This window comes from Streptomyces sp. NPDC045967 (assembly GCF_056430495.1).
Genome location: NZ_JBWKLE010000008.1, coordinates 1 through 57,671, shown reverse-complemented (window position 1 = coordinate 57,671; position 57,671 = coordinate 1). Strand labels below are relative to the sequence as shown.

General features: G+C 74.2%; 46 protein-coding genes (1 of these 46 running past the window's edge). 28 read left to right on the top strand and 18 right to left on the bottom strand.

Annotated elements, in window-relative coordinates:
- From AC07FY_RS17955 to AC07FY_RS17945, 3 genes are all read left to right on the top strand, one after another.
- On the top strand, positions 1-175 hold the 3' portion of the coding sequence (locus AC07FY_RS17955; protein ID WP_479007235.1) for a PH domain-containing protein. Its footprint begins 290 nt before the window's first position; 175 of the gene's 465 nt are visible here — the last part of the coding sequence; its start codon lies beyond the left edge, outside the window; its stop codon occupies positions 173-175.
- Positions 176-377: 202 nt separating this feature from the next.
- Positions 378-1,850 carry a hemolysin family protein gene (locus AC07FY_RS17950; RefSeq protein ID WP_479007232.1) on the top strand — a complete coding sequence of 491 codons (1,473 nt, stop codon included), beginning with the start codon at positions 378-380 and terminating at the stop codon, positions 1,848-1,850.
- Positions 1,847-2,893 carry a hemolysin family protein gene (locus AC07FY_RS17945; protein WP_479007229.1) on the top strand — a complete coding sequence of 349 codons (1,047 nt, stop codon included), beginning with the start codon at positions 1,847-1,849 and terminating at the stop codon, positions 2,891-2,893. The genes AC07FY_RS17950 and AC07FY_RS17945 overlap by 4 nt, the downstream gene beginning before the upstream one ends.
- A gap of 96 nt (positions 2,894-2,989) precedes the next feature.
- On the opposite strand, the gene AC07FY_RS17940 is transcribed toward AC07FY_RS17945, so the two are convergent.
- Together AC07FY_RS17940 and AC07FY_RS17935 are read right to left on the bottom strand one after the other, a co-directional pair.
- On the bottom strand, positions 2,990-4,900 hold the full coding sequence (locus AC07FY_RS17940; protein WP_479007226.1) for an AAA family ATPase: 1,911 nt from the start codon (positions 4,898-4,900) through the stop codon (positions 2,990-2,992).
- 363 nt (positions 4,901-5,263) lie between these two features.
- Complete coding sequence (locus tag AC07FY_RS17935; protein ID WP_479007224.1) at positions 5,264-5,893, bottom strand: uridine kinase family protein; 630 nt, start codon at positions 5,891-5,893, stop codon at positions 5,264-5,266.
- 118 nt (positions 5,894-6,011) lie between these two features.
- Between AC07FY_RS17935 and AC07FY_RS17930 the strand changes: the two genes are divergently transcribed.
- From AC07FY_RS17930 to AC07FY_RS17900, 7 genes are all read left to right on the top strand, one after another.
- Positions 6,012-7,505: a peptidase C39 family protein gene (locus tag AC07FY_RS17930; protein WP_479007221.1), complete on the top strand. Its 1,494-nt coding sequence runs from the start codon at positions 6,012-6,014 to the stop codon at positions 7,503-7,505.
- Between the two features lie 86 nt (positions 7,506-7,591).
- Positions 7,592-8,044, top strand: a complete 453-nt coding sequence (locus AC07FY_RS17925) for an SPW repeat protein (protein ID WP_479007218.1) — start codon at positions 7,592-7,594, stop codon at positions 8,042-8,044.
- A gap of 198 nt (positions 8,045-8,242) precedes the next feature.
- Positions 8,243-8,398: an SCO1431 family membrane protein gene (locus AC07FY_RS17920; protein ID WP_479007216.1), complete on the top strand. Its 156-nt coding sequence runs from the start codon at positions 8,243-8,245 to the stop codon at positions 8,396-8,398.
- Between the two features lie 1,115 nt (positions 8,399-9,513).
- On the top strand, positions 9,514-10,290 hold the full coding sequence (locus tag AC07FY_RS17915; RefSeq protein ID WP_479007213.1) for a class I SAM-dependent methyltransferase: 777 nt from the start codon (positions 9,514-9,516) through the stop codon (positions 10,288-10,290).
- Between the two features lie 406 nt (positions 10,291-10,696).
- Complete coding sequence (locus AC07FY_RS17910) at positions 10,697-11,875, top strand: acyl-CoA dehydrogenase family protein (RefSeq protein WP_479007210.1); 1,179 nt, start codon at positions 10,697-10,699, stop codon at positions 11,873-11,875.
- A 1,995-nt stretch (positions 11,876-13,870) separates the two neighbouring features.
- A complete protein-coding gene (locus AC07FY_RS17905) occupies positions 13,871-15,007 on the top strand; it encodes an Rv3169 family protein (RefSeq protein WP_479007207.1) in 1,137 nt (378 codons plus the stop codon).
- A 157-nt stretch (positions 15,008-15,164) separates the two neighbouring features.
- A complete protein-coding gene (locus tag AC07FY_RS17900) occupies positions 15,165-16,256 on the top strand; it encodes a phosphotransferase family protein (protein ID WP_479007205.1) in 1,092 nt (363 codons plus the stop codon).
- Between the two features lie 179 nt (positions 16,257-16,435).
- Here the strand turns inward: AC07FY_RS17900 and AC07FY_RS17895 are convergent, their stop codons facing one another.
- Positions 16,436-16,894 (bottom strand): hypothetical protein, encoded by a 459-nt coding sequence (locus tag AC07FY_RS17895; protein WP_479007202.1) that lies wholly within the window; start codon positions 16,892-16,894, stop codon positions 16,436-16,438.
- Positions 16,895-17,110: 216 nt separating this feature from the next.
- Here AC07FY_RS17895 and AC07FY_RS17890 point away from each other — a divergent pair, with 216 nt between their 5' ends.
- The 4 genes from AC07FY_RS17890 to fxsA all read left to right on the top strand — a co-directional run bounded on the left by AC07FY_RS17890 (position 17,111) and on the right by fxsA (position 21,432).
- A complete protein-coding gene (locus tag AC07FY_RS17890) occupies positions 17,111-17,551 on the top strand; it encodes an Lrp/AsnC family transcriptional regulator (RefSeq protein ID WP_030011705.1) in 441 nt (146 codons plus the stop codon).
- 332 nt (positions 17,552-17,883) lie between these two features.
- Positions 17,884-19,512 (top strand): amidohydrolase, encoded by a 1,629-nt coding sequence (locus tag AC07FY_RS17885; protein ID WP_479007200.1) that lies wholly within the window; start codon positions 17,884-17,886, stop codon positions 19,510-19,512.
- 329 nt (positions 19,513-19,841) lie between these two features.
- Complete coding sequence (locus tag AC07FY_RS17880; RefSeq protein WP_479007197.1) at positions 19,842-20,747, top strand: polyprenol monophosphomannose synthase; 906 nt, start codon at positions 19,842-19,844, stop codon at positions 20,745-20,747.
- A gap of 103 nt (positions 20,748-20,850) precedes the next feature.
- Positions 20,851-21,432, top strand: coding sequence for an FxsA family membrane protein (gene fxsA / locus AC07FY_RS17875; RefSeq protein WP_479007194.1), 582 nt, complete (start codon positions 20,851-20,853; stop codon positions 21,430-21,432).
- 163 nt (positions 21,433-21,595) lie between these two features.
- Here fxsA and AC07FY_RS17870 read toward each other — a convergent pair whose 3' ends face one another.
- From AC07FY_RS17870 to AC07FY_RS17860, 3 genes are all read right to left on the bottom strand, one after another.
- Positions 21,596-21,970 carry an RNA polymerase-binding protein RbpA gene (locus AC07FY_RS17870; RefSeq protein ID WP_007262928.1) on the bottom strand — a complete coding sequence of 125 codons (375 nt, stop codon included), beginning with the start codon at positions 21,968-21,970 and terminating at the stop codon, positions 21,596-21,598.
- 313 nt (positions 21,971-22,283) lie between these two features.
- Positions 22,284-23,666 (bottom strand): MFS transporter, encoded by a 1,383-nt coding sequence (locus tag AC07FY_RS17865; protein ID WP_479007191.1) that lies wholly within the window; start codon positions 23,664-23,666, stop codon positions 22,284-22,286.
- Positions 23,667-23,730: 64 nt separating this feature from the next.
- Complete coding sequence (locus AC07FY_RS17860) at positions 23,731-24,501, bottom strand: glycerophosphodiester phosphodiesterase family protein (RefSeq protein WP_479007188.1); 771 nt, start codon at positions 24,499-24,501, stop codon at positions 23,731-23,733.
- A 230-nt stretch (positions 24,502-24,731) separates the two neighbouring features.
- Here AC07FY_RS17860 and AC07FY_RS17855 point away from each other — a divergent pair, with 230 nt between their 5' ends.
- Positions 24,732-26,234: an SCO1417 family PLP biosynthesis transcription factor gene (locus AC07FY_RS17855; RefSeq protein ID WP_479007185.1), complete on the top strand. Its 1,503-nt coding sequence runs from the start codon at positions 24,732-24,734 to the stop codon at positions 26,232-26,234.
- 17 nt (positions 26,235-26,251) lie between these two features.
- Here the strand turns inward: AC07FY_RS17855 and AC07FY_RS17850 are convergent, their stop codons facing one another.
- On the bottom strand, positions 26,252-27,856 hold the full coding sequence (locus tag AC07FY_RS17850) for a hypothetical protein (RefSeq protein ID WP_479007182.1): 1,605 nt from the start codon (positions 27,854-27,856) through the stop codon (positions 26,252-26,254).
- Between the two features lie 70 nt (positions 27,857-27,926).
- Positions 27,927-28,121 (bottom strand): hypothetical protein, encoded by a 195-nt coding sequence (locus tag AC07FY_RS17845; RefSeq protein ID WP_136210723.1) that lies wholly within the window; start codon positions 28,119-28,121, stop codon positions 27,927-27,929.
- 311 nt (positions 28,122-28,432) lie between these two features.
- On the opposite strand from AC07FY_RS17845, the gene AC07FY_RS17840 reads away from it, so the two are divergent.
- Together AC07FY_RS17840 and AC07FY_RS17835 are read left to right on the top strand one after the other, a co-directional pair.
- Positions 28,433-28,855 (top strand): ankyrin repeat domain-containing protein, encoded by a 423-nt coding sequence (locus AC07FY_RS17840; RefSeq protein WP_479007179.1) that lies wholly within the window; start codon positions 28,433-28,435, stop codon positions 28,853-28,855.
- Positions 28,856-29,198: 343 nt separating this feature from the next.
- Entirely contained in the window at positions 29,199-30,593 is a 1,395-nt protein-coding gene (locus AC07FY_RS17835) for a HEAT repeat domain-containing protein (protein ID WP_479007176.1), read from the top strand.
- Between the two features lie 163 nt (positions 30,594-30,756).
- Here the strand turns inward: AC07FY_RS17835 and AC07FY_RS17830 are convergent, their stop codons facing one another.
- From AC07FY_RS17830 to AC07FY_RS17820, 3 genes are read right to left on the bottom strand one after another with little or no spacing between them, the layout of a single operon-like run.
- Positions 30,757-31,623, bottom strand: coding sequence for a 5-oxoprolinase subunit C family protein (locus tag AC07FY_RS17830; protein WP_479007174.1), 867 nt, complete (start codon positions 31,621-31,623; stop codon positions 30,757-30,759).
- Entirely contained in the window at positions 31,620-32,237 is a 618-nt protein-coding gene (locus AC07FY_RS17825) for a 5-oxoprolinase subunit B family protein (RefSeq protein WP_479007171.1), read from the bottom strand. The genes AC07FY_RS17830 and AC07FY_RS17825 overlap by 4 nt, the downstream gene beginning before the upstream one ends.
- Entirely contained in the window at positions 32,234-33,019 is a 786-nt protein-coding gene (locus AC07FY_RS17820) for a LamB/YcsF family protein (protein WP_479007609.1), read from the bottom strand. Before AC07FY_RS17820 ends, AC07FY_RS17825 begins: the two co-directional genes overlap by 4 nt.
- Positions 33,020-33,117: 98 nt before the next feature.
- Here AC07FY_RS17820 and AC07FY_RS17815 point away from each other — a divergent pair, with 98 nt between their 5' ends.
- The 4 genes from AC07FY_RS17815 to AC07FY_RS17800 are packed head-to-tail and all read left to right on the top strand — an operon-like array spanning position 33,118 to position 40,444.
- Complete coding sequence (locus AC07FY_RS17815; RefSeq protein ID WP_479007169.1) at positions 33,118-34,623, top strand: hypothetical protein; 1,506 nt, start codon at positions 33,118-33,120, stop codon at positions 34,621-34,623.
- A complete protein-coding gene (locus AC07FY_RS17810) occupies positions 34,620-34,805 on the top strand; it encodes a hypothetical protein (protein ID WP_479007166.1) in 186 nt (61 codons plus the stop codon). The genes AC07FY_RS17815 and AC07FY_RS17810 overlap by 4 nt, the downstream gene beginning before the upstream one ends.
- On the top strand, positions 34,802-35,704 hold the full coding sequence (locus AC07FY_RS17805) for a hypothetical protein (RefSeq protein WP_479007163.1): 903 nt from the start codon (positions 34,802-34,804) through the stop codon (positions 35,702-35,704). The genes AC07FY_RS17810 and AC07FY_RS17805 overlap by 4 nt, the downstream gene beginning before the upstream one ends.
- A 54-nt stretch (positions 35,705-35,758) precedes the next feature.
- The gene (locus tag AC07FY_RS17800; RefSeq protein ID WP_479007160.1) at positions 35,759-40,444 is read left to right on the top strand and encodes a hypothetical protein; all 4,686 of its coding nucleotides are present in this window, start codon (positions 35,759-35,761) and stop codon (positions 40,442-40,444) included.
- A gap of 70 nt (positions 40,445-40,514) precedes the next feature.
- Here the strand turns inward: AC07FY_RS17800 and AC07FY_RS17795 are convergent, their stop codons facing one another.
- Complete coding sequence (locus tag AC07FY_RS17795; RefSeq protein ID WP_479007157.1) at positions 40,515-40,964, bottom strand: hypothetical protein; 450 nt, start codon at positions 40,962-40,964, stop codon at positions 40,515-40,517.
- Between the two features lie 412 nt (positions 40,965-41,376).
- Here AC07FY_RS17795 and AC07FY_RS17790 point away from each other — a divergent pair, with 412 nt between their 5' ends.
- The 4 genes from AC07FY_RS17790 to AC07FY_RS17775 are packed head-to-tail and all read left to right on the top strand — an operon-like array spanning position 41,377 to position 45,676.
- Entirely contained in the window at positions 41,377-44,184 is a 2,808-nt protein-coding gene (locus tag AC07FY_RS17790; protein WP_479007154.1) for a sensor histidine kinase, read from the top strand.
- On the top strand, positions 44,181-44,618 hold the full coding sequence (locus AC07FY_RS17785; RefSeq protein WP_479007151.1) for a roadblock/LC7 domain-containing protein: 438 nt from the start codon (positions 44,181-44,183) through the stop codon (positions 44,616-44,618). The genes AC07FY_RS17790 and AC07FY_RS17785 overlap by 4 nt, the downstream gene beginning before the upstream one ends.
- Positions 44,619-44,628: 10 nt before the next feature.
- Positions 44,629-45,069, top strand: a complete 441-nt coding sequence (locus AC07FY_RS17780) for a DUF742 domain-containing protein (protein WP_479007148.1) — start codon at positions 44,629-44,631, stop codon at positions 45,067-45,069.
- Positions 45,050-45,676, top strand: a complete 627-nt coding sequence (locus tag AC07FY_RS17775; RefSeq protein ID WP_479007146.1) for a GTP-binding protein — start codon at positions 45,050-45,052, stop codon at positions 45,674-45,676. Before AC07FY_RS17780 ends, AC07FY_RS17775 begins: the two co-directional genes overlap by 20 nt.
- A 262-nt stretch (positions 45,677-45,938) precedes the next feature.
- Here the strand turns inward: AC07FY_RS17775 and AC07FY_RS17770 are convergent, their stop codons facing one another.
- From AC07FY_RS17770 to AC07FY_RS17760, 3 genes are all read right to left on the bottom strand, one after another.
- Positions 45,939-47,171, bottom strand: coding sequence for a lipid-transfer protein (locus tag AC07FY_RS17770; protein ID WP_479007144.1), 1,233 nt, complete (start codon positions 47,169-47,171; stop codon positions 45,939-45,941).
- On the bottom strand, positions 47,168-47,629 hold the full coding sequence (locus tag AC07FY_RS17765; RefSeq protein ID WP_479007141.1) for a Zn-ribbon domain-containing OB-fold protein: 462 nt from the start codon (positions 47,627-47,629) through the stop codon (positions 47,168-47,170). Before AC07FY_RS17765 ends, AC07FY_RS17770 begins: the two co-directional genes overlap by 4 nt.
- 61 nt (positions 47,630-47,690) lie before the next feature.
- Complete coding sequence (locus tag AC07FY_RS17760) at positions 47,691-48,029, bottom strand: Mpo1-like protein (RefSeq protein ID WP_479007139.1); 339 nt, start codon at positions 48,027-48,029, stop codon at positions 47,691-47,693.
- Positions 48,030-48,134: 105 nt separating this feature from the next.
- Here AC07FY_RS17760 and AC07FY_RS17755 point away from each other — a divergent pair, with 105 nt between their 5' ends.
- Positions 48,135-48,644, top strand: coding sequence for an NUDIX domain-containing protein (locus AC07FY_RS17755; RefSeq protein WP_479007137.1), 510 nt, complete (start codon positions 48,135-48,137; stop codon positions 48,642-48,644).
- 359 nt (positions 48,645-49,003) lie between these two features.
- Here AC07FY_RS17755 and AC07FY_RS17750 read toward each other — a convergent pair whose 3' ends face one another.
- Complete coding sequence (locus tag AC07FY_RS17750) at positions 49,004-51,511, bottom strand: glycoside hydrolase family 31 protein (protein ID WP_479007134.1); 2,508 nt, start codon at positions 51,509-51,511, stop codon at positions 49,004-49,006.
- Between the two features lie 357 nt (positions 51,512-51,868).
- Between AC07FY_RS17750 and AC07FY_RS17745 the strand changes: the two genes are divergently transcribed.
- Positions 51,869-53,845, top strand: coding sequence for an acetoacetate--CoA ligase (locus AC07FY_RS17745; protein ID WP_479007131.1), 1,977 nt, complete (start codon positions 51,869-51,871; stop codon positions 53,843-53,845).
- Between the two features lie 64 nt (positions 53,846-53,909).
- Positions 53,910-54,899 carry a hypothetical protein gene (locus AC07FY_RS17740; protein WP_479007128.1) on the top strand — a complete coding sequence of 330 codons (990 nt, stop codon included), beginning with the start codon at positions 53,910-53,912 and terminating at the stop codon, positions 54,897-54,899.
- 57 nt (positions 54,900-54,956) lie between these two features.
- Here AC07FY_RS17740 and ptsP read toward each other — a convergent pair whose 3' ends face one another.
- Together ptsP and AC07FY_RS17730 are read right to left on the bottom strand one after the other, a co-directional pair.
- Entirely contained in the window at positions 54,957-56,627 is a 1,671-nt protein-coding gene (gene ptsP, locus AC07FY_RS17735) for a phosphoenolpyruvate--protein phosphotransferase (protein ID WP_479007125.1), read from the bottom strand.
- A gap of 74 nt (positions 56,628-56,701) precedes the next feature.
- Positions 56,702-57,151 carry a PTS sugar transporter subunit IIA gene (locus AC07FY_RS17730; RefSeq protein ID WP_479007122.1) on the bottom strand — a complete coding sequence of 150 codons (450 nt, stop codon included), beginning with the start codon at positions 57,149-57,151 and terminating at the stop codon, positions 56,702-56,704.
- Positions 57,152-57,671: the final 520 nt, after the last annotated feature.

Genomic DNA, 57,671 nt, shown 5'->3' with positions numbered 1-57,671 from the left:
CCTGCGCGTCAACCTCCGCCCGGGCGACCCCTGGGTGTTCCTCGACCTCAGCGACGGCACCAGCCTGCCCGCCCTCGGCATCCAGCCGGGCGTGGCCAAGGCCCAGGCGATCGGCGACGCCCGCGCCCTGCGCGCCCTCGTCGAGACCAGGGGCACCGGAGCCACCGACCGCTGAGTCCGCTGATCCTCGTGGCCGCGTACCGTTGCGGCCGCGATCCCAATGACTACCCTGGTGGCGGGGCGCAGCCATGCGCCCTCCCACGCGTCCCGGGCCCCACCGGGCCCGCGGGCACCCTGCTACTCGAGGAGTGACTCCCTCCAGCAATGGACGGATCGTCCGGTAATATCCGCGCCGCCCTCCCCACGGAGGCGGCGGCATGACCACCCCGCTACTCCTGCTCGGCGCGGCCTTCGTCCTGATCCTCGCCAACGGCTTCTTCGTGGCAGCCGAATTCGGGCTCGTCACCGTCGAGAGGCCCGAGGCCGAACGCGCCGCCGCCGACGGCGACCGCCGTGCCCGCACGGTCGTGCGCGCCCTGCGCGAGCTGTCCTTCCAGCTCTCCGGCACCCAGCTCGGCATCACCATCACCTCCCTCGTCGTCGGCATGCTCGCCGAACCGGCCCTGGCCGCCCTGCTGGCCGGGCCGCTCACCGCGACCGGCCTCCCCGAGGGCGCCGCCGGCGGCGTCGCCGTGGTGATCGGCATGCTGCTCGCCTCCGCCGTCCAGATGGTCGTCGGCGAGCTCGTACCGAAGAACTGGGCGGTCTCGCGGCCCCTGCAGGTGGCCCGCTTCGTCGCCGGTCCCCAGAACGCCTTCTCGTGCGCCCTCCGGCCGGTCATCGCCGGCCTCAACGCCGTTGCCAACCGGCTGGTGCGGGCGCTCGGCGTGGAACCGACCGAGGAGATGGCCTCCGCCCGCACCCCCGGCGAACTGGTCTCCCTGGTCCGCCATTCGGCCCAGGCCGGAGCCCTGGAACAGGACACCGCCGACCTCTTCGTACGGACCCTCTCGCTGGGCGACCTCACGGCGCAGCACGTGATGACCCCCCGGGTGAAGGTCAGCGCCCTGATGCACACGGCCACCGCGGCCGACGTGCTCAACCTCACCCGCGCCACCGGCCTGTCCCGCTTCCCGGTCTACCGGGACCGCATCGACGAGATCACCGGCGTGGTCCACCTCAAGGACGCCCTCGCCGTGCCGGAGCCGGAGCGCGCCCGCACCACCGTGGGCCGCATCAGCGTCGCCCCGCTGCTGGTGCCCGGCTCCCTGCCGGTGCAGCCGCTGCTGGAGCGGCTGCGCAGCGAACAGCCGATGGCCGTGGTCGTCGACGAGTACGGCGGCACCGCCGGCGTCGTCACCTTGGAGGACATCGTGGAGGAACTCGTCGGAGAGGTCCGCGACGAGCACGACCTCGCGGACGACGACGGCCCCGAGCTGGCCGCCGTACCGACGGAGGACGGCCGCCCGTCCTGGGAGGCCGACGGAAGCTGCCGGGTGCAGACCCTGCGCCGGATAGGTCTGGACGTGCCCGAGGGGCCGTACGAGACCGTCGCCGGCCTCGTCGCGGACCTCCTCGGCCGGATCCCCGCCCCCGGGGACCGCGCGGAGCTCCCCGGCTGGCGGCTGTCCGTCCGCCAGGTCGGCCGCAACCGCGCCGAGCGGGTCCGGCTGGTCCGGCTCGCGGCGGTCCCCGCGGCGGGCTCCTACGGGGCAGCCCCCGGCGCTCCCGCGGCCGTCCCCGTCACCGGCGACCACGGCAGCCACGCCGGTCACGGCGACCATGCGGGCCACGCCGCCTCCGGTGGCCCGGTGCCGCAGCCGGCCGAGCTGGAAGGGGCTTCCCGGTGAACGCGCTCCAGCTCCTCTTCGCCGTGGCCCTCGTCCTCGCCAACGGCTTCTTCGTGGGCGCCGAGTTCGCGCTCGTCTCCGTACGGCGCAGCCAGATCGAACCGCTCGCGGCGAACTCGAAGCGGGCTCGCCAAGTGCTCCACGGCCTGGAGAACCTGCCCCGCATGATGGCCGCCGCGCAGTTCGGCATCACCGTCTGCTCCCTCACCCTCGGCGCGGTCGCCGAACCCACCGTGGCCCGGCTGCTGGAGCCCGTCTTCCACGCGGTCCACGTCCCGCAGGGCCTGATCCACCCCCTCGGCTACGCCCTCGCGCTCGCCGCCGTGGTCTTCCTGCACCTGGTCATCGGCGAGATGGTCCCCAAGAACCTCGCCATGGCCGCCCCCGAGAAGACGGCCCTGTGGTTCAGCCCCGGCCTGGTCGCCTTCGCACGGCTGTGCGGGCCGGTCACCACCGCGCTGGGCGCCTGCGCCACGCTGGTCCTGCGGCTCTTCAAGGTCGAGCCGAAGGACGAGGTCGAGGCCGTCTACACCCGTGCCCAACTGGGCCGCCTCGTCGAGGACTCCCGGCAGGCGGGCCTCCTGGAACCCGGTGAGCAGGAACGCCTGGAGGACGCCCTCGAACTCGGCAGCCGCCGGGTCACCGACGTCCTCCTCGCGTCCGGCCGCCTGGTCACCGTGGACCCGTCCGCCACCCCGCGGCAGATCGAGCAGCTGACGGTCCGCACCGGCTACTCACGCTTTCCCGTCCGGGCGGCGGGCGGCGCCTTCATGGGCTACTACCTGCACGTGAAGGACGTCCTGGATCTGGAGGAACGGCAACGGGCCGTGCCCCAGCGCGTGTGGCGCCGGATGCCGACGCTGTCGGCGACCCTGCCGCTGGACGACGCCCTCACCCTCATGCGGCGCGACGCCACCCACCTGGCGCAGGTCGCGGATCCGGCGGGCCGGGTGCTCGGCCTCGTCGCCCTGGAGGACGTGCTGGAGATGCTGGTCGGCGAGGTCCGCGACCCGGCCCACCGGGTCCCGGCGGGGCGCCGCTGAGGACCGGCCCCCGGGACCCGGCGTGACGGCCGCCGAAACCGGGGGAGCGGTCCTGCCGGGAGCGCGACGGGCGGGGCGGGGGAGCCCCGCCCCGCTTCACCGGGGCGGCTCGGAGCGGTCCTGGGGGCCGCGGCCCGACAGGACCTCGCCGTAGGCCTGCATCAGGTCCGGCAGCCTCAGCGTGGCGAGGTCGTCACGGGAGGGGTCCCCGGGGAACCCGGCCAGCCGCAGGTCCCGGTACGCGCAGCTCTTCTCGTACAAGGTCCGCAGGAACCGGCCGTTGCCCAGCTCGTCGATCCACCCCTGCTCCACCACGTGCCCGCTGATGCTGCGCAGCTCCTCCAGCGCCTCCTCGTCCCACCGGTCCCCGTTCGCCTCCGCCAGCACCCCGCCGATCGCCGTCAGCTCCGGCGGCCGGTAACTGGGGAAGTCCACCCGGGAGGTGAACCGCGAGGACAGCCCCGGATTGGCCGACAGCAGCCGGTCCATCCCGGCCGGATAGCCCGCCAGGATCACCACCAGGCTGTCCCTGTTGTCCTCGGCGCGCTTCAACAGCACCTGCAGGGCCTCGTCCCCGTACGCGTCGCCCTTGCTGTAGCCCGAATTGGACAGCGAGTACGCCTCGTCCACGAACAGCACCCCGCCGATCGCCGAATCGATCAGCTCGTTCGCCTTCACGGCGGTCTGCCCCAGGAACTCGCCCACCAGGTCGGCCCGTTGCGCCTCCACCAGATGGTCGCCGCCCAGCAGGCCCAGCGCATAGAACACCCGACCCAGGATCCGGGCCACCGTCGTCTTGCCCGTACCCGACGGCCCGGAGAAGACGAAGTGCCGCTTCGGCGGATGCACCGGCAGCCCCTGCGCGGCCCGCAGCCGCGCCATGTGCAGCTGCGCCGACAGCGCCTTCACCTGCCGTTTGACCGGCTCCAGCCCCACCATCCGCTCCAGCTCCGCCAGCGCCTCGGCAAGCGCCTCCGGATCGGCGGGCCCCGCCGGCAGCCCCGCGGGCGCGCCCTGCGGCGGGACGGACACCTTGCGCCGCGCGCCCTCCACCCGGCCCGCGGACGGCGGTGCCGCGCCCAATGGATCGGGCTCCGCCTGGCCGTCCGCCGCGACGTCCTGCACCGGCCCGCCCCCGCCCAGCGCCACCGCCGCGAGGTCCCCGCCCGCGGGGGAGGGGCCGTGCCCGCCGTAGCCCGTCGGCCCGGAGTAGCCCGCCATCCCGGCCATGCCGTCGGAGTCGTCGCCGTCCTCGATGGCCGTCAGCCGCGCCGCGGTGTCCATGAACGCCGGGTCCACCCGGTGCACCGCCCGGTACAGCGGCAGCGCCGCCGCACTGCGCCCCGTCCCCTCGTGCGCCCGCGCCAGCCAGTAACGCAGCTCCTTGCGCTGCGGCTGCTCGCTGCGGCAGCGCAGCAGCGCCGCCGACAGCATCGGCGCCGCCTGCCCGTACATCTCCAGCCGGACCCGCGCCATCCCGCCGAACAGCCCCGCCTCGATGCCCAGCAGCGGATCGTCCACCAACGGCTCGGTGTGCCGCACCAGTTGCTCCCAGTCCTTGACCAGGTAGGCCCGGCAGGCGTGCAGGAAGCGAACCTGCGGATCGGTGTCCACCGGGGGCAGGGCGGCGAGCGCCCGGTCCAGCTCGGGAACGTGGCGGCCGTCCAGCCAGTGCGAGGCGTGGGCCAGCAGCAGGTCCCGCGGGCTCTCCAGCACCGGCTGCACCCACCAGCCCAACCAGTACCAGGAGTTCAGCGTCCTCCGGTGCCGGGCCCGCTGCTCGCCGAAGCGGTCGCGGTGTGCGTACATGCGCAATAACGCGTCGGTGGTGTCCACCCGCAGCGCGTGCAGACCCAGCCAGGCGTCGGCCATCGTGGGATCGAGCCGCACGGCCGCCCGGAACTCCTCCTCGGCCTGCGGATAGGCGCCCATGGTGCAGGCGTCGACCCCGCGCAGCCAGGCGAGTTCGGCCGGGGCGCGCGTGCTGCCCGGCGTGCCGAAATCCATCACGTCCCCCACAAGCCTGCCCCCGTGGTGCGCGGCAACCCCCGCGCGGAGTGCGTGAGTTGTCCTGGCGCCGATGAAATCAGGGCTGCATCGTACCTGCGGTTACGCACCTTACGTAGGGTGCGGCGGGCCGCATCACGGGCGTGTCCGGGACCGGCCAGGTGACTCAGGGTGAAGGTCCGAGGTGTTCCGGAGCAGGACGAAGCCCCCGATCACGGGGGAACAATCGGGGGCTCCGCATGCGCGGCGGCCGGTAAAAGCCCCGCATGGAGAACGTAAGGCTGCTGCGGTCCCCGGGTCAAGAAGGCCGGTGGAACCCCGGCGGAGCGGCGCTCCGGGACGGCTCGGGCCCGGGGGAGTCCGTTACGGTCGGTGACGAAAAGCCGGTGTTCGGGCCGTCGCACCCGTCCCGGAATACCACTCGTATCCCGTACCGCTCTGGCGCACCAGGACGTCCGCGAAGGGGCGCGAAGGATCATCCGAGAAGTGCGCGAGCTCCGCGCGCTCCCATCCGTCCCAGAAATCGGAGAGTTCACGCCCGTCCCGGTTCCGCCCCCGCCCCCACGACTGCGAGCGCGGCGTCTCCATCCACAGCAACCGCGCCAGATGCGGGCGCAGCGCCCGCCGTCCGGCCCCCACCCCCTCCACGAGGACCACCGGCGCGGGCTCCAGCACCCGCTGCGGGCCGAAGCGGCGCTCCGTCCAGTCATAGGGGGCCCAGTGCGCGGGCCGGCCGGCACCCAGCGGCTCCAGCACCTGCGCGCGCAGCCGCTCGAACCAGCCGAACAACTCCTCGTGCGTGGCCACGTCGTCCAGGTGCAGCACCGGGGCCCCGCCCAGAGCGTCAGCGAGCCGCCCGGCGAACGTGCTCTTCCCCGAACCGGCGTGCCCGTCCACCCCGACGAGCCGCACCGGGCCGAGGGACGGGGACAGCGCGCGCAACTCCCGCGCGAGGGGTTCGAGTGACTCCCGCGCGTGGGATGCGAGTGACAAGTGCGGCTCCACCCGACCAGCCTAGACAGGGCCGACACGGCACGCGGCTTCGGCCCGCTGCCGCCGGGAACTGGAAGGGTGAGCACCCACGCACCGACCCACCTGGGGGAACCCCGCGATGACCGCACCCACACCGCGCAGGGCCGTACTCGTCGCTGCGCTCGCGGTCGCCGCCACCGCCACGGCCGCCACCGCCGGCGGCGGCAGCGCCTCCGCCGCCTCCATCCCGGCCACCCCCCAGGGCCCGCGCCGCACCGTGGACAACCGGTTCTGGTTCTCCTACGCCCACTGGGCGGCCGGCACGCACCGCGGCACCGCCGCCACCGCCGGGCCACGGCCGGGCCTCCAGTTCGCGACCCCGGCCGGCCGGAGCGAGTACGCCGACCCGCACACCGGCAGGAGGAGCACCTGGGAGTACGCCACCTGGACCTCGCCCGTGCACCGCTCGGCCGTCCCCGCCACCGAGGCCGTCGCCTCCTGGAACGCCCGCACCCCCGCCGGGACCTGGATCCAGATCGAACTGCGCGGCACCTACGACGACGGCACCACCACACCCTGGTACGTCATGGGCCGCTGGGCCTCCGGGGAGGACGACATCCGCCGCGCCTCCGTGGACGGCCAGACCGACGGCCGCTCCAGTGTCCGCACCGACACCCTGGCCGTCGACGCCCCGGGCGGCGGCCCGCGCTTCACCGCCTGGCAGCTGCGCCTGACCCTGTACCGCAGGCCGGGAGCCCTTCTCGGGCCGGGGGCCGGCGGTGTGCCTGGGATCGGCGGTGCGCCCGGAGCCGACCGCGTGCCCGGGGCGGACGGTGCGGTCGGGATCGACCGCGTGCCCGGGACCGACCGCGGGCCCACCGTCTGGCTGGCCGGTGCCATGACGTCCGACATCCCCGACCGCTTCACCGTCCCCGCCTCGGCCCCCTCCGGCCCGGCCCGCGAACTGCGGGTCCCGCGCTACAGCCAGGAGGTCCACACGGGGCGCTACCCGCAGTACGACAACGGGGGAGAGGCGTGGTGCAGCCCCACCTCCTCCCAGATGGTCATCGAGTACTGGGGCCACCGCACCGACCCCGCCGCGACCGCCTGGGTCGATCCCCGCTACTCCGACCCGCAGGTCTGCCACGCGGCCCGCTCCACCTACGACGCCGCGTACAAGGGCTGCGGCAACTGGCCGTTCAACGCCGCCTACGCCGCGACCCACCCCGGGCTCGCAGGCGTCGTCACCCGCCTCACGTCCCTCACCGACCTGGAGACCCTGGTCCGGGCCGGGATCCCGGTGATCACCACGCAGTCCTTCCGCGCCGAGGAACTCACCGGCGCCGGCTACGGCACGGCCGGCCACCTGATGGCCGTCACCGGGTTCACGGCGGCCGGGGACGTCGTCGCCAACGACCCGCACTCGCCCGACAACCCCTCGGTACGCCGGGTCTACGTGCGCCGTGAATTCGAGACCGTCTGGCTGCGGACCCGGCGCCACAACGCGGCCGGGAAGGTGGTCTCGGGCGCCGGCGGGGTCTGCTACCTCTACGTCCCCGTCCTGCCGGACCCCGCGAGGATCGCTGCGCTGCGGGCGGTCGGAGTCCTGGGAAACCAGCCCGTCCACCTTTGACCCGGCAGTCGGGATAAGCGGGACATCATGGGGTAAGTGGCAGATAAAGGCTTCCCAAGAGGCTTCTCTAGGAGAGGCGGCCAGCCATGACCACCCCATCACGCATCGAGCACCACCCCGACCTCGCCGAGATGCGCACGCGCTTCGAGCGGGTGACCAGCACCCCGAAGGCGCAAGCGGTGGAGGCCCTGTCCCTCATCACCGGCCTGTACCTCGCGGCATCACCGTGGATCGCCGGGTTCAGCACCCTCACCCCGCTGGCCATCAACAACCTGATCGCCGGCCTGGCGTTCTGCCTGTGCATGGGTGGTCTGGGTTCTGCCTACGAGCGCACCCACGCCATGGCGTGGACCGCGGTCGCCCTCGGTGCATGGACGATCATCGCCCCGTGGGTCATCGCAGGCGAGATGGACACCACCCGCACGGTGGTCAGCAACGTCATCACCGGAGCCGTCGCCCTGTGCCTCGGCCTCGCGATGGCCGCGATGGCCGGCCGCAGGGACAACCGCGGGGGCAACCGCATGGGCACGCGCATGTGACCCGGGCCTCCGCGCCCGCGCTTCCGCAGGAGTCTCGAGGCCGGGTCCCGGCCGCACCGGCGCAACCGGGCGGACGGGGCCCGGCCGTGTGTGTGGTGGGGCGTGGCGTACGGGACCTCCGGCACGGTGGCGTGACGCACGCCACCGGTGAGCATCGTCTCACCCGCGAATGCCGCGAACGCTGGCACATTGGACACCATGACAGCCCACAACGCCGCCGCCGCAGCCCCTGTCCGCTCCCTCGTCCGCACCGGCGGACCCAAGGACGAGGACTCCTCCTGGCTGGAGCACGTCCTCGGCTGGACCCTCGTCGTGGTGGTCGCCATGTTCGTCACCCAGGTCGGCTGGTTCTGACGCTCCACCCCCTCGCCGCCGCCGTCCCCGCGCGCCCGTCACGTACGCCGTGACGGGCGTTTCCGCGTCCGCGGACGGCGCGGGTGTTTGACCGCCGCGGATCCCCCTCGGACCATTCCACCAACGGTCGGCGAGGGAGCGAAGGCGAGCATTCGGGGTCGAGAACGACGCAGCGGTCGAGCACGGTGTCCGGGTTGCTCCCAGCACCCCCGGGCACGGGCGCCCGGGAGAGGACACCACGTGCACACCCCCACCTCCACCGCTGCCCGGCCCGCCGGACCACCCGCCGCCCATGGCCTCCCGACCCCCCACCACGGCTGCCCGGTCCGCCGGGCGACCTGCCGCACATGGGGTCCTGGCCTTCCATCACGGCTGCCCGGCCCGCCGGGCGACCCGCCGCACGAGGACGCCCGGCCTTCCACCACCGCCTCCCGGCCCGCCGGACCACCCGCCCCGCCGCCCAGGGACTCCGGGCCCGCCACCACCGCTGCCCCATCCCCGGGCGACCCACCGGACACGGACTCGCGCCCCGACACCACGGACGCTCACGACGCGGACCAGCCTGCCGACCGCGCCCGGTACGGGCGACCGGCCGGCGCCCCCAGCCCCGCGACCCGGGGGACGTCGCCCCTGCCGTGTGACACGAGCCCGCCTGCCGGGCCGGGCGCGGGCCGCGCGATCCCCATACGACGACGCCGCTTCTTCCCTGCTGCGCGGCTCCGCACGCTCGGCCTGCGCCGGGTGCCGCGCGACCCGGCGGGCCGTGCCGCACGCGCTGTGCGACCCGCACGTGTTCGTCCCGGGGGCGGGCGGTGCGTGGTCCGTGCGCCCACCCGCGCCGGGTGCCGGGCGACCGGCGTGCCGGGCCGCACGCGCTGCGACCCCCGCGCGCCCGGCCTGCGACGCGTGGCGCGCGGTCTGTGCGCTCGCCCCCGCCGGGTGCCGGGCCCTGCCCGCACCCTTCGCCTCCCCCCCACCGCGTGCGGGCAGCGCTGCGCCGGTACGGCGCGTACCCACCCGACCCGACCCCGCCCGGGAGGGCCGCCGCTCCGACGCACCCAGCCCACCCTCCACCGCCATCCGAACTCCCTCCACGCCACCCACAGGGGACCCTCATGGCCACGAAGAAGAACCTCCACGCCGACCGCACCAGCGTCACCCACAAGGTGCGCTACGCCCTGCGCAACCCCACCCGTATCGCCCCCTACGTCCGCCGCGCCGCCCGGGACGCCTGGCTGCGCCACAAGCATCCCGACCACGTGTCCTACTACCGGGCCGTCATGGCCTCCGACACCAGCCGCAACCCCGAGGCCGCCGTCGGCAGCCAGACCCACGACCGCTGGCTGGCCCTCGGCAAGATGCAGTTCGACTACCTGCTGGAGCACGGGCTCGCGCCCACCCACCGCATGCTCGACATCGGCTGCGGCAACCTGCGGGCCGGCTGGCGCTTCATCGAGCACCTCGACCCCGGCCACTACTACGGCATCGACATCTCGCCCGACATCCTCATCTCCGCCAAGGAGACCCTCACCAGGCAGCGCCTGCAGGGCAAGCTGCCGCACCTGACCATCACCCGCAACCTGACGCTGGACTTCCTGCCCGAGCGCCACTTCGACGTGGTGCACGCGCACAGCGTCTTCTCGCACTCACCGATCGCCGTCATCGACGAGTGCCTGGCGCACGTGGAGCGCGTACTGGCCCCGGGCGGCTGGTTCGACTTCACCTTCGACCGGACCGAGGGTCCCGAACACCACGTGCTCCGCGAGGACTTCTACTACCGCACCGAGACCCTGGTGGACCTCGCCGCCCGCCACGGTCTCAAGGCGCGCCTCATGGACGACTGGGAACGACTCGGACACGGCCAGTCCAAGATCCGCGTCACGACCGGCTGACCGGACGGCCGGCTGACCGGCCTCGCGGGCTGGCCGTCCGCGGCCGAGGGCCGCACCCTGGAGTGGACCGGCGCCCTCGACGCGGCAGGCGCGTCCGACCAGCCGGTCCGGGCCCGGCTCGCGGCGCTCCCAGTACGCCGGCTGCGCCGGACCTGGCACGTGATCGAGGAGTTCGTCCCGGAGTGCCCCGCTCCGCGCACCCCCGGGAAAGCGGCCGTCCAGCGAGACGATCTTGCACCGGTGACGGGAAGCCCCTGATCGGGCATACTCGACCCGCCGCAGCCGCTGAACAGGCCCTTCCGTGATCCGGAAGGGCAGCATCGGCTGTGAGAGCACCAAGATCCGGCGACGCGTCCCACACCTCACGCGTCGCCGCCGTGCCCCGACCAGGGAGGAGAGCGCTGCCATGACAGACCGCGCCCCGCAGACGGTGGACCGTCAGCTGCCCACCGAGGAGTCCCGGGACCTCCTCGCCCTCGTACGCGACATCGCCCAGCGGGAGATCCGCCCCCGGGCCGCCGAGGAGGAGGACGCCGGGAGCTTCCCTCGCGAGATCTTCACCCTGCTCTCCGAGGCGGGACTGCTGGGCCTCCCCTACGCCGGAGAGTTCGGTGGCGGCGAGCAGCCGTACGAGGTCTACCTCCAGGTCCTGGAGGAGCTGGCCGCGGCCCGCCTGACCGTCGGCCTCGGCGTCAGCGTGCACTCCCTGGCCTGCCACGGCCTGGCCGGCTACGGCACGAAGGAGCAGCAGGCCGCCCACCTGCCCGACATGCTCGGCGGTGGCCTGCTCGGCGCGTACTGCCTCTCCGAGCCGGCCGCGGGCTCCGACGCCGCCTCGCTGACCACCAAGGCGGTGCGCGCCGACGGGGGCGCCGAGTGGGTCATCACCGGTACCAAGGCGTGGATCACCCACGGCGGAGTCGCCGACTTCTACACTGTCCTGGCCCGCACCGGGGTCGAGGGCCCCAAGGGCATCACCGCCTTCCTGGTCCCCGGGGACGCGGCGGGACTGACCGCGGCCGTGCCCGAGAAGAAGATGGGCATGAAGGGCTCGCCCACCGCCCAGCTGCACTTCGACGGGGTACGGGTGCCCGACGCGCGCCGCATCGGCGAGGAGGGCCAGGGCTTCTCCATCGCCCTGGCCGCACTGGACGCCGGCCGGCTGGGCATCGCCGCGTGCGCCATCGGTGTCGCGCAGGCGGCGCTGGACGAGGCCGTGGCGTACGCGCGGGACCGCAAGCAGTTCGGACACCCGATCGCGGACTTCCAGGGGCTGCGCTTCATGCTGGCCGACATGGCCACGAAGATCGAGGCCGGCCGCGCGCTCTACCTGGCGGCGGCGAGGCTGCGGGACGCGGGCAAGCCGTTCTCCCGGCAGGCGGCGATGGCCAAGCTGTTCTGCACCGACGCGGCGATGGCGGTCACCACGGACGCGGTCCAGGTCCTCGGCGGCTACGGCTACACGGCGGACTTCCCGGTCGAGCGGCTGATGCGGGAGGCGAAGGTGCTCCAGATCGTCGAGGGCACGAACCAGATCCAGCGCATGGTGATCGCCCGCCACCTGGCGGGGCCGGAGACGCGCTAGGGGATGGTGGCCCGGTGGGGCTGGCTGCCCGGTGGGCGGACAGGCCCGTCGGGTCAGCTTTCGAAGAGCGGACCGTTCGGCCAGATGGGAGAGGCGGCGATCCGGGACCACTCCGGGTCGCGCCGTCCCGGCACGGTCCGGCCGTCCTCGCTCCAGCGGGCGATCATGGCACTGTAGATGGGCGGGTCGGGGAACCGCTGCCGGGGCCCCGAGCCGCGCTGAACCGATTCTTCGTAACCGGGCGGCACCTGCCGCCGTCGGCGTCCCGTCCGTGGCATGGAAGTCTCAACCGTGGTCATGCCGGGGGAACGCGACACTCCGCCCACGGGTAATCGCCACCCCCGCCCGGGGATCCGTTCGAGGGGGCACCCGGGGGAGAGGCGTTGGGCCTCGGCTTCGGCGGCAGCCTGATCCCCTCAATGCTCATCAGAGAGGGTTTGGGGGGTTCCCGCCCGTCCCACTGTCTCTCCGGGCCGGGCCGCCCCGTCAAGGGCGCTCCTTCGTCGCGTCGCTGCGCGATGGCCTTCGGCCACCCTTGACAGGCCGTCCCACCCCGGAAAGACGAGGACCGGCGGGAACCCCCCAGAAGAACGGTCCACCGGGTCATGAGCAAGGCCACCCCCATCAGAGATCTACTCCTGGCCTCCGGTACCAGCCCCACCCACACCAGGCAGCGCCCGCATCCTCATCCAGCGCCACGACCAAGACACGCGCAAGATCGCTACACAGTCCCGCACGGCTCAGCGTCCGACGCCCGCCTGTGGCTGGACACAAGCCGCCCACGATCGCTACACCGCACCTCATGTCCCAGCGTCCGCTGGCCGCCTGTGGCTGGGGGCAGGCACATCGCGGCACCTGCCCCCGTCGGCGGCTGGACAGCGCCCGGCAGAAGCGTCTCGGCGAGCGACGGCCGGAAGCGCGGGCCAGTGGGCGGCCACTTGGCGGCGCTGCGGCCGATAAATCGATTCGGCGACAGTCAGTGAGCCGCTTCCGCAGCGCCCCTTCGTGACCGGGTGGGTGATGGTTGACCGCAGGCAGGGCGCGGATGGCGGTCTGCCGGAGTCTCGCGCCGAATCTTTCGGCGTCCCACTCCGTCAAGTGATCCACCCGCCTTCCAGAGCCTCCAACTTGCCTGCAACTAAGCCTAGTCAGTCGCTGATGCGTCGTGGGGGCGTGCGTGGTAGCGCAATCGTGGGCGGGCCTGCTCCCAGCCGTAGACGGCCGTCGGACGCTACGACGTCAAGGGCCGTTTAGCGATCGTGGGCGGGCCTGCTCCCAGCCGTAGACGGCCGTCGGACGCTACGACGTCAGGGACCGTGTAGCGATCGTGGGCGGCTTATGTCCAGCCACAGGCGGGCGTCGGACGCTGAGCCGTGCGGGACTGTGTAGCGATCTGGTGCGTGCCCCCTTGGGGGCGCTGGGTGGGGATCTGGGCGCTGCCTGGTGTGGGTTAGGTCGCCCCGGAGGCCAGGAGTGAGGTCCCTGATGGGGCTGGCCTTGCTCATGACCCCGGTGGACCGTTCTTTTGGGGGGTTCCCGCCGGTCCTTGTCTTTCCGGGGTGGGACGGTCTGTCAAGGGTGGCCGAAGGCCATCGCGCAGCGACGCGACGAAGGAGCGCCCTTGACGGGGCGGCCCGGCCCGGAGAGACAGTGGGACGGGCGGGAAACCCCCAAACCCTCTCTGATGAGCATCGAGGGGATCAGGCTGCCGCCGAAGCCCCCGAGCCCCTCCCTTCCCTCCCCGCCTCCCCCTCCGGCATACGCCGCGCCGCGCCGCACTGCGCCCAACCGTGCCGCCCTGGCAGCTTGTGCCATAGCCCTGGCCGACGCCCCGGTTTCTGACGTACCGTCATATCCACTCGAGCCATGGTCGCAACCGCCACCCACCCCCCACCCCCCACCACCCCCGACCACCCTCCAGCCGCCGGCCTCCGCCCACCACCCCCCCCGGCCTGCCGTCAGCCCCACTTCACCCCCCTCCCCGGAGGTCCCGTCATGCCCGCAGATCGGCCCATCGCCCTCGACGAGTACCCCATCCACCAGGCACCCCTCTCGATGAAGCACCTCGTCAGCGGTGACCGCAACGCGTACGACCGGTGCATCTTCCACGTTTTCGACCACGCCGGCCGCGCCGTCCTGATCCTCGGCCTCGGGGTCTACCCCAACGCCGGCGTCATCGACGCCTACGCCACCCTCCGCCTCGGTGACGAACTCCTCGCCGTCCGTGCCTCGGACGCCCTCACCGACGACCGGATGAACCTCTCGGTGGGCCCGTTGTCCGTCACCGTCGACATACCGCTGCGGCAGTTGACCCTGCGCTGCGCCGCCGATCAGGACGACCCGGACGGGCTCGCGTACGACGTCACCTGGACCGCCGAGTTCCCCGCCGTCTGGGAGCCCCACCACGTCCAGCGGCGCGGCGACCGGCTGATGTTGGAAGGCCGCCGGTTCGTCCAGGCCGGGCACGTCACCGGCACCATCCGGGCCAAGGGCGAGGAGTTCACCCTGACGCCGGGGGAGTGGACCGGAACCCGGGACCGGAGTTGGGGCGTCCGCCCCATTCCCGGGGAGGACGGCGGCCGGGCCGCCGAGGAGTACCGCCCGGAGGGATTCCACTGGTTGTGGATCCCCGTCCGCTTCGAGGACCGGTTCCTCATGGTCATCGCCCAGGAGGACGCCGACGGACACCGCACCTTGAGCGAAGCCGTCCAGGTCTTCCCGGAGGGCAGCGGCCGCCATGACGTACAACTCGGCTGGCCGCACACCGAGATCACCTACCGGTCCGGTACCCGCCACCCCGAGTGCGCGCTGGTCCACCTGACCGACCCCGCCGGCCGCAAACCGATCGAGCTCGGCGTCGAGATACTCAACTCCTCCCCCCTCGCCGTCGGCGCCGGCTACCCGCCCGCCGCCGACTGGCAGCACGGCACCTGGCAGGGCCGGGGCTGGACCGACCGTCGCGTCTACGACCTCTCCGACCCCACCGCCCACCCCATGGCTGCGTTCGGCGTCACCGACCACTCGGCCCGCTTCACCCTCGACGGGCAGGTCGGCCACGGCATCTTCGAGCACGGCAGCTTCGGCCGCCACGACCCGAGCGGCTTCGCCGACTACTCCTCGGTCGCCCCGTAATCCGCCTCACCCCGACCGTCCCGCCCATCCCGCCTCTCCGCCCCAGCCGAACCCCGTCCCCCAGTCGACCCTCTCCGCCCCAGCCGACCCCCGTCCCCCCAGTCGACCCTCCGCCCCAGGTCCCCCCGCCCCAGCCGACCGAGAAAGAGGCTCACCCATGGCCGCCGCCCCACGTCCGCGCACCTCCACCCGGGAACCCGAGGAGCTCGGGCGACGGCTCGCCCTCTGGCTGGACGGTGAACTCCCCGGCGCGAAGGTCACCAACGTCTCCGTGCCCGGCTCCAACGGCATGTCCAGCGAGACGCTCCTCTTCGACATAGAGCACCCCGACACCCCGCTGCGCGCCTGCGCGCTCAGGCTCGCCGCCGACCCCGCCGCCTACAGCGTCTTCCCCACCTACGACATGCCGCGCCAGCACCGCGTGATGAGCCTGGTCGCCCGGTACACGGACGTGCCCGTCCCGCGCGTGCAATGGCTGGAGCGCAACCCGGAGCCGCTCGGGGCGCCGTTCTTCGTGATGGCACGCGCCGAAGGCCGCGTTCCGCCCGACGTCATGCCCTACACCTACGAGGGCAACTGGCTGCACGCCGCCACGGACGCCGAGCGCGCCGGCCTCCAGGAGGCGAGCATCTCCCTGCTGGCCCGTCTGCACGACCAGTTCCCGGACAGGGAGGCCGAGTTCCTGCTCCCCGAGGGGGAGGGCACTCCGCTCCGCCGGCACGTGGACGCCCAACGCGCCTACTACTCCTGGGTGGTTGACGGCCTCGCCCCGTCCCCGCTGATCGAGCGGGCGTTCGCCCGGCTGGAGGAGCTGTGGCCGCAGGACGAAGGCCCGGCGGTCCTCAACTGGGGTGACGCCCGCATCGGCAACGTCGTCTACGACGGCTTCACGCCCGGGGCGGTCCTGGACTGGGAGATGGCGGCGTACGCCCCGCGCGAGGTGGATCTCGGCTGGACCGTCTACCTCCACCGGTTCTTCCAGGACCTCACCGTCGGCTTCGGCCAGCCCGGACTCCCGGACTTCCTGCGTCGCGAGGACCTGGAACGCCGCTACGCCGAACTCACCGGGCACACGCCGCGCGACATGGAGTTCCACACGCTCTACGCGGCGCTGCGGCACGGGATCGTCATGCTGCGCATCGCCTACCGGCAGGCTTACTTCGGCGAAGTCGAGGTCCCCGCGGATCCGGACGGCCTGATTCTGCACCACGCCAGCCTGGCCGCCATGGTGCAGGGAACGTACTGGTAAGCCCGGACGACCGGTTCAACCGCATCCCGAGCCGATCCGGATCACGCCCCGAGCCCGACCCCGAGCCGCCCCGAGCCCGACCCCGAGCCGATCCGGACCCGACCTCAAGCCGATCCGGACCCGACCCCAACCGGCCCGGGCGCCCCGACCCCGCCCCAACTCCCAGTCGGCCGACCCGGTCACGCCGCCTGGGCGTGCTCCTGCCGGGTCTGCGGGAGCAGGGGGCCCGGGACGCGGACCGGGCGCGAGCCCGGACCGCCCACGTGGGAGAAGGGCTGCGTCCGCCAGTCGAGCCCCTGCGGCAGGCTGAGCATCACCACCGGCTCCAGCTCCTGCACACCCGTCGGCTGGATCATGCCGACGGTGGGCAGGGCGTCGCCCACCGGCCGCCCGGTGCCCGCGCACACCGTGAGCCCGAAGGGGTTCCACGGGGTCAGGCACAGGGCGTGCTGCGGCAGGTGCTCCTCGTCGGCGACGAGGGCGATCGACTGGCCGCAGTCGGGGCAGACCGCGTGGTGGATCTCGAAGCCGTCGTTGTCGTCGAGGTATTCGCCGTCTTCGGCGTACGCGTCGTCGCCGGAAACGAGCGGTTCCAGGGGCTCCGGTTCGGTACGACCGGCGCGCTTGGTGTTCGGCATGGATGTATCCCCCTTGGCTGGGCCGGGCGGGCTGATTCTTCGGCCACGGCCACAGCAAGCACTTCCCGCCGCGCGGCACGAGTAACCACCGCAGCCCGTCGTACGCCCGCATACGGTTGTGGCCTTGGTCACATGCCCGGCGCCAATGCCTCCAGTGGGCGGACAGCACTGTGCCTGAACACGCCTTGGGCCTTAGGTTGTGCGGCTATGAGCGCAATGGAGGAGCTGGACCGCCAGATCGTGGATCTGCTCGTGCGGGACGGGCGGATGAGCTACACGGACCTGGGCAAGGCCACGGGACTGTCCACGTCGGCGGTCCATCAGCGAGTACGTCGGCTGGAGCAGCGCGGAGTGATCCGCGGCTACGCGGCCGTGGTCGACCCGGAGGCCGTGGGGCTGCCGCTGACGGCCTTCATCTCGGTCAAGCCGTTCGACCCGAGCGCGCCGGACGACATCGCCGACCGGCTGGCCGGGGTTCCCGAGATCGAGGCGTGCCACAGCGTCGCGGGCGACGAGAACTACATCCTCAAGGTGCGCGTCGCGACCCCGCTCGAGCTCGAGGACCTCCTGGGCCGGTTGCGCGCCCTCGCCCACGTGTCGACCCGCACGACCGTGGTCCTGTCCACGCCGTACGAGGCCCGCCCGCCCCGCGTCTAGTGCTGTGGCCGGCAAGGTTCACCGCGTCGCGGCGCCCGGCACGGCACCTCGCCGCGTTGTCGGACCGCGCACGTACGTCCAGTACGAGCCGCGCCCCTCCGCCTTGCGATGCACCGCACCGGACACCGCGACCCGGCAAACCCTTCCGGCCACAGCACTAGCGGGACGGCCCGCCCCACGCCGGCGCCCCCCGCCCGCCCCGCGTACGGCGAGACGGCCCCCGGGCGCCCGCACCCCCGCCCGCCGCCGGCACCCCCGCCCCACGCCCGCGCCTCCTCCTCCCCGGGACCCCTCGGTCGAGTCCGCCCCGGTGACGCGCGAGACTGGTCGGCATGACTGAGCGCACCGCCCACTCCGCCGACGCCGCCGGAGCACCGACCAGGACCGTCCTCCTCCGCGGGGGCGAGGTACACAGCCCGGCCGACCCCTTCGCCACGGCGATGGTGGTCGAGCGGGGGCGCATCGCCTGGGTCGGCTCCGAGGGCGCGGCCGACGCCTTCGCGCAGGGTGTGGACGAGGTCGTCGACCTCGGCGGGGCGCTCGTGACGCCCGCTTTCACCGACGCCCACGTGCACACCACGTCCGCCGGTCTCGCGCTCACCGGCCTGGACCTGTCGGCAGCGCCTTCCCTCTCGGCCGCCCTGGACCTGGTCCGCGCGTACGCCGTGAGCCGTCCCGCCGACCGGGTGCTCCTCGGACACGGCTGGGACGCGGCGCGCTGGCCCGAGCGACGCGCACCGCGCCGTGCCGAGCTCGACGAGGCCGCCGGGGGCCGCCCGCTCTACCTCAGCCGTATCGACGTGCACTCGGCGGTGGTCACGACCGCGCTGCTGGAGCTCGTCCCGGGCGTGAGCCCGGACGGGGACGAGCCGCTGACGCGCGAGGCCCACCACGCGGTGCGCGCCGCCGCTCTGGCGGCCGTCACCCCTGCCCAGCGTGCCGAGGCGCAGCGGACCGCCCTGGACCGGGCCGCCTCGCTCGGCATCGGTTCCGTGCACGAGTGCGGGGGGCCCGGCATCTCCTCCGCGGAGGACTTCACCGCCCTGCTGGCCCTGGCGGCGGAGCGGCCCGGGCCGCGCGTCTTCGGGTACTGGGCGGACACGGACCTCGACCGGGCCAGGGAGCTCGGCGCGGTCGGCGCGGCCGGGGACCTGTTCGTCGACGGCGCCCTCGGCTCGCACACCGCCTGCCTGCACGCCCCGTACGCCGACGCACCCCACACCGGCACCGGCTACCTGGACGCGCGCGCGGTCGCGGAGCACGTCGTGGCGTGCACCGAGGCGGGGCTCCAGGCCGGGTTCCACGCCATCGGCGACGCGGCGGTCGGCGCCGTCGTGGAGGGCGTGCGGGCCGCCGCGGAGAAGGTCGGCCTGGCGCGGGTCCGCGCGGCCCGGCACCGCGTCGAGCACGCGGAGATGATGACTCCCGCCACCATCGCGGCCTTCGCCGAGCTGGGCCTGACCGCGTCCGTGCAGCCCGCCTTCGACGCCGCCTGGGGCGGAGCGGACGGCATGTACGCCGACCGTCTCGGCGCGGAGCGCGCCCGCACCCTGAACCCGTACGCGGCCCTGCTCAAGGCCGGTGTCCCGCTGGCCTTCGGCTCGGACGCGCCGGTCACCCCGCTCGATCCGTGGGGCACGGTCCGGGCGGCCGCCTTCCACCGGACCCCCGAGCACCGCATCTCCGTCCGGGCCGCCTTCACCGCCCACACCCGGGGCGGCTGGCGGGCGCTGGGCCGTGACGACGCGGGGGTCCTGGTGCCCGGCGCACCGGCCGACTACGCCGTCTGGCAGACCGGCGAACTGGTCGTGCAGGCCCCCGACGACCGGGTCGCCCGCTGGTCCACCGACCCCCGTTCCGGCACCCCCGGACTGCCCGATCTGACGCCCGGCGCCGAGCTGCCGGTGTGCCTGGCGACCGTGGTCGGCGGGCGGGAGGTTTTCGTACGCCCACAGGGGTGATCCGGCGGGCCTCGGTTCGGTGCGGGCGCCCGGACCCGGATAGGTTCGGCCGGGTCCACCACAGGACGTCCGTGCCGGACGGATCCGTCTGCTCAGCGCGCCCGCGCCTCGGGGGCGAGGGAGGGTTTCGCCGGTGGGGGCACCCCTAGCGGCAGTTGGGGGAGGGTGGCCCCAGTTCGGGGCCCGGCGGTCCAGTAGACAACGGTCACGGCGGCCCGCAGCCAGCGGGAGTCCGACCGGCCCGAAGGACCGCGGGCCCCGATCACTGTTCTAAAGTCATTGACTGCGACCACACCTACGGGACGTGCACGAGCACAAAAGGGGACTCAGTGAGCGACGGCGGACAGCGGACCTACGGACCGCTCGGTACGGCCTTGGTGATCATTCCGACCTACAACGAGGCGGAGAACATCGGGCTGATCGTCGGCCGCGTCCGCGCGGCGGTGCCCGAGGCCCACATCCTGGTCGCGGACGACAACAGTCCGGACGGCACCGGCAAGCTCGCCGACGAGCTGGCGGCCGGTGACGACCACGTGCACGTCCTGCACCGCAAGGGCAAGGAGGGGCTCGGCGCCGCCTACCTGGCCGGCTTCGTCTGGGCCCTGGAGGCGGGCTACGGCGTGGTCGTCGAGATGGACGCCGACGGTTCGCACCAGCCCGAGGAGCTGCCGCGCCTGCTCACCGCGCTGTCCGGCGCCGACCTGGTGCTGGGCTCCCGCTGGGTGCCCGGGGGCCGCGTCGTGAACTGGCCCAAGAGCCGCGAGATCCTCTCGCGCGGCGGGTCGACGTACTCCCGCCTGATGCTGGACGTCCCGATCCGGGACGTCACCGGCGGTTACCGGGCTTTCCGCCGCGAGACCCTGGAGGGCCTGGGGCTGGACGAGGTGGCCTCCGCGGGCTACTGCTTCCAGGTCGACCTGGCCCGGCGGGCCGTGCAGAAGGGTTTCCGCGTGGTGGAGGTCCCGATCACCTTCGTCGAGCGGGAGTTCGGCGACAGCAAGATGAGCAAGGACATCGTGGTGGAGGCCCTGTGGCGGGTCACGCAGTGGGGCCTGAAGACGCAGGCGGCCAAGCTGCTCCCCGGCAAGCCCGCCCGGTCGCAGGCCGAGGGAGCCGGCGGGACCTCGGACAAGGCAGTCGCAGACCGTCCGGCCGAGGGCCCCGGCAGCGGTGCCGGTGCGAAGGCCGCCGAGGGCCCGGCCGAGGGCCCCGGCAGGGAAGGCGACAGGGCCTGACCGGGGAAGCCCCGCCCGGCCGCCGGCGGCCGGGCGCCCCCTAAGGGATGTCCGGTACCTCCGGCTGAGGCTGCTTTTACGCGCGCCCAGGCACACTGGGGGTATGACGACCGGCGTTCCCAGCCCGACGGCCCAGAGGCCGCAGCGCTCACGTGTCCGTACGTTCCTTCCCCTGGCGGTCGCCGTCTGGCTGGTCCTGGAGATCTGGTTGCTCGGCCTGGTCGCGAGCGCGGCCGGCGGGCTCACCGTCGCCGCGCTGCTCGCGGGCGGGCTGGTCCTGGGCGTGGTGGTCATCAAGCGCGCCGGCCGCCGTGCCTTCAGGAACCTGGCGGAGACCTTCCAGCAGGCGCAGCAAGGTGTGGCGCCTGCCCCGACCCGACCCGGCCAGGGCAACGGCCTGACCATGCTGGCCGGTCTGCTCCTGATCATGCCGGGCCTGCTGTCCGACGCGGCGGGCCTGCTGTGCCTGCTGCCCCCCGTCCGGGCGTGGATCAGCCGCCGGGCCGGTCGTTCGCTGGAGCGGAGGATGGCCTCGGTGTCCCCGGGCACGCTGGGCGACGCCTTCCAGCGGACCCGGATCCGCCATCCCGACGGCAAGGTCGTCCAGGGCGAGGTCGTCCGCGAGGAGACGCCCGGGCAGCAGCCCGGGCCGGATGCGGGCCACCGCCCGCCGCTCACGCCGTAGGGCCGGCGCGCCCCGTAGGAGCAGAGCCCCGGTCAGCGCAGGGTGGGCCGCTGCGCCGGGCGCACCAGCGGAGGCGGCGCCGAGCGCACGGGCACGCGACAGCCGAGGGGCCCCGCCACACACTGTGTGGCGGGGCCCCTCGGCTGTCGCTCTCGTCCGGCTGTCAGGCGGACTTGCGGCTGTCCCGCGGATGCACGGCAATGTTCATGGCGCCGGAACGGAGGACCGCCAGCCTTTCGGCCAGCACTTCCTCCAGCTCCTCGCGAGTGCGCCGCTCCATGAGCATGTCCCAGTGCGTTCGCGCGGGCTTGCCCTTCTTCTCTTCGGGTCCGTCCCCGTCCACCAGGAGTGCCATGGCGCCGCACGCCTTGCACTCCCACTCCGGCGGAATTTCTGCCTCAACCGAGAACGGCATCTCAAATCGATGTCCGTTCTGGCATGCGTACTCCACCGCCTGGCGCGGGGCCAGATCGATGCCGCGGTCCGTCTCGTAGCTGGTAACCACGAGGCGCGTACCGCGGAGAGCTCGCTCACTCATGAATCGTGCCTCCCGGGCTTTGTCGCCCACAGGACAGGTGTCGCTGTCGTCGTCATCCGGTCAACGTCCGGTCGGCGGTATAGATTCCCGCTCCGGGTCACGCGTCGCCCGTCGTGCCGCCCCTTGTTGTACCCACCAGTGCCCGTTTTGTCACATCTGGCAGCAGATGTCACCCAACGTCTACACTTCGTACGCGCGCAGTAACGGTCCGCCTGGCAGGCCAAAGGCGTACACTACCGCCCCACGGCTTCAACGTCTAAATCAGTTCGGAATTCGTTCGTGGATCCGGGCCGTGCGCACGGGTGGACCCCTCTCAGATCCGTTCCGGTACAGGATTGCCTGCCGCCTCCACCGCGCGCCGCACCGGCACTCGGGCCAGCAGCACGAAACCCAGTGCGAAGAAGACCACCAGCGAGATGATCGCGTCCCGGTAGCTGCCCGTGACCTGGTAGGTGAGGCCGAACACCAGCGGGCCCACCCAGCTCAGGCCGCGGTCGCTCATCTCGTACGCCGAGAAGTACTCCGCCTCCTTGCCCGCCGGGACCAGGTGCGAGAAGAGCGAGCGCGACAGCGCCTGGCTGCCGCCCAGCACCAGCCCGATCATCGCGGCGAGCGCGAAGAACCACACCGGGGTCCGGGCGGGCAGGAAGTATCCGGCCGCGAGCGTCAGGGCCCACGCGGCCAGCGAACCGAGGATCGTCCGCTTGGCACCGTAGACCCGGGCCAGCCGGCCCATCCCCAGTGCGCCCGCGATCGCCAGCACCTGCACCAGCAGCACCGCCCCGATCAGGGTGGACTGCTCCAGCTGCAACTCCTCCGCGCCGTAGATCGAGGCTTGGGAGATCACCGTCTGCACGCCGTCGTTGTAGATGAGGTACGCCAGCAGGAACGACAGGGTCAGCGGATAGCGCCGCATGTCCTTCAGCGTGGCGACCAGCTGCTTCCAGCCGCTGACCGCCGGGCCCGCCCCCGCGTCCCGCACCACGGTCCGGTCCCGCAGCCTGCGCAGCGGGATCAGCGCGAAGGCCCCCCACCACAGCCCCGCCGAGGCCAGGCACACCCGGACCGCCTCGCCCTCGCTGAGGCCGAAGGAGTCGTGGCCGAGGTAGAGGACCAGGTTCACCACCAGCATCAGGCTGCCCGCGGTGTAGCCGAAGGCCCAGCCCCGCGAGGACACCGCGTCCCGTTCGTCGGGAGTGGAGATCTGCGGCAGGTAGGCGTTGTAGAGGACCATCGACACCGACAGCGAGGCGTTCGCCACGACCAGCAGCAGTCCGCCCAGCAGGTAGCGCTCGCCCCCGAGGAAGTACATGCCGGCCGTCGCCGCCGCGCCGGTGTACGCCGCCACCGCCAGCATCGGCTTCTTGCGGCCCGACCGGTCCGCGACCGCGCCGACCAGCGGCATGAGCAGGACGGCCAGGATCACCGAGGCGGACACCGCGTACGCGAAGAAGGATCCGGCCCGCACCGGGATGCCCAGCGGGTGCACGAAGCCCTCGGCGTCCGCGGCGGCCTTGGCCACCGAGGTCAGGTACGGGCCGAGGAACACGGTGAGCACGCTCGCCGAGTACACCGAGACGGCGAAGTCGTAGAAGTACCAGCCCCGCTGCTCGCGCCTCCGCGCGGCCGCCGCCCCCGCGTCCGGTTTGCCGTCCTCGGCCCCCGGTTGCGCCGTGCCCGAAGTCTGCGCACTCATCGGTGCCCCCTCGCTGGTCCCCCTGCCGCACGCCCCGGCAGTCCGCGCGGGGCCGGCGGCCTTGTCAGGCCCAGGCCCCGCGTCCGTCCAGCACCGCGCGCAAGATGTCGATCCGGTCGGTCATGATGCCATCGACTCCCAGGTCGAGGAGGGCCTCCATGCGTTCCGGTTCGTTCACGGTCCACACGTGGACCTGCAGGCCCCGCTCGTGGGCGGTCCGCACGAAGCGCCGGTCGACCACGCGGATGCCTCCCTGGCTCTCCGGGACCTGGGCCGCCACCGCGCCCGCGCGCAGCGCCGCGGGGATCGCGTAGGACCGCAGGCGCAGGCCGACCACCCCGCGCACGCCGTAGGAGGTCGCCAGCCGGGGGCCGGCGATCTTGTGGGCCCGGGCCACCCGGCTCTCGGAGAAGGAGCCCACGCACACCCGGTCCCAGACGCCCGCCCGCGCGATCAGGTTCACCAGCGGGTGCAGCGCGGACTCGGCCTTGACGTCGATGTTCCAGCGGGCGTCCGGGAACTCCTCCAGCAGGTCCTCGAAGAGCGCCAGCGGCTCGGTGCCGCCCACCCGGGCCTCGCGGATCCGCTTCCACGGCAGCTCGGCGATCCGGCCCCGCCCGTCGGTGACGCGGTCCAGGGTGGAGTCGTGGAAGGCGACGAGCTTGCCGTCGAGCGTGGCGTGCACGTCGGTCTCGAAGTACCGGTAGCCCGCTTCGGCGGCCCGCCGGAAGGCGGCGGCGGTGTTCTCGAGGCCGTCGGCGGCCCCGCCCCGGTGGGCGAAGGCGATCGGAGCCGGGTGGTCCAGATAGGGATGGCGAAGGCGTACGTGCGTCACGGCCGCAGTATCCCCCGGGACGGGCGGTGCCGGTGGTCCGCGGGGTGAACGGAGGCCGAGGGGCCCGTCTCGGAACCCGTCGCGGCACCTGTCGAGGGGCCGGTCGCCGACCGGGGCGGCCCCCTGGCGTGAGTGGACCGGGGCGTGACACCCTGTCCCCGCAGAATCAATCCAATCCCGGCCCCGGGTGCGCCCTTCCGAGGCCAATTCGCGAAGGTGGACCGGACGCAATGGCCGAATGGACCTCGGCGGTCGGTGCCGCGCAGCTCGCCCGACTGATCGCCTCCCAGCAGGACCGGCCCGTCGCGCCGGGCGCCCGCAGGCCGCCCGCCTACCGCACCCTCGCCGACGGGGTCCGCCTCCTCGTCCTCGAAGGGCGCGTTCCGGTGGCCGCCCGGCTGCCCGCCGAGCGCGAGCTGGCCACGGCCCTTTCCCTCAGCCGCACCACCGTCGCCGCCGCGTACGAGGCGCTGCGCGGGGAGGGGTTCCTCGAGTCCCGCCGGGGTGCCGGCAGCTGGACCTCCGTACCGGCCGGGAACCCGCTGCCCGCCCGGGGCCTGGAACCGCTGCCGCCGGAGTCCCTCGGCTCCATGATCGACCTCGGCTGCGCCGCCCTGCCGGCCCCCGAGCCCTGGCTCACCAAGGCGGTCCAGGGCGCGCTGGAGGAACTGCCGCCCTACGCCCACACCCATGGCGACTACCCGGCGGGCCTGCCCGCCCTGCGCCGGATGCTCGCCGACCGCTACACCGAGGCGGGCATCCCCACGATGCCCGAGCAGATCATGGTCACCACCGGCGCGATGGGAGCGATCGACGCGATCTGCAGCCTGTTCGCCGGGCGCGGCGAGCGGATCGCCGTCGAGTCCCCTTCCTACGCGAACATCCTCCAGCTGATGCGCGCGGCCGGGGTGCGCCTGGTGCCCGTGGCGATGGCGGGCGGGCTGTCCGGCTGGGACATGGACGTGTGGCGGCAGGTGCTGCGCGACTCGGCCCCGCGTCTGGCCTATGTCGTCGCCGACTTCCACAATCCGACCGGAGCGCTGGCTTCCGAGGATCAGCGCCGGGCCATGGTCGAGGCCGCCCGGTCCGCCGGCACGGTCCTGGTCGTCGACGAGACCATGGTGGAGCTGCGGCTCGACCCGGACGTGGAGATGCCCCGCCCCGTGTGTGCCTTCGACCCCGGGGGCAGCACGGTGGTCACCGTGGGGTCGGCCAGCAAGGCCTTCTGGGCGGGCATGCGGATCGGGTGGGTCCGCGCGGCCCCCGATGTGATCCGCAGCCTGGTCGCCGCCCGTGCGTACGCGGACCTCGGTACGCCGGTGCTGGAGCAGCTGGCGGTGAACTGGCTGATGCGGTCCGGGGGCTGGCAGGAGGCCGTCGGCATCCGCCGGGAGCAGGCCCGGGAGAACCGGGACGCGCTGGTCACGGCGGTGCGCAGGGAGCTGCCGGATTGGGAGTTCGAGGTGCCGCGGGGTGGGCTCACGCTGTGGGCCCGGGCGGGCGGCCTGTCGGGTTCCCGGCTGGCCGAGGTGGGGGAGCGGGTCGGTGTACGGGTCCCCTCAGGGCCCCGGTTCGGTGTCGACGGGGCCTTCGAGGGCTATGTCCGGCTGCCGTTCACCGTGGGCGGCCCGGTGGCCGACGAGGCCGCCGCCCGGCTGGCAGCCGCCGCGGCCCTGGTCGGGACGGGCGCGGGCGGTAGCGGGGCGGAGCCGCCACGCACCTTCGTGGCGTAGCCGGGGACCAAGCCCTACTAGACGGTCTCCGCCGGTACGTCGGACGTCTTGGCGACATCGACCGCCGAGCCCTGGGCCGGCGGCTGCCCGTGGCCCGAACCGCCCCCGCCGGACGCGGGGCGGTCGGGCAGCAGCTCCAGCACGGCCTGCCGGAACACCGGGGGTGCGGCGTCGTCGTACGGGTCCGGGGTGGCGGGGACCTGGAGCCGGTGGACGGGGCCGGAGCCGAGCCGGGCGTACCCGCGGCCGGGCGGGACCTCGGCGGGCGGGGTGGTGTGCGGCGGCAGCCCCAGGACGTCGGCGACCTGCTGGATCGAGGCCGGTCCGAGGACGACGCGGGCGCGGGTGTGCTGCCAGACGGCGTCGTGCAGCAGTTCGAGATGGTCGAACTGCTCGGTCACCGCCACGGTGATGTGCGCGGCCCGGCCGTGCCGCAGCGGCACCTGGAGCTGGGCGAGCGGATCGGGCCCGCCCTCGGCGGCGGCGAGGTGCGCCAGCACGCTGGGCCGGTCGAGCAGGATCCACAGGGGCCGGCGGGTGTCCTCGGGGACGGGCCGGCCGGCCTCCCGGGCCCGGTGGGCGGCGATGAGGCGCCGCTCGGTCTCCTTCGCGGCCCATTCCAGGGTGGCCAGCGCCCCGACCGGTCCGCATTCCACGGCGATGACGCCGGCGCGGCCGACCAGGCAGGCGTACTCGCCGCTGCCGCCGCCCTCGACGACCAGGACGTCCCCGCCCTGCCGCAGGGCCTGCAGGGCGAGGGAGCGCAGCAGGGTGGAGGTCCCGCTGCCGGGCTGGCCCACGGCCAGCAGGTGGGGCTCCGTGGCGCGCGGGCCGGTGCGCCAGATGACGGGCGGCACGTCCCGGGGCACGTCGCCGTCCAGGACGGGCAGGGTGCGCCGGACGCTGCCGGCGTCGGTGAAGCCGAGGACGGTCTCACCGGGGGAGGTCACGAAAGGCTGGGCGGCGATGCCCGTCGGCAGCGCCGCCAGCACACTCAGGTCGAGCCGGTTGCCCTCCTCGTCCCATTCGAAGAGATACTCCCGTCCGCGCCCGGACTTGGCGTGCAGCAGTGCCTCGATCCGGGCCCGTGAGGCGGCCTCGCCATCGGTGAAGTAGGCCGGGTAGCGGATGTGGAGCCGGGTGACGCGGCCCGCCCCGTCGAACTCGTAGCCGCTGAAGGCCTTGTCCCACTCCCCGCCGTGGGCGAAGAGCGGACTGGGGTCTTCGGGGGTGGAGAAGTACGGCACGAGTGCTTCGTAGAGGGAGCCGAGGCGTTCGGACTCCGCCTCGCTGGGCCCGGTCTTCACCGGGGTGCGGTCGCGTCCCTTCCAGGCCGCCGCCGCCATGAGGGTGATCAGGGCGAGGAGCGGTCCGTAGGGGACGAGCGCGACCACGAGGACGCAGGCGGCTCCCAGGAACAGCGCGGGACCACGCTTGTCCTTGGGGGCGGCCGACCACGCGCGCCGCCCGGCGGATGCCAGGAGGCGCAGGCCGCGTCCGATGGTGAGGAGCGGATGGAGGACGTCCGTGGCGCTGTCGGCGGCCGTGCGAGCGAGGTCGCGGCCCCGTGCCAGCGATGCGGTTCCGCTGCCGAGGATGCGGGGAAGTGGGCGCCGGGCCACGGGCGTCTCCTGGAGCTGTGGGTGTTCGGATGCTTCGGGTGCGACTGGACGTCGCCGTGTCGGGGGCGGGCTAGAGCTTGATCCCGCCGAGCAGGCTCGCGAGGCTCGCCGTACTCGCGGTGATGCTCGGAGCGATGGCGGAGCCGGCGAGGAAGAAGCCGAACAGGGAGCAGACGAACGCGTGGGTGAGCTTCATCCCGTCCTTCTTGAAGAAGAGGAAGGCGATGATGCCGAGCAGGACGACGCCTGAGATGGACAGGACCATGAGAGGTTCTCCTGGTAGTGGGGACAGTCACCATCAGTTGTTCCAGGCTCACAGGAAGTATCAATGCTACAAAAGGTGCATATGGGTGAATCGGCGGGTTTTTCACTTGACCGGGCCACTCCGGCTGGCGCGTCCGGCCCGAAGGGGGTCAAGGGTGATCATTGCCTCGGCCGCAGCCCCATGAGCGCAGGTCCGGGCGCTACCCTGACGATTCACCCGTACGGACGCAGTGCCGTGCACCCCCTGCCCGCCGGGCCGGGGTGTCCGCCGGGCCGGACCATGCCAGCAGCGAGTGAGAGGCGGTACGAACGATGAGCGAGCCCACCGACGGCGGCGCCGGTTCCCAGGACGTCCCCGACGAGGACGTCATCGAACTGGCCACCAAGATCTTCGACCTCGCCCGCCAGGGCGAGACGGCGACGCTCGCCGCGTACCTCGACGCCGGAGTGCCGGCGAACCTCACCAACGACCGCGGCGACACCCTCGTCATGCTGGCCGCCTACCACGGCCACTCCGACACCGTCACGGCCCTGCTCACCCGTGGCGCGGAGGCCGACCGCGCCAACGACCGCGGCCAGACCCCGCTCGCCGGAGCGGTCTTCAAGGGCGAGGAGGCCGTCATCCGCGCCCTGCTCGCCGGAGGGGCCGATCCGGCCGCCGGAACGCCCTCGGCCGTGGACACGGCGCGCATGTTCGCCAAGGCCGACCTGCTGGAACTCTTCGGAGCCAAGTAATCCGCTTTTCTGCCCGTCAGGGACCGGGTCGGGCCCGTGGCCGACCTCACAGGTTGGTCACGGCCGCCGTAAATGTGGTCGCGGCGCACAAACCGGCTGGGTCATCATGGCGACGGATTCGATTCGCGAACACGACGGACGGGCAGGAGCGGGCCGGACACGACGGGTGTCCCCACCCGGCGCCTGCCGCACCGGCCGCCCTGGCCGCGAAGCACCGACGAGAGTGAGAAGGCAATGGTCTACATCGAGCGGAACCTGACGGCGAACGTCCTCACATGCTGTTACGCGGCCCTGTGAATCCCGATTCCCGGTTGCGTACCCAGCTTGATTTGAGGCCACTTCCATGTTCGAACCAGTCATAGCGCCGAGCGGCACGCTGCTCGGGCTGCTCCAGCGGGGCCGCGGCGACGGCACGCTGCACGCCCTCGCGGCGCCCAGGGCGCAGGCCCTGGAGGCCCTCGACCAGTGCGTGGTCCGCGACCCGCGCCAGGACTGGCAGGTCGAGAACCGCTCCCTCTACTACGCCCGGCTCTACCTGGACCTCGACGGGCCCCTCGGCGCCATCGAGGCCCACCTCTTCGGCGCCGAGGACCTCCTCGACGACACCGACCAGCGGACGGGCCTCGCCCTGTCCGTCCTGGGCCATCTGGCCTCGTACGGACGCGACGACGCGCTCATGCTGCTGCGCCGCTACGCCGCCTGCGGGGCGAACTGGGCGTGGGCCCTCGACGAGCTCGCCCTGCGCGACGACGACGAGGGACTGCGGTCCCTGGCCGATCCGGTCATGGCACGCTTCCCCGCAGCGGAGGGTGAGGCGCGGCTGGCCGCCGCCGTCCGCGACGCCTACGAGCCCAGGCCCTGGGCCCTGTGGGAGGAGTCGGCGCGCTACGGGGAACGCCTGCGCGCCGCCCGCCAGGCGGGCTCCTTCGACCGCTGGCAGCGCCAGCTGACCCCCGCCGGACCCCGCCCCGGGTGGGGAGTGCAGGCCGTGTTCGACTGGGCCGCCGACGGACTGCGCCGCGGCACCCCGCTGCACGTGCCCGCCGCACGATGCCTGGCCGCCGTGGCCCAGCCCGAGGACCGCCCCGCCGTGTTCGCGGCGGCGGCCGGCGCCTGCGGTGAGGCGGCCCGCGCCACCGCCCTGCACCACCTGGTCCTCGCCGAGCCGGAGAACCCCGCCGTGCTGGACCTGATCGAAGCCGCCGGCGACGAGCCCGCGGTGGCCGCCTACGAGCGCATGTGCGGCCCCGGCGCCGTGGACCGCGCCCGGCGCTGGATCCACCGGCCCGACGCCCTGGGCGCGGCCGCCGCCGCCGTCCTGGCCGCGCGGGGCGGAGCCGGGGACGCCGGCCTGGTCCTGGGGGCCCTGCGCTCCACCGTCCGCGGCGCGGGCCCCGACACCCGGGCCCTGTACGCCCTGGTGGACGGAGCGGGCCGGCTCGCGATCGGCTGCGCGGCCCCCGTGCTGCGGCACATCTACCGCGAGACGGCCTCCTCCCACCTGCGGGGCCGGGCCGCACGGGCCCTGGCCAGCACCGACCCGTCCTTCGCGGCCGGCTTCGCCGTCGAATGCCTGTGGGACTGCGAGGAGACCACCCGCGAGGTGGCCGCCCGCCACGCCGAGACGGCCGACGCCCGCGTCGCCCCCCGCCTGCGGCGCCTCGCGGCGGATCCCGCGGAGGAGGAGGACGTCCAGTCCGCCGTACGGAGCCGCATCGCCCCGGAGTCGGCCGTGTAACCCCGCCGACCCCGCCTCCACGCACGCACCCGGCCCGGCCCCTCACACCCGAGGGGGCCGGGCCGCGCCGCGCGCCGGGGAGCCGGGTGGCGGCGCGCCGCGCAGGGCCCGGTCAGCGGTCAGCCCCGCACCCCGTACGCGGCCGCAGCCACCGCAAGAGGTGTCACCGGGCCGCGACGAACCGCACCGGGACGCCGGGCCGGGCCTGCGCCGCAGCGTCCAGGGCCGGGCCCGGGGGGACCACACCCACCACCGGGTAGCCGCCTGTCACCGGGTGGTCGGCCAGGAACACCACCGGCAGGCCGTCGGGCGGCACCTGGACGGCGCCCAGGACCATGCCCTCGCTCGGCAGCTCACCCGCCCGGGAGCGGACCAGCGGCGCCCCGGACTCGGTGCGCAGGCCGATCCGGTTGGACCGGGGCGACACCCGGAACACCGAGCGCCACAGCCCCGAAAGCGAGGCCGCGGTGAACCAGTCGGCCCGCGGCCCCGGCCGGAGCGGGAGCAGCAGTTCGGCCGGCGGCCCGGGCAGGGGGCAGAGGTCCACCGCCGGCACCGGACCCGGGCCGGGCGGGCCCACCGGCAGCAGGCTCCCGGCCGACAGGACCGCCGGCCCCAGGCCCGACAGCAGGTCCGTCGAGCGACTGCCCAGCACCGGCGGGACGTCCAGCCCTCCCCGCACGGCGACGTAGCCGCGCAGCCCCGACTCCGCCCGGCCCACCTCCAGCTCCGCCCCGGCCGGCAGCCCGACCGCGGTTCCCCAGGCCACCGGGCGGCCGTCCACCCGTACCGGGCAAGGCGCGCCCGTGACCGCCACGGTGACCGGAGCCAGGGCGCGCAAGGCCACCCCGTCCAGGGTCGTCTCCAGCGCCGCCGCGTCCGGGGCGTTGCCGAGCAGCCGGTTGGCCAGCGCGTACGCCGCGGTGTCCAGGGCGCCCGAGCGGGGGACGCCCAGGTGCGCGTGGCCCGGGCGGCCCCGGTCCTGCACGGTGGTCAGCGCGCCCGGGCGCACCACCAGCAGTCCCGTCATCGGCCCGCCTCCGTGAACCGGACCCGCACCCCGGGCGCGAACAGGGCCGCCGGATCCCGTTGCGGGTCCCAGAGCACCGCGTCGGTGGATCCGATCAGCTGCCAGCCGCCGGGGGAGGAGCGCGGGTACACCCCCGCGTACTCCCCGGCGAGCGCCAGCGACCCGGCCGGCACGGCGGTCCGGGGCGTGGCCCTCCGGGGCAGGTGGTAGCGCTCGGGAAGCCCGGTCAGGTAACCGAAGCCGGGCGCGAACCCGCAGAAGGCCACCCGGAAGCCGATGCCCGCGACGATGCCGGCCACGGCCCCCGGCGCCACTCCCCACAGCCCGGCCACCTCCGCCAGGTCCGGCCCGTCGAAGCGCACCGGGACGGTGACCAGGGGGCCCTGCGAGGGAGCGAGCGCCGGCACCCGCCAGCGGGCGATCCGGGCGCCCAGGCCGGCCGGGTCCCGGACGCCGTCCAGCAGCACCGTCCGCGCGGCCGGCACCACCTCCTCCACGGCGCCCAGCTCGCCCGCCTCCCGGCGGCGCAGCAGTTCGGCGTGGAGCGCGGCCACCTCGGCGGCCGAGTCCGCTTCGACCAGCAGGGCGTGCCCGCCGACCACGAGGTTCCTCACGCGAACGCCTCCACCCGGACCCCGGCCGCGCCCAGTGCCGCGCGGACCCGCCGTGCGAGCTCCGCGGCCCCCGGGGTGTCCCCGTGCAGGCACAGCGAACGGGCGGCGACCCGGAGGGGGGAGCCGTCGGCCGCCGTGATCGTGCCCCCGGCCGCCATCCGCACGGCCCGCTCCACCACGGCGTCCGGATCGTGCACCACCGCCCCCGGCTCGCCGCGCGGCACCAGCGTCCCGGCGGGCGTGTAGGCGCGGTCGGCGAACGCCTCCGCGACGGGCGGCAGTCCGGCCGCGGCGGCCGCGTCGAGCAGCAGGGAGCCCGGCAGGCCCAGTACGGGCAGCGGACTCCCGGCCGTCAGGACCCCCGCGACCACCGCCGCGGCCTGGTCGGCGTCGTGCACCGTGCGGTTGTACAGCGCGCCGTGCGGTTTCACGTAGGACACCCGGGAGCCGGCCGCCCGAGCGAACACCTCCAGGGCCCCGATCTGGTAGGCCACCTCGTCCGCCAGCTCGCCGGCCGGCACGTCCATGGCGCGCCGCCCGAAACCCGCCAGGTCGCGGTAGGAGACCTGCGCGCCGATCCGTACGCCCCGTTCCGCCGCCAGCTCGCAGACCCGGCGCATGATGGACGGGTCCCCGGCGTGGAAACCGCAGGCGACGTTGGCGCTCGTGACGACCGCGAGCAGGGCGTCGTCGTCGGTGAGCGTCCAACGCCCGTAGCCCTCGCCGAGGTCCGCGTTCAGGTCGATCGCCGCCCCGGCGGGCGGGAGCGCGGGTGTGATCATGGCAGCCATGCGGTGAGCGTAGAACAGCCGCGCCGCGGACGATCCGGCCGAACCATGCCGTTTGGGATGTTGTCGGGGTCAGCGCCTAGTCTTTGCCCGTGACTCTCCCCGCCCCGGCGAAGACCCTTCCGTCCCCGGCGCCGGGCCCGGCCGCCGACGAGGGCCTGGCCCGGCGGCTGCGCGCGCTCGCCTGCACCGCCCCGCTGCACGACCTCGACGTACGCAAGGCCAATCTGGCCGGCGAGTACGGGGTCTATGCGATGGCGGAGGTCGCGCTGGCCGCGATCGACCTGGTCACGCTGAACATGGACTTCGACACGGGCGCCGACCACGAGCAGATAGTGGCGAGGCTGCTCCCGCGCGTCGCCGCCCAGGCCCCCTCCCGCGCCGCGGCCGAGCACGAGCGCGTGGCCCGCTGGGTGCTGGAGAACCTGATCAACGTCGGCAGTGTGGACCGCGGTTTCCGCGCGATCTACGGCACCTTCGGGCCGGACGGCGTCTACGTCCGGCGCGACTACGACTTCAAGCTGATCGAGGAGGTGCCGGGCTACGGGGGCGCGGTCTACCTGCGCACGACCGACGAGGCCGTCAACGTGCTGGTCGGCGCCCTCGACACGGACGTGACCAGCGCGCAGATCGCCGCCGAGGTCAAGCTGGAGGTGCTGATCAGCCGGGGCCGACTGGCGGACGCCCAGCTCGCGGCGGAGCAGGCCCGCTACCGGACGGTGCAGTACGCGGAGACCCTGCGCCGCACTTTGGACGCCACACGCCGCAACGTACGGGCGGTGGACTGGCTGCGGTCCGTCCCCGACATGATCGAGGAGGCCCTCGACCACGTCGCCGACCGCTACCGCCACGAGAACGCGATCCTGACCAACATCCGCCGGGCCCGCGACGAGGCGGAGGAGCCCGAGAGCAAGCGGCGGGCCGCCGAGCTCGTCGACATCGTCAAGGACTGCATCCGCCGCCACACCCAGCTCCAGTCCCGGCTGCTGGACGCCGGGCCGCTCTTCCGCGCCGAACAGGACCGCCAGGCGTTCGCGGCGCCCGCGCCGCGCTCCGGGATCGACCTGTACGGGCAGCTGGTGGCCCCGCTGCTGCCGCTCCCGCTGGAACGGGCGAGCCGGGTCACGGACGCGTTCTTCGCCGCCGGGGCGGGCCTGCGCACCCCGGTCTCGGTACGGGTCGGGGACCTGGTCGAGATACTGCTCACCCCGCCGGTGGAGCGGGAGCACCTCGGCGCGGAGATGCCCGAGCCGGACCTCATCGCGACCCCGGACGACAGCCGCTTCAGCGAGGAGCAGCTCGCCGCGGCCATGCGCCTCCTGGACCTGCCGCACGACGCCCCGCGCCGGCTGTCCGGGCTGCTGGCCGAGGCCCGCCGCAGCGACCCCGAACTGCCCTACCTCGTCGCCCTGCTGGCCGTGCACGCCGCGAGCCCGGCCGTCGGGACGGCCTACCGGCAGGGCGAGGAGCGCCTCCTCTTCGCGGTGGACGACGGCACGCAGCTCGAGGACCCGGAGTTCGGCGGCGCGGACCTGATCGTCGGCACGGCCCTCCTGGACGCGGCCGGGATGGCGGCCGACCGCTCGGAGGCGGCATGAGCGCCGCCTCCGCCCCGGCGGGAGCGGCCCCGGCCCCGAGCGGGCCCGCGGCCGCCGCCCGTACCCGTGGCGGACCGTCCACCGGGGAAGCGCCCCCGCGGCGAGCCGTCGCCGGGGCCGGCGCCCACACCGCCTCCACCCACCGCACCACCACCCGCACCGTCGAGGAGACGAACCCGTGAGCGACCACCACGCCGAGCACCCCGCGTGGAGCGAGCCCGACGCGCCGTCGGCTCCCGTCGCGCCCGCCCCCGGAGGGGCCCTCACCCCCGCCGACGCCGCCGACGCGGCCCGGCTCGTCGCGTTCGGACTGCAGCCCAAGCTGCTGCCCGCCCGCGACGCCGAGTACGCGGAGCTCCTGCGTCGCTACCGCGAGGACCCCGCCTTCGGCCGTCTGGCCGACGCCGTCGCCACCGGCCTCGGCCTCGTCGTCCTCGAGGTGTCCCCGCGGGCCGGCATGGCCGTGGCCGCTGGTGAGGACTCCGTCTTCGCCGTCCGGATGGGCGATTACGCCCGCCGCACCGCCGCCGACTCCGCCGACCGCTTCCTGCACGGCCTCGCCCACCTCGCCGTCGCGGCGCTCGCCTTCCCCCGCCCCGAGGACCTCGCCGACGACGGTTACATCGGCCGCGTCACCGTCAACGGCGTCGACGCGTTCGTCCGGCAGACCTGCCGCCGCCTGGAGGAGCGCGCCGAGGAGCTCGGCGAGAACACCGACCCCGCCTCCGACGCCCCCGGGCTGGAGGCCGCCTGGCGCGTCTACACCCGCCGCAGTGCGACCGGCGCCACCAAGGACGCCCGCCGCCTGGCCGGTTCCACCACCGGCATCGTCGGCAAGGCCGCCGCCTTCCTCACCGAATCCGGCTTCCTCCAGCGCACCGGGGACGACGCCGGAGGCACGTACCGCACCACCCCCCGCTACCAGCTCCAGGTCCGCGACATGGCGGGCAGCGCGGCCATGGCCGAACTCCTGGAACTGGGCGTGGTCCCCGTCAGTGACGGCTCCGCCACCCTCCTGCCGCCGCCCGAGGGCGACGACCTCGACCTCGCGGCCGACGCGGGCCTGCCGTTCCACGCCTGAGCCACCCGCCCCAGGTACCGAGACACCACCGAGAACCAACGAGAGTCCGCCGCCATGTACGAGCTGTCCCGGATCCGCCTCTACTCCATCGGGCCCGCCGGTGCGCGCTACGCCGACACCGTGCTGGACCTGCGCGGAGTCGGCGAGCCGGTGCCCCACCCGGCGCCCGCGCAGGCGGAGTTCTTCGAGGACGAGCCGACCGGCCCGCCGCGCCGTCCGGCGCCCGCCGGGGTGCTGTTCCTGGAGAACGGCGGCGGCAAGTCCGTCCTGCTCAAGCTGATCTTCTCGGTGATGCTCCCCGGCCACCGCAACACCCTCGGCGGCGCCAGCTCCGGCGTGCTGCGCAAGTTCCTGCTCGCCGACGACTGCGGCCACGTCGCCCTGGAGTGGCAGCACACCCAGACCGGCGAGTGCGTGGTCGTCGGCAAGGTCAGCGAATGGCGCGGCCGCCAGGTGTCCAACGACCCGCGCAAGTTCGCCGAGGCGTGGTACTCCTTCCGTCCCGGACCCGGTCTGAGCCTGGACAGCCTGCCCGTCGCGGAGGCCACCGCCGTGCGCCCGCCCGTCGAAGGCGTCTCCGGCGCGCAGGGCCGCCGCCGCACGATGAAGGGCTTCCGCGACGCCCTCACCGAGGCCGGCAAGGCGTACCCGCACCTGGAGGTCTGCTTCGAGGAGATCCACGACCGGTGGAACGAGCACCTGACCGAGCTCGGCCTCGACCCCGAACTCTTCCGCTACCAGCGCGAGATGAACGCCGACGAGGGCGAGGCCGCAGGGCTCTTCGCGGTGAAGAAGGACTCCGACTTCACCGACCTGCTGCTGCGCGCGGTCACCGACACCCGTGACACCGACGGCCTCGCCGACCTGGTCCACGGATTCGGCAACAAACTCGGCCGCCGCGCCGAGCTGATGGCCGAACGGGACTTCACCGCCGGTTCGGTGGACCTCCTGGGCCGCATCGTCGAGGCCGCCGAGACCCGCTCCCGGCTGCGCGACGTCCACGCCGGCGCCGAACGCCGCACCCGCACCCTCGCCCGGCGGCTGTCCGCCCGCGCCTCCCATGAGCGCGGCCGCGCCGCCGACCTCGCCCAACGCGTCACCGGCGCGGCCCACGAGGTGACCGCGGCCGAGGCCGCCCGCGCCCGCAGCGCCGCCGTCTCCGCCGAACTCGCCTACCGGCACGCCTCGCTGGCCCTGACCGTCGCCGACAAGGCCGCCGCCGCCCAGCGCCGGGAACTCCTCGAAGCGCGCACGCTGCACTCCGCCTGGCAGGCCGCCGAGACCGTCCTGCGCCACCGCGCCGCCGCCGACCGCTCCGCCCGGGTCGCCGCCGCGATCCTGGAGGCCGAGCGCGACGCCGCGCCGGCGTTGGCCGCCCGCGCCACCGCCGCCGCCGATCTCGTACGGGCCCTGCACACCGCCGCCGAGCACGGCGAGCGGGCGGCCAACGAGGAGGAGGAGCGCTCCGCCGCCCTGCAGGCCGCAGGGGAGGCCGCGCACCGCGACGCCACCGCCGCCGCCACGGCCGCCCAGCGGGCCCGGAGCGAGGCGGAGCACCTGCGCTCGCGCCTGGGCGAGGTCCAGCAGGAGACCGCCGAGGCCGTCCGCGCCGGCTGGCTCGACGACTCCGCGCCCGACGCCGACCCGGCGCGCGCCGCCCTGGCCGCCGCCGACGCCGAGAAGACCGCGGTCGCCGCCTGGGACGAGGCCCGGGAGGCCGCGCGCGCCGCCGCCGAGGCCGCCCGGGAGGGCGCCGCCGCGGAATCGCGGGCCGAACTCACCGCGGCCCGCGCCGCGGACGCCGCGGCCGCGGCCGAGTCCGCCTACGACGCGGAGCACCGCGCCGCCGACTCCCTCGCCCGAGCTCCGCGGCTGGCCGCCCTCCTGGGCCTGCCGTCCGCCGCTTCCCCGCCGACCGCCGCTTCCCCGACCGTCCCGCAGCCCCGGGCGGCGGACCCCGGCACCGCGGGACAGGGCGCGGCGGGCCAGCGCGCCACGGGCGCCCCGGTCGACCCCTCGGGACGGCTCACCGCCGAGGACCTCGACCGCAACGCGGAGGACCTCCACCGGCTGCTGACCGACGGGGTCGCCGCCGCCGAACGGCAGTTGTTCGAGCTGCGCACCGCCGCCGCCGACGACGCCCGCATCCTGGCCGCGCTGGGCGACGGCGGCCTGCTGCCGCCCGGGCCGGACGTCCTCGCCACCGTCGAGTACCTGGGCGAACACGGCATCCCGGCCCTCCCCGGCTGGCGCTACCTCGCCCAGTCCGTGGACCCCGCCGACCACGCCGCCGTCCTCGCCGCCCGCCCCGAACTCGTCGACGGCGTCGTCATCACCGACCCCGACACCCACAGCCGTGCCCGCGACGTCCTCTCCGCCGCCGCCCTGCTGCCCCGCTCCACCGTCGCCGTCGGCACGGCCGCCGCCCTGCTGGCCCCGGTGCCGCCCGTGTCGGGCGATCCGGCGCTGTCGAGCGTCTTCATCGTCTCGCCGAACCCGGCCATGCACGACGAGCTCGCCGCCGACGAGGAGCGCCAGGCGCTGCGCGCCCGCGCCGCCACCCGCGACACCGAGATCCGCGACCTGGCCGCCCGCCTAGCCGAGGACCGCGAGCTCGCCGCCCGCCTCGCCTCCTGGCGCACCGGCTGCCCGCCCGGACGCCTGGCCGAACTCGCGCAGCAGGCCGCCGCCGCCCGGGCGTTCGCCGAGGAGACCGACGCCGAACTCGCGGAGGCCCGCACCGTACGGGCCGAGGCCGACGAGGCGGCCGCCGACGCGACCCGCGTGCGCGACGAGCGCCAGGACACCGCGCAGCGGGCACGCCGTGTCGCCGACGCGCTGGCGGGCCTCGCCTTCCGCCTGCGCGAACGTGCCGGCTGGCAGGCCCGGCTCCGCGAACTCGCCGACGAGGCCGCCGAGTCCGAGGCCCGCGCCGAAGCCTGCCTGGACCGGGCCCGCGCGGCCGACGAGGACCGGCGCGCCGCCCAGCGCGCCGCCGACGACGCCCGCCGCACCGCCCGCGCCCTGCGCGCCGAGCGCGCCGAGATCGCGGGCGCCCCCGATCCGCTCCCCGAGGACGATGGCGCGTCCAGGGCGCCGCTGCCCGACCTGCGCGAGGCCTACCGCGCCGCCTCCCAGCTGTACGAGAAGGTCGGCGTCGGCGCCGACCTGCGCGCCGAACAGGCCCGCGCCGAGAGCGACGAGAGCGCCGCCCTCGCCGAACTGGACCGCCTCACCAACAAGGTCCGCACCCGCGCCGCCCAGCTCCTGGAAAGCCCCGACGGCGCCGACGGCCCCTCACGGCAGGCGGCCGCCGCCCGCGCCGAGTCCCTGGTCCAGATGCTGGAGACCCGGGCCTCCACCGCGAGCGAGCAGCTCGGTCGGCTGCGCGGCGAGGCCGAACGCCACGCCCCCGCCGAAGGCGGGGCGCACACCGAACTGCCCGAGGAGCTGGTCCCCGGGGACGTGGAGCACGCACAGGCCCTGCTGCGGACGGCCACCGCCCAGCTCGCCGCCCACACCGCGGCCGTCGAGAGTGCCCGGGCCGCCCATGCCGACCTCCTGCGGGCCCACCGGACCGCCGAGGACGGCGCGGGCGGCTTTGAGGAGACCGCCGCCCAGCTGCGCGACCTCCTGCGCGACCACGCCCACGCCGAGGACGAGCAGGAGCCGGCGCCGCACGCGGGCACTCTGGAGGAGGCCCGCCAGTCGGCCACCGAGGCCCGTCGCGCCCTGCGCGGCTGCGCGGCCGACCTGTCGGCCGCCGAGGCGGCGGTGCGCGAGGCGAGCGACATCCTGGTGCGGCACGCCAACGCCACCCGCTACGAGCAGGTGCGCACCCCCGCACGCCAGCAGATCCGCGAACTGCCCGCCTCCGCCCTGCCCGAGCACGCGGCGGCCTGGGCGGCGGCCTTCGCCCCGCGGCTGCGGGTCCTGACCGACGAGCTGGCGCAGCTGGAGCGCAACCGCGACAGCATCGTCGACCGGCTGCGCGGCCTCGTGGAGTCGGCCCTGGCCACGCTCCGCTCGGCGCAGCGGCTGTCCCAGCTGCCGGAGGGCCTGGGGGAGTGGTCGGGGCAGGAGTTCCTGCGGATCCGCTTCGAGGAGCCGGACCAGGTCACACTCACCGAGCGGCTCGGCGAGGTCATCGACGAGGCCACGCGCGCGGCGGTGAAGAAGAACAGCGCCGCCTCCTTCGGCGAGGGGCGCCGCGACGGCATGTCGCTGCTGCTGCGGGGAGTCCAGGCGGCGCTGGAACCCAAGGGCATCTCCGTGGAGATCCTCAAGCCGGACGCGGTACTGCGTGCCGAGCGGGTGCCGGTCGGGCAGATGGGCGACGTGTTCTCCGGCGGGCAGCTGCTGACCGCCGCGATCGCCCTGTACTGCACGATGGCGGCGCTGCGCAGCAACGACCGCGGCCGCGACAAGCACCGCCACGCGGGCACGCTGTTCCTCGACAACCCCATCGGCCGTGCCAACGCCACCTACCTGCTGGAGCTGCAACGGGCGGTGTCCGACGCGCTCGGTGTCCAGCTGCTCTACACCACGGGCCTGTTCGACACCACGGCCCTCGCCGAGTTCCCGCTGGTCATCCGCCTGCGCAATGACGCGGATTTGCGGGCGGGCCTGAAGTACATCAGCGTCGAGGAGCACCTGCGCCCGGGCCTGCCGCAGCAGTCGCCGGAGCAGGAGACCATCCACGGCGAGATCACGGCGACCCGGATGTTCCGCCGGAGCTGAGGCGCGGCCCCCGAGGCCGCTGCGCAGCCCCCGCCGTCGGGTTACCCCCGGCGGCGGCGCAGCGGCTGCCTCAGTGGCGGCCGAAGGCCGCCAGGGGGCCGTCCTCGCGGGCCATCCGGACCGGGCCCGCCTTCCGCTGGGACCGGGCGGCCTCGGCGGCCCGCCGCTCCTCCCTGCGGCTGCGCGCCGTGCTGCTCGGCACCGACACGACCCCGTACCGCTGGTTCCACGTCTGCCGGGTGATCCACACGTCCAGCACGCCCCAGGTGGCGACGACGATGCCGGCGATCGCGCCCAGCACCATCGGGAAGGCCAGCCAGGAGCCGGCGAGCGTCAGGAAGAAGCTGACGCTCGCCTGTATGAGGGTCACGGACACGATCAGCACGGCCCGCACCGCCGACGCCCGCACCGGATCCGGCAGGCGGTGCCGCCGGGCCGGCTCCTCCACCCACAGCCCGCGCCGGCTGCCGCCCCCGCCGCCCTCGCCGTACCCGCTCCGGCCTTCCTCGTACCTGCTCATGGTCCGCTCACTCCCCACCGCACGCGGTCCGCGCTGCCTACCCCGGACGTCTACCCCGCCGTGCTCCCCTGAAGAGGAAGACGTACGGGACCGTCCGGAGATTCCCGCATCGCGGAACGGTCCACGCGCCCCCATGATCGCGGAACGAATAGTTCCAGCCATCCATCATGTAACGGGAACTGACGCCCCACCAAGTGTCATCTGACACATATCGGGCTGCTCCTGACCGGAATTGCCGGACAACTCGTGATCTACCTCCGGAGGACCGGCCGAAAACGTCCGGACACGCCTTCGAACCCGCTGCGCGGCAGTAGTAGGCTCACGCCGGTTTAAACGACGGACCACCGGCGGATCACCGACGGGACACCGACCCCCCGACACCGGGGACGAGCTGGGGGAGGCTGGGGAGGCCATGCGCTTTCGCGGAAAGTCCATCCGCCGGAAGATCGTCGCGCTGCTCCTCGTGCCGCTCGTCTCCCTGACCGCGCTGTGGTCCTTCGCGACGGTCATCACGGGCCGTCAGGCGATCCAACTCCTGGACGTGGCCTACGTCATCGACAAGGTCGGCTACCCGATCGAGGACGTCGTGCGCGTCATCCAGAAGGAACGCCGCCAGACCCTGGTCGTCATCGGTGACCCCCGCGCCTCCGCGGCCACCGCCGAACTCGCCAAGCGCCGCGCCGCCACCGACGAGATCGTCGAGCAGATCAGCGCCAACGCCCGCGACCCCGAGGTGATCGGGCAGCTGAGCCCCGACAACGCCCAGCGCCTGCGCTCCATCCTCGCCGCCGTCCACGGCATCGGCGCCCTGCGCCGCTCGGTGGACCAGAACACCCTCGACCCCAGCCAGGCACTGGACCTCTACAGCCGCCTGATCGACCCCTGCTACGCGTTCCTGACGAACCTCCACGCGCTGGAGGACGTCGAAATGGACAAGCAGGGCCGCGCCCTCGTCGGCATCACCCAGGCGCGCGAGACCCTCTCCCGCGAGGACGCGGTCATCGCCTCCGCCCTCGCCGCCCGCAACGTCGGCGCCGCCGACATCCGGCACGTCTCCGACTTCGCCGCCAACCGCCGCCTGCTGTACGAATTCAACCTGGCGATCCTCCCGGCCGCCGACCGCCAGCGCTTCGAGCAGTACTGGGACGGCCCCGACAGCAAGGCGCTGCGCGACGCGGAGGAACGGTTCCTCGCCGGTGGCCCCGGCAAGAACCCCCGCGTCACCGCCGCCCAGTGGGACGAGGCCGCGGGCAAGGTCCTCGACGAACTCGCCGTCATGGGCACCGCCGCCGGCGACCGCTACCAGAAGCGCGTCGAGCCCGTCGCCATGGAGGTGCTGGTCCAGGCCGCCGCCGCCGGCGTCCTCGGCTTCATCGCCCTGGTCGTCTCGCTGATCCTCTCCGTGCGCATCGGCCGCGACCTGATCCGCGACCTCTCCCGGCTCCGCAAGGAGGCCCACGAGGTCTCCGGCGTCCGCCTCCCGAGCGTGATGCGCCGCCTCGCCGCGGGCGAGCACGTGGACGTCGAGACGGAGGCGCCACGCCTGGAGTACGAGAAGGACGAGGTCGGCCAGGTCGGACTCGCCCTGAACACCCTCCAGCGCGCCGCCGTCGAGGCCGCCGTGAAGCAGGCCGAGCTGCGCCGCGGCGTCTCCGAGGTCTTCGTCAACCTGGCCCGCCGCAACCAGGTGCTCCTGCACCGCCAGCTGACCCTCCTCGACACCATGGAGCGCCGCACCGAGGACACCGAGGAGCTCGCCGACCTCTTCCGCCTCGACCACATGACCACCCGCATGCGCCGCCACGCCGAGGGCCTGGTGATCCTCTCCGGCGCCGCCCCCTCCCGCCAGTGGCGCAGGCCCGTCCAGCTGATGGACGTCGTACGGGCCGCCGTCGCCGAGGTCGAGGACTACGAGCGCATCGAGGTACGCCGGCTGCCGCGGCTGGGCATCGCGGGTCCCGCCGTCGCCGACATCACCCATCTCGTCGCCGAACTCCTGGAGAACGCCACCGTCTTCTCCCCGCCGCACACCGCCGTCCAGGTGCACGGCGAGCGCGTCGCCAACGGCTTCACCCTGGAGATCCACGACCGCGGTCTCGGCATGAACCCCGAAGCGCTGCTCGACGCGAACCTGCGCCTCGCCGAGACCCCCGAGTTCGAACTCTCCGACACCGACCGCCTGGGCCTGTTCGTCGTCAGCCGCCTCGCGCGGCGCCACAGCGTCAAGGTCGTCCTGCAGCCCAGCCCGTACGGGGGCACCACCGCCGTGGTCTTCATCCCGTCGGCCCTGCTCACCGAGGCCCCCGAGACCAACGGCACCGGCATCCGGCTGGACGACGGCCCGGCGGTCAAGGCGGTCGGCCGCACCGGCTCCATCCCCTCCGCGCGGTCCGCGACCGCCGTGGAGCGGTCGGCCCCGGCCCGCCCCGGCCGTGCGATGCCGGTCGCCGAACCGCGCGGCCCGGTCGAGCTGGAGGCGCCGATCGACGTCCTCGGCCTGGACGCGGTGGACGGCCTCGACCGGGACCCGGCCGTCCTGGACGGGGTCGCCCCCCGTCCCGTCATGGCCACGCTCGACGACGAGACCCCGCCGGGCGGCACCCCGCGCAGCGCCCTGCTGGGCGGCCTGCGCCCGGCGGACAAGCCGCCCGCCGAGCGCCACCGCGGCCGGGATCGCGACCGGGGCCGTGACCGCGCCACCGGCCCCGTCCGGCTCGACGCCCAGCGGGTGGAGGCCCCCCGCCCCGACGGGCCCCGCGCCGCGGGAGCCGTCCCGCTGCCGCGCCGCCGTCCCGCCCCGACTTTGGTCGCGGAGCACGGCCGCCGCGTGGAGCCCCGCCCGGTGTCCGCGGTCCCGCAGTCCGGCCCCGCGCGCGGCTCCTCGCCCGCCGCGGCGCCCGCACCCGCGTCCGGACCGGCACCGGCGCCGGCACCCGTGTCCGGTTCCGGGAACGCGCCGGCCGGCGGCGCGTCGCTGCCCCGACGGGTCCGCCAGGCAAACCTGGCACCCCAGCTCAAGAACGTCCCGGCCGCGGCCTCCGACGACAGCACCGCCCCCCTGCGGGACCGCGACGCGGAGGACGTCCGCGCGCGCATGTCCGCCCTCCAGCGGGGCTGGACGGCGGGCCGCGACCAGCACGCCCAAGCGCAGTCCGAGACCGGGGCAGGCACCCCCGCCGCCACCGGTCCCGCGAACGAGAACGAAGGGGACGGTCGATGACCGCACCGCAGACCGGCAACGACACCAGGGGCCGCGGCTCCGGCCCGCTCAACTGGCTCCTCGACGAGCTCGTCGAGAAGGTCGGCTCCATCCGCAAGGCGGTGGTCCTCTCGGGCGACGGCCTGCCCACCGGCAGCTCCCAGGACCTGACCCGCGAGGACAGCGAGCACCTCGCGGCGGTCGCCTCCGGATTCCACAGCCTGGCCAAGGGAGTCGGCCGGCACTTCGACTCCGGACGGGTCCGCCAGACCGTCGTCGAGCTCGACGAGGCGTTCCTCTTCGTGATGGCGGCAGGCGACGGCAGCTGCCTCGCCGTGCTCGCCGACTCCGAATCCGACGTCGGCCAGGTCGCGTACGAGATGACCCTGATGGTCAAGCGGGTGGGCGACCACCTGGCCACCGCCCCGCGCACCGGGCTGCCAGCCGGAGGGTGAGACGTACGGCATGAGCGATCCAGGCCAGGACCTCCCCGTCCCCACGCCGGCCGGGGAGCCCGACCAGACCTCCGACCACGCGCACTGGTTCGACGACGACGCCGGTCCGGTGGTGCGCCCGTACGCCATGACCCGCGGGCGGACCAGCCACGCGGGCCAGCACCGCCTAGACCTGATCGCGCTCGTGGTCGCCGAGCCGGCCGCGGACGATCCGGTCTGGGACCTGACCCTGTCGCCGGAGCACGCCCACATCCTGGGCATGTGCCGCGAACGCCCGCAGTCGGTCGCCGAACTCGCGGCGGAACTCGACCTCGCGGTCGGGGTCGTGCGGGTCCTGATCGGGGACCTGGCCGACGACCGACTGGTCCACGTGACCCGGCCGGTACCGCCGGCCGAACTGCCCGACGAATCCATTCTGCGTGAGGTGATCGATGGCCTTCGGGCGCTCTAGCCGCACCGGTGCCATGCATGCCGTGTCGCCGGTCGAGCCGCTGACCTTGAAGATCCTGGTCGCGGGCGGCTTCGGGGTGGGCAAGACCACCCTGGTCAGTGCGGTCAGCGAGATCAGGCCGCTGCGGACCGAGGAACTGCTCTCGGAGCCGGGCGTCGGCATCGACGACACCGGGGGAGTGGAGGGGAAGAGCACCACGACCGTGGCCATGGACTTCGGGCGCATCACGCTGCGCGAGGACCTGGTGCTGTACCTCTTCGGGACGCCCGGGCAGGACCGGTTCTGGTTCCTCTGGGACGAGCTCGCCCAGGGGTCGCTCGGCGCGGTGGTCCTCGCCGACACCCGCCGCCTCGGCGACTGCTTCGCCGCCGTCGACTACTTCGAGCGCCGGGAGATCCCGTTCGTCGTCGCGGTCAACTGCTTCGACGGCGCGGACCGGCACCCCGTCGCGACCGTACGGGACGCACTCGACCTCGATCCCGGGGTGCCGGTGCTGCTCTGCGACGCGCGGGACCGGGAGTCCGCGAAGGACGTGCTGGTCGGGGTCGTGGAACACGCGATGTCGGTGGCCCGGGCGAGGCGGCGCAGCCTGACGGCCGGGGCGTGACGGGCGGGCTGTGACGGCCGGGTCCGACGGCCGGAGTCCGACGGGGAGGCGGCCCGTACCCCCGCCGACTGGGGTACGGGCCGCAGCTCTCATGGGGGGTTCCGGGGCCCCGGGCGTCGCGGGACCGTGGAGCGAGTGTGAACCCGCCGCCGGGGGCCGTCAAGCGTTCCGACAACACCCGCCGGCCGAGGCCCCTCAGCGCACCGCGCCCCCCGCCGGCCGAGGGCCTTCACCGCACCGCGCCCCCGCCGGCCGCGCGTCCTCAGCGCACCGCGACCACGGCCGATCCGTGGCCGAACAACCCCTGGTTCGCGGTGATCCCGGCCCGCGCCCCCGGCACCTGCCGCTCCCCGGCCGTGCCGCGCAGCTGCCAGGTCAGCTCGCACACCTGGGCGATGGCCTGCGCCGGCACCGCCTCGCCGAACGAGGCCAGGCCGCCACTGGGGTTGACGGGGATCTGCCCGCCGAGCGCCGTCGCCCCCTCCCGTACGAGCTTCGCCCCCTCGCCCTGCGCGCAGAGCCCGATGTCCTCGTACCACTCCAGCTCCAGGGCGGTGGACAGGTCGTACACCTCGGCCAGCGAGAGGTCGTCCGGACCGAGCCCCGCCTCCTCGTACGCCGCGCGCGCGATCGAGGCGCGGAAGGAGCCGGCCTCGGGCCGGGGCCGGACGGCGACCGCCGGGCCGGTCGCGACCGCCGTGTCCTCGGCGACCACCGCGTCCGTGGCGATGTCGGGCAGGTCCAGCACCCTCCGCGGATAAGTGGGCGTCACCGTCGACACGGCCCGGATCCGCACCGGGTCGCCGATCCCGCGCGAGCGGGCGAAGTCCATGCTGGTGAGCACCAGCGCCGCGCCGCCGTCGGAGGTGGCGCAGATGTCGAGCAGCCGCAGAGGGTCGGCGACGACCGCCGAGGCGGCCACCTCCTGCGCGGAGACGGCCTTGCGGTAGCGGGCGTGGGGGTTGAGCGCCCCGGCGGCCGAGTTCTTCACCTTCACCTGGGCGAAGTCCTCCGGGGTGTCCCCGTACACGGCCATCCGGCGGCGCGCGTACAGGCCGAAGTAGGCCGGATTCGTGGCGCCCAGCACGCGGAAGCGCAGCCAGTCCGGATCGTCGGGCCGGTCGCCTCCCACCGGGGCGAAGAACCCCTTGGGCGCGGCGTCCGCGCCCACCACGAGCACCACGTCGGCCAGCCCGGCCAGGATCTGCGCCCTGGCCGCCCCGATCGCCTGGGCGCCGGACGCGCAGGCCGCGTACACGCTGGTCACCCGGGCTCCCTGCCAGCCGAGGGCCCGGGCGAAGGTCGCGCCGGCCACGTAGCCGGGGTATCCGGACCGCACGGTGTCGGCGCCGACGATCGACCCCACGTCCGTCCAGTCCAGCCCGGCGTCCGCCAGTGCCGCCCGGGCGGCGGCCCGCCCGTACTCCACGAAGCTGCGGCCCCACTTGCCCCAGGGGTGCATCCCGGCTCCGAGGACGGCGATGTCGGCGCTCACGCGGTGCCTCCCACCGGCTTGAACCGCCAGGTGGTCCAGGCGGTCCCGCTCTCCGGGTCTTCGTTGAGCACCCCGCCGACCACCTCGACCTCCATGCCGACCGCGAGGTCCCCGACCCCCACGCCCGGCACCGCCTGCCCGAGCACGACCATCCCCTCGGCCTCCAGCTCCACCGCGACCAGGGTGTACGGCTCCCAGGGCACGGCCGGATCGGACACATAGGGCGCGGGCGGGCGGTAGCGGCCGTCGGTGTAGGACCAGATCCGGCCGCGGGGGGACAGCGGCACCTCGTGCAGCTCCCCGCCTCCCGGGCACCGCGGATCGCGGCAGTAGGCGTCCTCGCGCGGGAAGAACACCGCGGCGCAGGCCGAGCACCGGGTGCCGAGCAGCCGGAAGCCGCCGTCCGAGGCGGCTTCGGTGAACCACCCGCTGACGACGGGTGTGCGTGTGAGTGCCAAGACCCCTCCCCTGCAGAAACCTGACGATCCGTCAGGAGTGTGCCACGGGAGGGCGGCCGGGTCACCGGTTCTCGGCGAGCCACTTCCCGGCGATCCCGGCGAGCTCCGCGTCCCGCCCGGCCAGCATCATCCGGATCATCTGGGCGTCCCCGCGCAGGGACCACGCCGGATGGCCGAACGTGGCCGGGTTGTTCCCCTCGAGGAAGAAGTGCGCCGGCCACGCGGTCCCGTACCCGATCAGCGGCAGCGCGGCGAGGTACCGCTTGCGCCCGCGTGCCGCCCCGTAGGCGGTCACGGCCAGGCCGGTGAGCGTCCCGGCGAGATGCACCCAGCGGGTGGCGGCGCGGGAGTGCATGGCGACGTAGTACGGCCAGAACTCCTCGTACGAACGGAAAGTCATGCGGGCACGGTACTCAGGCCGGGCCGACGGCGACACCCGACGTGCACCGGCCGCGGATGCGCCCAACACCCGTTCAGTTTCGTTTCCTTCACATACCATCGCCGCATGCCGGCACAGCTGAGGGACTCCCACTGCTCCACCTGCGGAGCGCCCTACCCCCACCGGACCTGGCCCCGCGCCTGTGCCGCCTGCGGGGCGGTCGCCTACCGCAACCCGCTCCCGGTGGCCGTCGCGCTGCTCCCCGTCGAGGACGAGGCCGGCACGGGCCTCGTCGTCGTCACCCGCACCATCGAACCGGCCCTCGGCGGCATCGCCCTGCCCGGCGGCTTCATCGACTTCGGCGAGGACTGGCGGGACGCGGTCGTCCGCGAACTCCGCGAGGAGACCGGCATCACCGCCCCGGCCGCGGACGTCACCCTGGCCGACGCCCTGAGCTCCCCGGCCGGCCACCTGCTGCTCTTCGGCCTCCTCCCCGCCCGCCCCGCCGCCACCCTCCCGGCATCGGCCCCGACGAACGAGACCAGCGGCTGGCACATCCTGCGCACCCCGACGGAGCTGGCCTTCCCCCTCCACACCCAGGCCGCCGCCACCTGGTTCCGCACGCACGCCGCCTGACCCCCGAACCCGGTCCCGGTCCCGTCACGCACCCCTTGGGCCCGCTGGCGCAACGCGATGACCAGCGCCTCCGGCCGTCGGCTGCCGCTCCCGCCCCCGTACGCACCACCGGTTGCCGCTCCCGACCCTTGCCCCGTCAGCCCCGTCAGCCCCGTCAGCCCCGTCAGCCCCGTCAGCCCCGTCAGCCCCGTCAGCCCCGGCCACCGCCGACCGGGCACCCCCCTGGCCCCTGGTTCCGGCCGTCGCCACCCCGGTCCCCGGCCCGCCACGGCGCAGCCGGGCACGGGCAACCCCGAGGCCGGCGACCCCGCGCCCCGGCCGCCCCGCCCCGGTCAGCCCGCAGCCTCCCCCGCCCCCGGTCAGTCGCCTGCCGAGCCCAGGCCCCGTACCACCACCCCCCGCACCGCGTCGCCCGACTCGTCCGTCACCACCACCTCGTCCCCGGCCCACCGCGAGGTGTACCGCTCGAGCTCGCCCGCCTCGAAGCCCGGCCCCGGGTCACGGATCACCACCCCGCTGGCCGTACACCCCCGCGCCGGTGCCCAGACCTCCAGCTCGACCTCGGCGCCGGAGGCGCCCCGGACCGGAATCACCGATCCCGCCCGCGCCAGCACCGGAATCCGCCCCGGCGGAGCGCCCAGCAGGACCTGCGCCGGGCCCTCGTGCGCCGCGCCCGTCGCCGTGTCGTACCACCGGCCCCGCGGCAGCCGCACCGCCCGCCGGTCCGCCCCGCACTCCAGCACCGGCGCGACCAGCAGCGCGTCGCCCAGCAGGAACGCGTCCTCGCAGTCCCGCAGCCGCCGCTCCTCCGGCGTGCCCCACCACACCGGCCGTACGTACGGCGCCCCCGTCCGCCGCGCCAGGTACGCCAGCGTCACGAAGTACGGTCGCAGCCGCTCCCGTTCCGCCATCACCGCCCGCGCGTGCTCCTCCACCTCGGCACCGAACTCCCACGGCTCCCGCCGCCCCGCCCAGATCGCCGAGTGCGTGCGGAACAGCGGCAGGTAGGCCCCGAGCTGCAGCCACCGCAGGTACAGCTCGGGGGAGGGCGATCCGCCGAAGCCGCCGACGTCCGGCCCCGAGTACGGCACCCCGCACAGCCCCAGCCCCAGCACCAGCGCCAGCGACGCCCGCAGCCCCGCCCAGCTGGACTCCACGTTCCCCGACCAGGTGCCCCCGTACCGCTGCATCCCCGCCCACCCCGACCGGGAGAACAGGAACGGCCGCTCGGCCGGCCGCAGCCGGACCAGCCCCTCCCAGCCGGCCCGCGCCATCCCCAGCGCGTACACGTTGTGCGCGGCCCGGTGGTCCCCGCCCGCGCCGTCCATCGAGTGCCGCGCGGAGCGGGGCAGCGTCATGTCGCCGAACGGGGTGAAGGAGACCGGCTCGTTCATGTCGTGCCAGAAGCCGGCGAAGCCCTGCGCGAGCCGCTCCTCGTACAGCCCGCCCCACCACTCCCGCACCGCCGGATCCGTGAAGTCCGGGTAGGCGCACTCACCCGGCCACACCTCACCGCGCACCTCCGCGCCCGCCGCGTCCCGCACGAACGCCCCCCGCGGCCCCACAGCCCGCCCGGCCGCGTGCAGCGGGTCGCCCGTCTTCACCGCCGGGTCAACGATCGAAACCAGCCGTACGCCCTGTTCGCCCAACTCCCGGGCCAGCCCCGGCAGATCCGGGAACCGCCCGCGGTCCACCGTGAACACCCGGTGCCGCTGGTAGTGGTCGATGTCCAGGTGCACGGCCGACAGCGCGAACCCGCGCTCCGCATAGGCCCCCACCACCCGGCGCACCTCCTGGGCGCTGCCGAACCCCCACCGGGCGTGCTGGTACCCCAGAGCCCACTCCGGCGGCACCGCCGCCGCCCCCGTCAGCCCGGACCACCCCTGCAACACGCGCGCCGGAGGCCCCACCAGCACCCAGCACCGCAGAGGCCCGCCCTCCATGCGCATCTCGCACACCCCCGGGCGGTCCGCCCCCGAGCCCGCGCCCTCCTCGCCCTCCCGCAGCACCACCCGGCCGTCCCACGCGTTGTCGTGGAACACCAGGTGCGTCCCCGCGTCCGCCACCACCAGCTGGACCGGCATGGTCAGGTACAGCGGATCGTCGCCCGGCTTGAAGCCGCCCCTCGGGTCGGTGTTCCACAGCCGGTACTCCCCGTCCCGCAGCCGCGGGCCCGCCGCCCGCCCGCCGAGCCCGAAGAACCGGGCGTCCGCCGCCACCTCACTGCGCTGGAACCACCGCCCCGCGCAGCCCGCCCCCACCCCGCGGCCGATCCCACCCGCGTCCCCGGCCCCACCGTCCCCGGCCCCACCGTCGCCGGAACCGTCCCCGCTCCCGCTCCCGCTCCCCTCCCCGTCCGCGGACACCGACTCGGCACCGGCGGCCGTCCCATCCGCACCGGCGGCCACCGGCTCCCACCAGCGCGGCGGCAGTTCCCGCCGCAGCACCGTCCCGCCCGGTGTGCGCACCTCCACCGCCCCGTGCCGGGACACCGCCACGGTCACCCGCTCGGACACCACCCGCCAGCCGCCCCCGGTGTCCGGCTCCAGCACGGCGCGCGGGTCAGGCGCCGGTCCGGTGCCCACCACCGCGTACGAGGGCGTCGGCCCGGCCCCGTCCCACCCCCAGAACACCGCCCCGCCCACGGTGACCCGTACCAGCAGGTCCGAGCGGGCGAACCGCAGCACGCCCCCGCCCGGCAGCGGCTCCGTGCCGGTCAGCAGCCCCGGCACCCGCGCCCGCTCCACACCCCGGCGCGGAAGCCCCACCACGTCCGCGCGCCGGTGGCGCCACGCCGAGAGCCAGGCGCGCCGTCCGCGCTCCGTACCGATGTCCTTCACCGCACGCACCAGATCGCGACCGTCCATGGGGGTCACCTTGCCAGTGGCCCCCGACCGGGGGTGCCGGGTTCAACTGCCGTTCACCCGCGGGCTTCCGCCCCGCGCCTGACCGGAGCCGCTCCCGCACGCCCCCCGGCTGCGCCCTCGCGTCGCGCGGCAGCGCCGCCCCCTCGCGCCCCCGCCTGCGTCCCCGCGCCGCCCCGGCCGACCGCCGGCGACTGGTGCTCCGCCACATGCCACCGCCCCCGTGAGCGGTGATGACGACTCTGGTGCGGATGTCGATCACATGGCATGGTCCCTGTGAGCCGCCGCGCACCCACCCCCCGCGCGATGGCACCGTACGCACACGAAGCGCGAGCCGCAGACTTGACCGGGAGCCGACCCATGACCTCAGCCACGCAGCCGGAACCCCTCTGGGCCCCCGGCCCCGACCGGATCGCCGCGGCCCGGATCACCGCCTTCCAGGTCTGGGCGGCCGAGCGCTTCGGAGCCCCGGCCGACGGCGGCTACCCCGCCCTGCACAGCTGGTCCGTCGACGAGCTCGACACCTTCTGGCAGGCCGTCGCCGAGTGGTTCGACGTCCGCTTCACCACCCCTTACAGCGCCGTCCTCGCCGACCGCTCCATGCCCGGCGCGAGCTGGTTCACGGGAGCCACCCTCAACTACGCCGAGCACGCGCTGCGCGCCGCGGAGGACCCGGCCCGCGCCGACGACCCCGCCCTCCTGCACGTCGACGAGACCCACGAGCCCACCCCCGTCACCTGGGCCGCCCTCCGCCGCCAGGTCGGCTCCCTCGCCGCCGAGCTGCGCGCCCTCGGCGTACGCCCCGGCGACCGGGTCAGCGGTTACCTCCCCAACATCCCCGAGGCCGTCGTCGCCCTCCTCGCCACCGCCGCCGTCGGCGGGGTCTGGACCTCCTGCGCCCCCGATTTCGGCGCCCGCAGCGTTCTCGACCGCTTCCAGCAGGTCGAGCCGGTCGTCCTGTTCACCGTCGACGGCTACCGCTACGGCGGCAAGGAGCACGACCGCCGCGACACCGTCGCCGAGCTGCGCGCCGAGCTCCCCTCCCTGCGCGCCGTCGTCCACATCCCGCTCCTCGATACGCCGGCCCCCTCGGGCACGCTCGCCTGGTCGGACCTGACCTCCGCCGACACCGAGCCCGTCTTCGAGGCCGTCCCCTTCGACCACCCCCTGTGGGTCCTGTACTCCTCCGGTACGACCGGCCTGCCCAAGGCCATCGTCCAGTCCCAGGGCGGCATCCTCCTCGAGCACCTCAAGCAGCTCGGCCTGCACTGCGACCTCGGCCCCGAGGACCGGTTCTTCTGGTACACCTCCACCGGCTGGATGATGTGGAACTTCCTCGTCTCCGGCCTGCTCACCGGCACCACCGTCGTCCTGTACGACGGCAGCCCCGGCTACCCGGACACCGGCGCCCAGTGGCGGATCGCCGAGCGCACCCGGGCCACCCTCTACGGCACCTCGGCCGCGTACGTGATGGCCTGCCGCAAGGCCGAGGTCCACCCGTCGCGCGACTTCGACCTCTCTGCCGTGAAGTGCGTGGCCACCACCGGCTCCCCGCTCCCGCCCGACGGCTTCCGCTGGCTGCACGACGAGGTGGCCGAGGATCTCTGGATCGCCTCCGTCAGCGGCGGCACCGACGTGTGCAGCTGCTTCGCGGGCGCCGTCCCCACGCTGCCCGTCCACATCGGCGAGCTCCAGGCCGCCTGCCTCGGCACGGACCTCCAGGCGTGGGACCCGTCGGGCAAGGCCGTCACCGGCGAGGTCGGCGAGCTCGTCGTCACCAACCCCATGCCGTCCATGCCGGTCCGGTTCTGGAACGACCCCGACGGCAGCCGCTACCGCGAGAGCTACTTCGAGATGTTCCCCGGCGTCTGGCGCCACGGGGACTGGATCACGCTCACCGGCCACGGCTCGGTGGTCATCCACGGCCGCTCCGACTCCACCCTGAACCGCCAGGGCGTCCGGATGGGTTCCGCGGACATCTACGAGGCCGTCGAGCGCCTCCCGGAGATCAAGGAATCCCTGGTCATCGGCCTGGAGGAGCCGAACGGCGGCTACTGGATGCCGCTGTTCGTCCACCTCGCCCCCGGCGCCACCCTCGACGACGGCCTCCGCGACCGGATCACGGCGACGATCCGCGAGGAACTCTCCCCGCGGCACGTGCCCGACGAGGTCATCGAGGTACCGGGCATCCCGCACACCCTCACCGGCAAGCGCATCGAGGTCCCGGTCAAGCGGCTCCTGCAGGGCGCACCCCTGGCGAAGGCCGTGAACCCGGGCTCCGTGGACAACCTCGACCTCCTCCACTTCTACGAGGAGCTGGCCCGCACCCGCGGCTGAGGTCACTGTCAGTGGCGATGGTTACTCTGAGTGAGCAAGTGATCGCGCCGCTCAGGGGGAAGCCATGCCACCGAAGAAGACCACCGGAACCAGCAGGACGAACGCGGCCGGTGCCGCCGAGGCGGCCGAGACCGCCGAGGCGGCCACCGCCGGCCGGCCCACGCGGGCCGTCGGCACCGACCGGCGCCGCAAGCTGCGCCGCGAGGTCCCCAGTACCGTCGGCCTCCTGACCGACGCGGAGGACTTCGCGGCCATGCGCGGCTACCGCAGCTTCGTCTTCGACCACCACGACGAATACCCCGACTACCTCGACCAGGTGGAGGGCCTGCTCCGGTCCCTCGCGGGCCAGGGCATCCACACGACGGTCACGCTCTTCGACCCCGAGGAGTACGCCGATTTCTGCGAGGAGAACGGCCTCGACCCGGACTCCGCGGAAACGCGCACCCGGTTCACCGCGGACCTCGCGGGCAACGGCGTCGGCCTGCCCTATGCCGGCCAGCCCATCGAGGAACTCGTCCCCCAGCTCGTCGACGAGGCAGTCCGCCAGGCCACCTGGGAGTACGCGACGGTGCTCCTCGCCGAAGCCGGCACCTGCGCCGACTGCGGGGAGGACATCGGCCGCGCCTCCTTCGAGCGGGCCACCGCCGCGCTCCGCCGGCTGATGGCGGGAGCCGGCCCCGGGCGGCACCACCTGGTCTGCAGCGTTCCGACCGAGGAGCAGCAGCTCGTCGCCGTCCTGCACGCCGAGACCGGCGACGATCCCGAGGCGCCACCACGGGTCGAGGGGCGCGACGGCCTCGACTTCGTGACCGTCCTGGCCGCCGGCCTGGCCCTCGGCGGCTCCGGCGGGCTGGTCCTGCGCACCACCACGGCCGACCACCGGGACCGCGTCCACGGCTGGCGGCTGGACCGAGGCCGCCTCTCCGTGCTCTCGGCCGCGGCCGTGTTCAACGCCTACTGCACGGATGCGGACACCGGTGAACCCGTCCCCCCGGAACCGGGCGTCGAATACTGCCCGGGATACGAGGTGGACGGGCCGGGCCCGCACCGCTGACGAACGGCCGAGGGGCCCTCGCCATCAGCGAAGGCCCCTCGATCGCTCACACACCGACTACTCGCCGGACAGCACCGCCTGGGCGGCCACCCGGGCCTCCTCCGCGCTGTCGCACGCCCGCGCCGCCGCAGCGGCTCGCTCGCACTGGGCGAGGGTGTACTTGGCCAGGGTCGCCCGCACATAGGGAATGGAAGCGGCACCCATGGAGAGGGAGGTGACACCGAGACCCGTCAGCACGCACGCGAGCAGCGGGTCGGAAGCGGCCTCACCGCAGACGCCGCAACTCTTGCCCTCGGCCCTCGCTGCCTCCGCCGACATGGCGATCAGGTCGAGGAGCGCCGGCTGCCACGGGTCCTGGAGCCGCGACACCGCACCGACCTGCCGGTCGGCGGCGAAGGCGTACTGAGCCAGGTCATTGGTGCCCAGCGACAGGAACTCGACCTCCTGAAGGATCGAGCGCGCCCGCAGCGCGGCGGAGGGGATCTCCACCATCGCGCCGAACTTCGCCTGCAGCCCCGCCTCGCGGCACGCGTCCGCGAACGCCTTGGCGTCGGTGCGGTCGGCCACCATCGGGGCCATGACCTCGAGGTAGACCGGCAGCCCCTCGGCCGCCTTGGCCAGCGCGGTGAGCTGCGTGCGCAGCACGTCCGGGTGCTCCAGCAGCGAACGCAGACCACGGACGCCCAGCGCCGGGTTCGGCTCGTCGCCCGGAGTCAGGAAGTCCAGCGGCTTGTCGGCCCCGGCATCCAGCACCCGCACGACCACACGGCCCTGGGGGAACGCCGCGAGCACCTTGCGGTAGGACTCGACCTGCTTCTCCTCGGAGGGCGCCTTCTCGCTGTCGTCCAGGAACAGGAACTCGGTGCGGAACAGGCCCACGCCCTCCGCCCCGGCCTCCACGGCGGCCGGCACGTCCGCCGGCCCGCCCACGTTCGCCAGCAGCGGCACCTTGTGGCCGTCCGAGGTCGCGCCCGGACCGGACGACGCGGCCAGCGCGGCCTTCCGCTCGGCGGCCGCGGCCTCCAGCTCGGTCCGCTTGTCGTCGCTCGGCTCGACGAACAGGTCGCCCGTGCTGCCGTCGACGGCGATGACCGTGCCCTCGGCGATCTCACAGGCACCCGGCAGCGCCACGATCGCCGGCACGCCCAGTGCCCGCGCGAGGATCGCGCTGTGGCTGGTCGGGCCGCCTTCCTCGGTGACGAAACCGAGCACCAGCGCCGGGTCGAGCAGAGCCGTGTCAGCGGGGGCGAGGTCCCGCGCGATCAGTACGTACGGCTCGTCGCTGTCCGGCACGCCCGGCATCGGCACGCCCAGCAGGCGCGCCACGATGCGGTTCCGTACGTCGTCCAGGTCGGCCACCCGGCCCGCCATGTACTCGCCGGCCCCCGCGAGCAGGTCGCGGTAGGAGGCGAAGGCGTCGTAGATCCCGCGCTCGGCCGTGCTGCCGACGGCGATCCGCCGGTCGACGTCCGCCATCAGCTCGGGGTCCGTGGCGATCATCGCCTGGGCTTCGAGCACGTGCTGGGCCTCGCCGCCGGCCAGCTGCCCGCGCGCGATCAGGTCGGCGGACACCGCCTCCACGGCCTTGCGGGCGCGCCCCTGTTCGCGCTCCGCCTCAGCCGCGGTGATCTGCTTGGCCGGCGGCTCCAGGACTGCCGTACCCATGTGCCGGACCTCGCCGATCGCCACACCGTGGCTCACGCCGACGCCTCGCAGCGTTGTCTCCATTTCACCGTCTCCGATTGAGCGGCGGGCCCAGCCGCCGCGGTGGATGTCCGACTCACCTGTGAAGGCGGACAAGGTCACTTCCAGTTGAAGAGGACCTCTTCGGCCTTGACGTCCCCGGACTCGACGACGTCGGAGAGGGACTCCGCGGAGGCCTCCAGTGCCACGACGGGGCAGACCGGCGACTTGCCGGCTTCCTCGACGGCCTTCGGGTTCCAGCGGATGACGGCCTGGCCGCGGGTCACGGTGTCGCCCTTGTTGACGAGCAGCTCGAAGCCCTCGCCGTTGAGCTGAACGGTGTCGATCCCCAGGTGGGTGAGCACACCGTGGCCTTCGCCGTCGACGACGACGTACGCGTGCGGGTGCAGGGAGACGACCACACCGTCTACGGGGGACACCGCCTCCGAGGGCTCGCGCACGGGATCAATAGCGGTGCCCGGTCCCACCATCGCGCCGGAGAACACCGGGTCGGGCACTGCCGCGAGTCCGATGGCGCGCCCGGCAAGTGGGGACGTCACGCTGGTCATGGGGGCCTCCCAGGGGTGGAGCTGCTCAGTGTCGCCGTCACTACCTGTCGCGAACGGCATACTCGTCAGAAGGATATGTCACAACATGTTCGGGTTCGTCCGAAGTTGGTCCTGATCCGAACGGGCCCTTAGGCACGGAGACTAGTGGACTAGACCGGTGGACTAGACCATACGCCTGAATCGATTTGCTTGGGCACCGCCCGCCCTGTACTGTCGTGACTCCCGCCACGGCGCTTCGTGTGAACTTCTCGCGAACGCTGGATGGACGGGAATCTTCCACTTCCAGCACCGACCTCGAACTCGACTACTTCCCGCATGCCCTGGTGGCAAAACGGCGAGTGGTCAGAGGAACGGGAAAGCGCTGCTAAAGTCGGAATCGCCGGAAAGGGAAAGCGCAAAAGCGCGGGAACTGGAAAGCACCGAAAAAATCGGGCCCGAGAGAGTCTGATAGAGTCGGAAACGCAAGAACAGCAGGAAAGCAGAACGAAGCCCGGAGGAAAGCCCCAGCGGATGTCGCTGA

Bases quoted from the DNA above. Each gene is read 5' to 3' on its own strand.
- AC07FY_RS17950 (WP_479007232.1), top strand. From the start codon at position 378: ATGACCACCCCGCTACTCCTGCTCGGCGCGGCCTTCGTCCTGATCCTC.
- AC07FY_RS17940 (WP_479007226.1), bottom strand. From the start codon at position 4,900: ATGGATTTCGGCACGCCGGGCAGCACGCGCGCCCCGGCCGAACTCGCC.
- AC07FY_RS17930 (WP_479007221.1), top strand. From the start codon at position 6,012: ATGACCGCACCCACACCGCGCAGGGCCGTACTCGTCGCTGCGCTCGCG.
- AC07FY_RS17925 (WP_479007218.1), top strand. From the start codon at position 7,592: ATGACCACCCCATCACGCATCGAGCACCACCCCGACCTCGCCGAGATG.
- AC07FY_RS17920 (WP_479007216.1), top strand. From the start codon at position 8,243: ATGACAGCCCACAACGCCGCCGCCGCAGCCCCTGTCCGCTCCCTCGTC.
- AC07FY_RS17915 (WP_479007213.1), top strand. From the start codon at position 9,514: ATGGCCACGAAGAAGAACCTCCACGCCGACCGCACCAGCGTCACCCAC.
- AC07FY_RS17910 (WP_479007210.1), top strand. From the start codon at position 10,697: ATGACAGACCGCGCCCCGCAGACGGTGGACCGTCAGCTGCCCACCGAG.
- AC07FY_RS17905 (WP_479007207.1), top strand. From the start codon at position 13,871: ATGCCCGCAGATCGGCCCATCGCCCTCGACGAGTACCCCATCCACCAG.
- AC07FY_RS17900 (WP_479007205.1), top strand. From the start codon at position 15,165: ATGGCCGCCGCCCCACGTCCGCGCACCTCCACCCGGGAACCCGAGGAG.
- AC07FY_RS17895 (WP_479007202.1), bottom strand. From the start codon at position 16,894: ATGCCGAACACCAAGCGCGCCGGTCGTACCGAACCGGAGCCCCTGGAA.
- AC07FY_RS17890 (WP_030011705.1), top strand. From the start codon at position 17,111: ATGGAGGAGCTGGACCGCCAGATCGTGGATCTGCTCGTGCGGGACGGG.
- AC07FY_RS17885 (WP_479007200.1), top strand. From the start codon at position 17,884: ATGACTGAGCGCACCGCCCACTCCGCCGACGCCGCCGGAGCACCGACC.
- fxsA (WP_479007194.1), top strand. From the start codon at position 20,851: ATGACGACCGGCGTTCCCAGCCCGACGGCCCAGAGGCCGCAGCGCTCA.
- AC07FY_RS17870 (WP_007262928.1), bottom strand. From the start codon at position 21,970: ATGAGTGAGCGAGCTCTCCGCGGTACGCGCCTCGTGGTTACCAGCTAC.
- AC07FY_RS17865 (WP_479007191.1), bottom strand. From the start codon at position 23,666: ATGAGTGCGCAGACTTCGGGCACGGCGCAACCGGGGGCCGAGGACGGC.
- AC07FY_RS17855 (WP_479007185.1), top strand. From the start codon at position 24,732: ATGGCCGAATGGACCTCGGCGGTCGGTGCCGCGCAGCTCGCCCGACTG.
- AC07FY_RS17845 (WP_136210723.1), bottom strand. From the start codon at position 28,121: ATGGTCCTGTCCATCTCAGGCGTCGTCCTGCTCGGCATCATCGCCTTC.
- AC07FY_RS17840 (WP_479007179.1), top strand. From the start codon at position 28,433: ATGAGCGAGCCCACCGACGGCGGCGCCGGTTCCCAGGACGTCCCCGAC.
- AC07FY_RS17835 (WP_479007176.1), top strand. From the start codon at position 29,199: ATGTTCGAACCAGTCATAGCGCCGAGCGGCACGCTGCTCGGGCTGCTC.
- AC07FY_RS17830 (WP_479007174.1), bottom strand. From the start codon at position 31,623: ATGACGGGACTGCTGGTGGTGCGCCCGGGCGCGCTGACCACCGTGCAG.
- AC07FY_RS17820 (WP_479007609.1), bottom strand. From the start codon at position 33,019: ATGATCACACCCGCGCTCCCGCCCGCCGGGGCGGCGATCGACCTGAAC.
- AC07FY_RS17810 (WP_479007166.1), top strand. From the start codon at position 34,620: ATGAGCGCCGCCTCCGCCCCGGCGGGAGCGGCCCCGGCCCCGAGCGGG.
- AC07FY_RS17800 (WP_479007160.1), top strand. From the start codon at position 35,759: ATGTACGAGCTGTCCCGGATCCGCCTCTACTCCATCGGGCCCGCCGGT.
- AC07FY_RS17795 (WP_479007157.1), bottom strand. From the start codon at position 40,964: ATGAGCAGGTACGAGGAAGGCCGGAGCGGGTACGGCGAGGGCGGCGGG.
- AC07FY_RS17790 (WP_479007154.1), top strand. From the start codon at position 41,377: ATGCGCTTTCGCGGAAAGTCCATCCGCCGGAAGATCGTCGCGCTGCTC.
- AC07FY_RS17785 (WP_479007151.1), top strand. From the start codon at position 44,181: ATGACCGCACCGCAGACCGGCAACGACACCAGGGGCCGCGGCTCCGGC.
- AC07FY_RS17780 (WP_479007148.1), top strand. From the start codon at position 44,629: ATGAGCGATCCAGGCCAGGACCTCCCCGTCCCCACGCCGGCCGGGGAG.
- AC07FY_RS17775 (WP_479007146.1), top strand. From the start codon at position 45,050: ATGGCCTTCGGGCGCTCTAGCCGCACCGGTGCCATGCATGCCGTGTCG.
- AC07FY_RS17760 (WP_479007139.1), bottom strand. From the start codon at position 48,029: ATGACTTTCCGTTCGTACGAGGAGTTCTGGCCGTACTACGTCGCCATG.
- AC07FY_RS17755 (WP_479007137.1), top strand. From the start codon at position 48,135: ATGCCGGCACAGCTGAGGGACTCCCACTGCTCCACCTGCGGAGCGCCC.
- AC07FY_RS17750 (WP_479007134.1), bottom strand. From the start codon at position 51,511: ATGGACGGTCGCGATCTGGTGCGTGCGGTGAAGGACATCGGTACGGAG.
- AC07FY_RS17745 (WP_479007131.1), top strand. From the start codon at position 51,869: ATGACCTCAGCCACGCAGCCGGAACCCCTCTGGGCCCCCGGCCCCGAC.
- AC07FY_RS17740 (WP_479007128.1), top strand. From the start codon at position 53,910: ATGCCACCGAAGAAGACCACCGGAACCAGCAGGACGAACGCGGCCGGT.
- ptsP (WP_479007125.1), bottom strand. From the start codon at position 56,627: ATGGAGACAACGCTGCGAGGCGTCGGCGTGAGCCACGGTGTGGCGATC.
- AC07FY_RS17730 (WP_479007122.1), bottom strand. From the start codon at position 57,151: ATGACCAGCGTGACGTCCCCACTTGCCGGGCGCGCCATCGGACTCGCG.